Source organism: Bariatricus sp. TF06-38A (assembly GCF_027690675.1).
GTDB lineage: Bacteria > Bacillota > Clostridia > Lachnospirales > Lachnospiraceae > Allocoprococcus > Allocoprococcus comes.
Genome location: NZ_JAQFCE010000007.1, coordinates 57,270 through 112,703 on the forward strand (window position 1 = coordinate 57,270; position 55,434 = coordinate 112,703).

A 55,434-nucleotide genomic window follows, 5' to 3' on the forward strand; every position below is an offset into this window, starting at 1 on the left:
AAGCAGTATTTAGATATTTCTGTTGAAAATATCCGGATCGAGATCGTCTCTTTTACAGATTCCAACTATATGTTAATATAATCATATGAAGATGTTGGGGTTAAAAGGTATTTTGACCCCGTTGATACCAGATTGCTACGTGCTTTGCACTCTCGCAATCCTCAAAAACATTCTCCTTTCGGAACATTTTCATCCAATGAAAGGAAGAACTTCTAAAAAAACAGGTGAAAAAGAAACTGGAGAATAATTAAAGCATGGATAAATGATAAACGGTGAGTACCGCTTTTATTGATTACATTGCGGCAATAAATACATGTAACAGGGAAATTTTAACAAAGTAAGAGGGACGAAAGAATGAAAATATTAAGTGTCACAGCCCAGAAGCCGGACAGTACCGGAAGCGGTATCTATCTGACGGAACTGGTCAGAGGATTTAAAAAAAAGGGAATCACCCAGTCAGTGATCGCGGGAGTTACAAAAGCTGATCAGGTATGTCTTCCGGAGGGGGTAAGCTTTTATCCGGTATATTTTGAATCGGAGCAGTTACCGTATCCGATCACGGGAATGTCGGACGAGATGCCTTATCCGAGTACCAGGTATTCAGACCTGACAGAGGAGATGACAGAAACGTTCCGGAACGCATTTGGCGAGGTACTGAAAAAAGCAGTGGAGGAGTTGGATCCGGACGTGATCTTGTGTCACCATCTGTATCTCCTTACAGCGATTGTAAGAGAGTTGTTTCCTGATAAAAAGGTATATGGAGTATCCCATGGATCCGATCTGCGGCAGATCCGCAAGACAGAACAGAACCGGGAATACATTTTACAGAGAATTCCTGCGCTGGATGGGATTTTTGCATTGCATGAGGAGCAGAAAGAGATGATCTGCGGAATTTACGGGGAGCATATCAGAGAGAAGGTACGGGTGATCGGAACCGGCTATAACAGTGATGTTTTCCGGCAGGAGATGGGGACTTCACAGGGAGAAGAAAAAGAGCTGAGACTAATCTTTGCCGGAAAGATTTCAGAGAAAAAGGGTGTGAAAAGTCTGATCCGTTCGTTGGATTATCTGAAGGATTCCGGTCTTATTATTTCTCTGGAACTGGCAGGAGGTGCCGGGGATGAGGGCGAATATCAGGAAATACGGGAGCTTGCCGAAAAGTGTCCGTTTGCAGTTACCTTTGCCGGGAAGATCACACAGCAGGAGTTGGCGAAGAAGATGAATCAGAGTGATGTGTTTGTACTGCCATCTTTTTATGAAGGTCTTCCGCTTGTGATCATTGAGGCTCTGGCATGTGGTACCTATGTGATCTGTACAGATCTTCCGGGGATCAGGAATTGGATCGATCAGAATCTTCCGGATAATGGTGTGGTTTTTGTAGAGCCGCCAAAAAGAGTGAATGAAGATGAACCTGTGGAAGAAGAACTTCCGGTATTTGAAAAGAAACTTGCCGGAGCCATCGAAGGAATCGCAAAATATCCTGGATCAAAGCCGGAGAAGGAGCAGCTGGAGCAGATTTCGTGGGACGGACTTTGTGTGCATCTTATGCAGATATTTGAGCAATAGAGTGTTTATCGGAAAAACCTATAATTGAATTTCTGCATGTAAATTATCAATTATTTTTTTGTAAAACAACATGTTAAAATGAAGAAAAGAGAAATGAAAAGGCATTTTAACAGGAGGTTATTAACAGTTGATAATTGATATGCATATGCATGAGATGCGTTATTCGGGGGACAGCTTTTTAAGATTGGAGAACATGGTAGAGATCGCAAAGCGCAGAGGACTTGATGGAATCTGTATTACGGATCATGACAGTATGGGACTGAAGGAATTTGCGGCAGAGTATTCGGAGAAAACAGGATTTCCGATTTTTGTCGGGATTGAATTTTATTCCCTGCAGGGAGACATTGTAGCATTTGGAATTGAGGATTATCCAAAAGAGAGAATCCCGGCACAGGAGTTTGTAGATCTGGTACAGGCACAGGGCGGTATGTGTTTCAGTGCCCATCCATTCCGCAATAATAACAGGGGACTGGAAGAGAACCTGAAGATTGTAAAGGGACTTGATGGAATCGAAGTGCTGAACGGCAGCACACTTTATGAGGCAAATCGAAAGGCGGCAGAATATGCGGCTGAGCTTGGACTTGCAACAGTTGGATCAAGTGATTGCCATGTGCCGGAGAAGCTGGGAATTTATGCAACGTATTTTCCAAGAGAGATCCGTTCGGTACAGGAACTGATCCGGAGTGTAAAACGATGCGAGACTCTTCCGGTGTATTATAAAGAGGGTGGATATTATCTCTGGGATATGAAAAATCCGATTGATGCACCGTTTCACATTTACGAGCAGGAACAGATGGTGTGTGCCGGTTAACGTAAAAAATGAGAACAGATATGAAAAAATTAAACGCTTTTTTTATTGAAAGTGTGTTATTTCCATAGTATTATTAAGAGTGGAAATTAAGAGGGCTGGAATGTAATATTTCCAGCTTTCTTATTTAACAGGAAATTCCGTAGGAACTTCCTACCGAATAAAAGACACTACGTGCCGGAGTATCTTTTCAATCACCAATTACAAGGAGGAACTAACATGAAAGACATAGTAATTTCAGATGCAGTAAAATATATCGGAGCAGATGATAAGGATCTGGATCTCTTTGAGAGCCAGTACATCGTTCCAAACGGAGTATCCTACAACTCTTATGTGATCCTGGACGAGAAGATCGCAGTTATGGATACGATTGATACGAGAAAGACAGACGAATGGAAAGAGAATCTGGAGAGGGTGCTAGATGGAAGAACACCGGATTATCTGGTTGTATCTCATCTGGAACCGGATCATGCCGGAAGCATCAAAGAATTTGCAGACAAATATCCGGAAGCCAAGATCGTGGCAAGTACAAAAGCTATTGCAATGCTTCCACAGTTCTTTGAAATCGCAGATCTGGCAGACCGTGCAGTTGCGGTAAAAGAAGGTGAAGAACTTTCCCTTGGAAGTCATACCCTTCAGTTCTTTATGGCTCCGATGGTTCACTGGCCGGAAGTTATGGTCGAATACGAAAAGTCTGAGAAGATTCTGTTCTCAGCAGATGGATTTGGTAAATTCGGTGCGCTGGATGCAGATGAGGACTGGTCTTGTGAAGCAAGAAGATACTACTTCAATATCGTAGGCAAATACGGTGCACAGGTACAGGCGCTTCTGAAAAAAGCAGCGACTCTGGACATTCAGACGATTTGCCCGCTTCATGGACCGATCCTGAAAGAAAATCTGGGATACTATATCGGAAAATACATGACATGGAGCAGCTATGAACCGGAAGATGACGGGGTACTGGTTGCTTATGCATCGATCCATGGCAATACCAAGAAGGCAGCAGAGAAGATGAAAGAGATCCTGGAAGCCAAAGGTGCAAAGAAGGTAGCGATCACTGACCTTTCCAGAGATGATATGGCAGAGGCAATCGAGGATGCATTCCGCTATGACAAGCTGGTTCTTGCAGCAGCTTCCTATGATGCAAGTGTGTTCCCGTGCATGGAGACTTTCCTGAACAAACTGACCAATAAGAACTACCAGAACCGTAAGATCGCAATTATCGAGAATGGTTCCTGGGCTCCGACAGCAGCACGCGTGATGAAGAGTTATGTAGAGAAAATGAAGAAGATCACACTCTGCGAAAAGACTGTTACGATCAAATCTGCAATGAAAGATGCAGATGTAACTGCAATGGAAGAACTTGCAGATGAACTTCTTGCGTAAGAAACGGAAAGAATGAGATGATAAAGTTAAAAGAGACTACAATGAGGAAAACCTGGGTGGTATGTCTTCTTGCAATGGTCTGCTGTGCGTTATGGGGAAGTGCTTTTCCTTGTATCAAGGTTGGCTACCGGCTGTTTCAGATCGATTCAGCCGATACCGCCACGCAGATCCTGTTTGCAGGGTGCCGCTTTACGATTGCAGGCATTATGGTTATTTTGTTTGGATCGATCCTGCAGGGACGTTTTCTGAAACCGGGGAAGGGAGATCTTCCGAGAATCGGAAAAATCTGTCTTTTACAGACGGTGATCCAGTATTTTTTCTTTTATGTAGGACTTGCACATACGACCGGAGTCAAAGGATCGATCGTTGAGGCATCCAATGTATTCCTTGCAATCCTTGTTTCAAGCCTGATCTTTCATCAGGAGAAACTGGATCAAAAAAAAGTGCTCGGATGTATCGTCGGATTTGCAGGGGTGGTTCTGATCAATCTGAGCGGAAGCAATGTGGATATGAGCTTTAATCTGACCGGAGATGGATTTATTTTTATCTCTGCGATCGCTTATGCATTATCTTCTGTATTGATCAAGAAGTATTCAGCCAAATCTGATCCGGTGATGTTAAGCGGATATCAGTTTACTGCAGGCGGGCTCGTGATGATCCTGATCGGATTCGTGATGGGTGGAAGAATCCATACGGCAAGTATGCCGGCAATGATTCTTCTGATCTATATGGCGATGATTTCTGCAGTTGCATACACGCTGTGGGGAATCCTGTTGAAATACAATCCGGTATCCAAGGTATCGATCTTCGGATTTACGAATCCGGTATTTGGGGTGCTCCTTTCCGCGATCATTTTGCGTGAGGGAAATGTATTCGGAATGAAAGACCTGATCGCACTGGTGCTGGTTTCTATCGGAATCCTGATTGTCAACTGGGCGAAACCGGTGGGAGAAAAAGAAAAAGGAATGAACTAAGATGGAACCTGTTTTAAAGGAGGACACCTGCAGCTGATACCGATTTTTGAACAGGAAAAGAAATAACAGGAGGCAGGTTATGGCAAATACAGCGAGCTGTTGTGACACCTGTACATTTTATATTTACGATGATGAATATGAATGTTACACGTGTGACAGAGACCTGGATGAGGATGAGATGATGCGGTTTCTGACGGATCAGCATTATCAGTGTCCTTACTACAGATCTGGAGATGAATACAGAGTCGTCAGAAAACAGATGTAAATTGTAGATGATGGAGTAGAAGTATAAAAAACGCAGAATTTTGTAATGTGTCAGGTAATAGATGAATTTGTACTTGTTCCAAGAGGAGAAGCTGCGGAGCGGATAAATGGAACGATGACACTAAGTGAGACAGCGGCATTTATATATGAACATCTGGAGGAGGCTATAAAGGTGAGAGATAAAAAGGCAAATACAGTGAATGAACAGGACAATCCGCTTGGCTATGAAAAGGAATCAAAACTACTGGTTGGATTTGCGATTCCATGCATTATTTCCATGCTGGTAACAGCTCTTTACAATATTGTAGATCAGATTTTCATTGGTCAGGGTGTGGGAATGCTGGGAAATGCAGCAACGAATATTGCGTTTCCGCTTTCTACTTCCTGTACGGCAATCTCACTGCTGCTTGGAATCGGCAGTGCGACCAATTTTTCATTGAAGCTTGGTGCAGGAGAAGAAAAAGAATCTGCAGAGTATGCGGGAAATGGAATTTGCCTGATGGCAATTTTCGGGATTGCACTTTTTGCAGTAACGACGATTTTTCTGGCTCCGATGCTGAAATTCTTCGGTGCCACATCGGAGGTACTTCCGTATGCACAGGAATATACACGGATCACGGCAATTGGCTTTCCATTTCTGATCGCAAATACGGGGATGAGTAAGCTGATCCTTGCGGATGGAAGTCCGCGGTATTCGATGACATCTATGCTGGTGGGTGCTATTGTAAATACAATTCTGGATCCGATTTTTATTTTTGGGCTGCATATGGGAATGAGGGGCGCAGCACTTGCTACGATCATAGGACAGATCGTTTCGTTCTGCATCAGTCTGCGGTATATGTTCCATTTTAAAACGATCCGGCTTACAAAGGAAAGTTTCCATATGACGGGAAGACATATCGAGAATATTTTCAAATTCGGTGCCAGTGCCTGCTTTAACCAGATTGCAATGACGATCGTACAGATCGTACTGAATAATACATTGTCGCATTATGGAGCACAGTCTGTATATGGCGGTGACATTCCGCTTGCTTGTGCCGGGATCATTACAAAAGTAAATATGATCTTTATGTCATTTGTTATCGGAATTTCCCAGGGAATCCAGCCGATTATCGGCTTCAACTATGGCGCAGAGAAGTATGAACGGGTACGGAAAAGCTACCTGCTCGCACTTGGAACTGCAACCGTTCTTTCCGGAATTGCATTTTTCTGTTTCCAGGTATTCCCGAGACAGATCATCAGCGTATTTGGTTCGGGAAGTGAGCTATATTTTCAGTTTTCAGAGCGGTATTTCCGGATCTATATGTTCCTTACGCTTATCAATGGAATCCAGCCGGTTACATCGAACTTTTTCAACTCCATCGGAAAATCGCAGCTGGGTGTATTTATGTCCCTGACAAGACAGATTCTCTTTTTATTGCCGCTGATCGTGATCTTTCCATTGTTTATGGGAATTGACGGGGTTATGTATGCCGGACCAATTGCAGATGCGGCAGCAGCAATCGTCTGCGGATATTTCATGGTGAGGGAGCTTAAGGAACTTTCTGTGATGGATAAGAAGAAAAAAGAAGAAAGTGCAGCGCTGAGCTGATGAGAAAGACGGTTCTTTTATGGGAACTGTCTTTTTTATTAACAGGGAATAGGTTGGGATTGATTCAGAAAAGAATTTTGTATATACTGATTAGTGAAAAAAACGAAATGAGATGATGATGTGAACATAGTGATTGTAATTCCGGTCTTCCGTCCGGATGGAAGACTGAAAATGTGTATCGAAAGATTATTAAGACAGAGTGTGATGCCGGATCGTATATTACTGAATGTACTTTATGAGAACCCGGTAGACAGGGAAATTCCCGAAGTTTATATGGATGAAAGGATCGAGGTCAGATATACGCCAAGGGAGGAATATGACCGGGCAGGAAGCAGAGATACGATCCTGCGGGAGCTGGATTCGGATATTGTGATTTTTATGGTACAGACGGCGATACCGCAGAACCGATATCTGGTAGAGAAGCTGACGGAACCGTTTAAAGAGGAGCGGACGGCGGTCGTGTATGGACGGCATATGACAGATGATGAATGCAGTCCGATCGAGTGCTGCGTGAGACAGTTTAACTATCCGCCGAAAGGCATGACAAAGTCTCTGGAAGATGCCGGAAAGCTTGGGATCCGGACATTTTTTAATTCCAATGTCTGTGCGGCATACCGAAGAAGAGCATATCTGGAGACAGAAGGTTTTGGAAAACGGATGATTGCCGGAGAGGATATGCTTGCGGCGAGAAGACTTCTGGAAAAGGGCTGGCAGGCAGTTTATGCGCCAGAAGCTGAAGTGATTTATTACCGGAACGATGATTTGCACGGGCTCTGGAAGCGCAACTTTGACATTGGGGTTGCACACGCAGAGCATCCGGAGATGCTCGAAAATACAAAACCGGGTAAAGAAGGAGTGCGGCTGGTACGTGTAACCTCGGCGCTACTTAGACAGAATCATATGGAGGAATACCTGGGCGAAGTGCTGACACGCAGCATTGTTCGTTATCTGGCATATCAGCTTGGAAGAAACTACGAACGATTACCGGAGGGAGTTGTACGGAAATGTTCGGCTAATAAAGAATACTGGGAGAAAAAATAATGGGATATTTTTATTTTGCAAGACATGGACAGACTGTATGGAATGTGGAAAATAAAATCTGTGGCGCGACCGATATCGAACTGACAGAACTCGGACATCAGCAGGCAACGGAGCTTGGGAAAAAGATAAAAGAAGAGGGCGTGAAGATCGATGAGATTCTGTATTCGCCTCTGGTACGTGCGAAAGAGACGGCACGCCATATTTCGGAAATGACAGGGATTCCGATGCGTGAGGAGATGCGCCTGAAGGAGCAGAATTTTGGGAAATATGAATCTACACCGAGAAATGGGGAGGAGTTCAAAAAGGCAAAACAGAACTTTATCAGTCATTTTGAAGGTGGCGAGACTATGTTGCATTTGTGCCAGAGAATTTATAATCTTCTGGATGATATCCGGGAAGAGGCAGATGATAAGGTCTATCTTCTTGTAGCGCACAATGGGATATCCAGAGTGATCCAGTCCTATTTTTATGATATGACCAATGAAGAATTTGCTGCATTTGGGATTAAGAACTGTGAGCTGAGGAAATTTGAATTTCCGGAGTAGGAGTAGCGTATGAAATTACTTGTTAAGCAGAGAGTTTTTTCATGGACAGATTCATATGATGTTTATGATGAGAATGAAAATGCGAAGTATTTTGTAAAAGCAGAGTTTTTGTCGCTTGGACACCGGCTGCATGTATATGATATGGCAGGGAACGAACTCGGGTTGATTAAAGAAAAAGTGATGTCATTTCTTCCAGTGTTTGAAATTGAAGTGAATGGGCAGACACTTGGACGGATTGAAAAGCGTTTTACATTGTTTCGACCGAAGTATGATGTTGAGTTTAATGGATGGCATGTAGAAGGAGATTTCATGGGATGGAATTATGATATCTATGAAGCATGCAGTCCTGTGGTACATATTACAAAAGAATTACTCCACTGGGGAGATACTTATGTACTGGATTTTGCAAATCCGGCAGATGAATTGATGGGACTTCTTCTGGTAATTACAATTGATGCGGCAAACTGCATTCAAAATAATTGATGTAATTTAATGAAATGTAAAAAAAGTCAAAAAAAAATATAAAAAACACTTGCCAAACCGGTTGGTATGTGATAAGATTCTTTTTGTTGACGCGGAAGTGTCGGAATGGCAGACGAGCTAGATTCAGGTTCTAGTGCTCGCAAGGGCGTGTGGGTTCAAGTCCCATCTTCCGCATAATAAAAGAAACCTCAGGTGATTCACCTGAGGTTTTCTTTTATTGTACCGAAGCGATCCCTGAACCCAGGGTTCAGGTCTTCGCTCCGCTACGGTCGGCGCAAAGCACTCGTCCACCGGACGAGTTGCGCCCCATCTTCCGCATAATAAAAGAAACCTCGGGTGATTTGCTTAAGGTTTTCTTTTATTGTACCGAAGCGATCCCTGAACCCAGGGTTCAGGTCTTCGCTCCGCTGCGGTCGGCGCAGAGCACTCGTCCACCGGACGAGTTGCGCCCCATCTTCCGCACAGATGTCTTGAATTAAATACATGAGAACATCGGATTGACAATCTCTTGTCAAGGTGCAATAATATCCGCGGAGGTAGTATTTGGAAAACTACAAAACTATACTCTGACTGAATCACAACAATTTCATATCGAAATCGTTTCCGTCAACAGGTGACGGAGAAGGAGCTTATATTTATTAAGAGGTAAAATAAGACTCAGGGAATACGAAGAATAGCAGAAGCATTTGCAGGGAGAAGTATACCTTGATGATGCTTTTTTCATATAATAATTTGGAATTATGGGAAAAAGCATGGATACACTCTATGTTTATGCTTATTTTTGTGTTTCCGGACAGAAAAGGAGTAAGACATGACAGTTGAGATGCTAAAAGGAAAGATTCATCGTGCTACGGTAGTACAGGCAGAATTAGATTACGTGGGAAGTATTACCGTTGATGAGGAACTGCTGGAGGCAGCAGGAATTATGGAATATGAGAAGGTTCAGATCGTAGACGTGAATAACGGAAGCCGATTTGAAACTTATACGATCTGTGGTAAGCGTGGAAGCGGAATGATCTGCTTAAATGGCGCTGCGGCAAGATGTGTAAGTACAGGTGATAAGGTTATTATCATGTGTTATGCAAATTATGAGGCAGAAGAAGCCAAAGAACATAAACCAAAAGTTGTTTTCGTGGATGATGAAAATAAGATCAGCCGTGTGACAAATTATGAAAAACATGGGTTGTTGAAAGACCAGGAAAAATAAGGAATCTAAAAACAAAATGAAATTTGTTGAATTCAGAACAAGAGGCTATCTCCGAATTTATTGTAAAGAGGAGAATTATCATGCAGGTAACAACAACAGTCGAAGAGACAAGAAAATTAGTTAAGAACTGGAAAAAAGAAGGAAAAACCATAGGTCTTGTACCGACCATGGGATTCTTACATGAAGGGCATGCAAGCCTGATAAGGAGATGCCGTGAGGAAAACGATATCGTTGTGGTATCCGATTTTGTCAATCCGACACAGTTCGGACCGACAGAAGACCTGGAAGCATACCCGAGAGATTTTGAACGTGACAGTGAGCTTTGTGAGAGCCTTGGAGCAGATCTGATCTTCCATCCGGAACCGAAGGATATGTATCATGATCCACATGCTTACGTAAGTATTGATACGTTATCTGATACCCTTTGCGGAAAGACAAGACCGATCCATTTTAAAGGGGTATGTACGGTTGTTTCCAAATTATTCAATATTGTAGCACCGGACAGAGCTTATTTTGGACAGAAGGATGCACAGCAGCTTGCAATCATCCGCAAGATGGTGCAGGATTTGAATTTTGATATCCAGATCGTAGGCTGCCCAATCATCCGTGAGGAAGACGGACTTGCCAAATCATCCAGAAATACCTATTTAAGCGCAGAAGAGAGAAAGGCTGCACTGTGCCTTTCAAGAGCCGTTAAAACCGGTCAGGAGGCGATCTGCAAGGGAATTAAGGCAGAAGAAATTCTGTCAAAGATGCGCGCAGTGATCGAAGCAGAGCCGCTTGCAAAGATCGACTATGTATCCATGGTAGATGCACTGGATATGCAGCCGGTCGAGAGTGTGGAAAAAGATGTTCTGGTTGCCATGGCAGTTTATATTGGAAAAACAAGGCTAATCGACAATTTCAGCTATGAGGTATAGCCTATGGAAAACAGAATGAAAAAAGTGGGAAAGGTCAGCTCTTTTCTTACAAAATATATCGGGGTCATCATTATCTGTTTTTCCGTCATTGCATTCTTCTGGCGTGACGGCTTTGCGTGGACAACGAGCTACACTTCTGTATTTCTCGGAGTTGCCATGTTCGGCATGGGGCTTACGATCAAGATGGACGATTTCAAAAGAGTCTTTTCCAGACCAAAAGAAATCCTGATCGGATTCATCGCACAGTACACAATCATGCCGGTGATCGCGTGGATCCTGTGTCAGGTTATGCAGCTGCCGACAGATCTGGCACTTGGCGTGATCCTGGTTGGTTGCTGCCCGGGTGGAACGGCAAGCAATGTGATCACCTATATTGCCGGAGGTGATGTGGCGCTTTCTGTCGGAATGACGATCACATCAACTCTTGCGGCACCGATTGTAACACCACTTCTGGTGTATGTACTCGCCGGAGCCTGGGTAGAGGTATCCTTCTGGGCAATGGTAATTTCTGTAGTAAAGGTTGTTCTGGTTCCGGTACTTCTGGGAATTCTGATCAACTGGGTCTGGGGGAAACAGATCCAGAAAATATCAGAGGTTCTGCCACTGATCTCAGTTGTATCGATCGTAATGATCATCAGCGGAATCGTAGCCGTCAATGCAGAAAAAATCTTAAGTTGCGGACTTCTGGTCCTCGGAGTTGTGATGCTTCACAATCTCTGCGGAATGGGAATCGGACTCGGTGCAGCGAAAATTTTACATATTGAGTACGATAAGGCAACTGCCATTGCCATCGAAGTCGGAATGCAGAACAGTGGACTTGCAATCTCCCTTGCAACTGCCAATTTCGTGGCAAATCCACTGGCAACCCTTCCGGGGGCGATCTTCAGTGTATGGCATAATATATCCGGATCTTTGTTTGCAGGGATCCGCCGGAGCGGAGAACAGACGAAAGAGGCATATCAGGAAGTTACAGAATAAGAAAAATCCTGCGATTTTGAATTGGCAAAACCGCAGGATTTTTTGTACTCAGAACAGAAAATACAGAGACTAAAGCACGTCATTTTTTTACCGATTTGAATGGCAGATGAATGGAAAAGAAGAGAACAGGAACTCTTCTTTTCCATTCATTTGCCCCTCGCGTCAAACAAAAAAATTTCCCTCTTGTCAAATCATTCCGATTATGTTATATTATCAATTAGTTTGAATATAAAAATATTTTAAACGAAAAAGATTTTAAAACAAAAATAAATGGAGAGAACAACCATGAGAGGAAGGATATGCGGTACCGGTTCTTATATACCGGAGCATTATTACGACAACAATGATCTCGCGAAGTTTGTGGAGACGAATGATGAATGGATCCGTGAACGGACCGGAATTGTGCGCAGACATATTGCAGAAGAAGATACAACAGTCAGCATGGCGATAAAAGCGGCAAAAAATGCACTTACAGATGCAAAATTAAATGCAGACGATCTGGATCTGATCCTGGTATCTACAATCACGCCAAACACCGTGATCCCAAGCACTGCCTGCGAAGTCCAGAAAGAGCTGGGAGCAGTAAATGCAACCTGTTTCGACATCAGTGCCGCATGCAGCGGTTTTGTGTATGCCTACAATACTGCGCAGGCTTACATAGCAGCCGGAATGTATCAGAACATTCTGGTGATCGGAAGTGAAACCCTATCCGGAATTGTCAACTGGAAAGACAGAGGAAGCTGCATTCTTTTTGGTGACGGGGCAGGAGCAGCCGTGATCTGTGCAGAAGAAGGTGAAATCTTTCCGGCAGTTACCCATTCTGACGGAGCAAAAGGACAGGTACTTGCCTGCGAAAGCCGTCAGCAGAAAAACTGGCAGGACAAAGAAAATGAAAAACAGACTTATGTATCCATGGATGGACAGGCAGTTTTCAAATTTGCCGTAAAAAAAGTGCCGGAAGTCATCGGAGAACTTCTGCAAAAAGCAGATCTGACCGAGAAAGATATTGATCTTTTCGTTCTGCATCAGGCAAACTTACGGATCATCGAATCTGTGGCAAAACGGATGAAAACAGACCTTGCAAAATTCCCGGTCAACATTGAAGAATACGGTAATACATCATCCGCCAGCATCCCAATCCTCCTGGATGAACTGAACAAAACCGGTCGCTTCCACAAAGGACAGAAGATTGTTCTCTGCGGCTTCGGTGCCGGACTCACCTGGGGAGCCACACTCATAGAGTGGTAAATATAAAAATAATCAAACAATAAGGAGACTAAGAACATGTTAGAAAAAGTAAAAGAAATCGTAGCAGAAGGACTTGACGTAAACGCAGCAGACCTCACAGAGGAGACAACTTTTGAATCTCTTGGAGCAGATTCCCTTGATCTGATGGATATGGTTATGACATTTGAAGATGAATTTGGTGTGGAAATCGATACGGAAGCAATCGGTGATCTCAAGACAATCGGAAGTGTTGTAACATACATCGAAGGACTGAAAAAATAAGAATCGCAAAAACACAGACAGAAAGAGGTTGTAATATGAAAACAGAAGTAACCGAATTACTTGGAATCGAGTATCCGATCATCCAGGGCGGAATGGCCTGGGTTGCTGAGTATCATCTTGCGGCCGGCGTATCAAATGCCGGCGGGCTTGGGCTCATCGGGGCTGCAAGCGCCCCGGCTGAGTGGGTACGTGAACAGATCAGAGAAGCAAAAAAGCTGACTGATAAACCATTTGGAGTAAATATCATGCTGATAAGTCCTTATGCAGAGGAAGTGGCAAAAGTAGTAGCGGAAGAAGGCGTAAAGGTTGTAACGACAGGCGCCGGAAGCCCGGAAAAATATATGAAAATGTGGAAAGAAGCAGGAATTAAAGTCATTCCGGTGGTTGCATCCGTTGCACTTGCAAGAAGAATGGAACGGTGCGGGGCAGATGCAGTTGTTGCGGAAGGATGTGAATCCGGAGGACACATCGGAGAAAATACGACTATGGTACTGGTTCCACAGATTGTAGACGCAGTGAAGATTCCGGTAATCGCGGCCGGAGGAATCGCAGATGGAAGAGGAATTGCGGCAGCATTTATGCTGGGAGCAAAAGCCGTACAGATGGGAACCCATTTTGTTGCGACCGAAGAATCTATCGTACATGAAAATTATAAAAATGCGATCATCAAAGCGAAGGACATTGATTCCAGAGTAACCGGAAGAAGCACAGGACATCCGGTAAGAGCACTTCGCAACCAAATGACGAAAAAATATCTGGACCTTGAGAAAAACGGTGCATCCTTTGAAGAACTTGAGCACCTTACACTTGGAGGCTTAAGAAAGGCCGTTGTAGACGGAGATGTGACAAACGGAAGCGTAATGGCGGGACAGAGTGCAGCCATGGTAAAAGAGATCATGAGCTGTAAAGACCTGATCCAAAAGCTGGTAAGTGAGACGGATGCACTGATCGGAGGCAAAGGATTTTATGAATAAAACAGCATTCATTTTCCCGGGACAGGGCGCGCAGAAGTGCGGTATGGGAAAAGATTTTTATGAAAACAGTGAACTTGCAAAAGAGATTTTTGATACAGCAACAACAGAGCTGGGACTTGATATGACAAAGCTTTGCTTTGAAGAAAATGAGCAGCTGGATCAGACAGAATACACTCAGGCAGCCATGGTAACAGCCTGTCTTGCAATGACAGCCGAGATTGAAAAGAGAGGTCTTACACCGGATGTGACAGCCGGGCTCAGCCTTGGAGAGTACTGTGCGATCAGCGCAGCGGGAGGCATGCAGCCGAAAGACGCCATTTCTCTTGTGAGAAAAAGAGGGATTCTGATGCAGAATACCGTTCCGACAGGTGAAGGAGCCATGGCGGCAATCCTGGGACTGGATGGAGAAACGGTTGAAAAAGTGACGGAAGAAATTCCGGGTGCGTCTGTGGCAAATTATAACTGTCCGGGACAGATTGTAATTACAGGAAAGACCGCAGCGGTAGAAAAGGCAGCAGAGTCTTTAAAAGCAGCCGGAGCAAAAAGGGCGGTTCTGTTAAATGTAAGTGGTCCGTTCCACTCAAAGATGCTGGAAAGTGCAGGCGAAGAGCTTGCGAAGGAAATGGAGAAGAGAAATTTTGAACCACTTGCCATTCCTTATGTGACGAATGTTACGGCAAAATATGTGACGGATATCAAAGAGACAAAGGCACTTCTTGCAAAACAGATTTCTTCACCGGTACGATGGGAAGAAAGTGTGAGAACTATGATTGAAGATGGTGTAGACACTTTTGTGGAAATCGGACCGGGAAAAACACTCGCCGGATTTATGCGGCGTATCGACAAAGGTGTCAAAGTATATAATATCGAAACCTGGGAAGATATGGAAAAAGTAATTGCTGAACTGGTGTAAAAAACAGGCAATGGAAAGGAAAAGCATATGACAGACAGAGCAAATTTGGAAGGACAGATCGCGGTGGTTACCGGCGCGTCCCGTGGAATTGGAAAGGCAATTGCGAAGGAGCTGGCTGCACAGGGAGCAACAGTTGTGATCAATTACAATGGTTCTGAAGCAAAAGCAGATGAAGTAAAACATGAAATTGTAGAAAAGGGTGGATGTGCCCAGTGTATGCAGTGCAATGTGGCAGATTACGAGGGATGTGAAGCATTTATAAAAGCAGTGATCGAGCAGTTTGGAAGAATCGATATTCTGGTAAATAATGCAGGGATCACAAAGGATGGTCTGCTGATGCGTATGAGTGAAGAAGATTTCTCCGATGTCATTGATGTCAATCTGAAAGGAACTTTCCATTGCATCCGTTTTGCATCCAGACAGATGATGAAGCAGAGAAGCGGAAAGATCATCAATCTTGCATCTGTAGTTGGAATCAGCGGAAATGCCGGTCAGGTAAACTATGCTGCATCTAAAGCAGGAATTATTGGAATGACCAAATCTGCGGCAAAAGAACTGGCATCCCGCGGAATCACGGTTAATGCGGTTGCACCGGGCTTCATTGAAACGGAGATGACAGAAGTTCTTTCCGATAAGCTCAAAGAAGAAATGAGAGGTCAGATCCCTCTTGCCAGAATGGGACAGCCAGAAGATGTCGCGAAGGCAGTGGCGTTTCTGGCGTCTGAGCATGCGAGTTACATTACGGGGCAGGTTCTGCAGGTCGATGGGGGGATGGTGATGTAAAAATGGTTGCAGAGAAGGTTGAGGGACAAATTGTACAAAAGATGTCCTTCAAATTCAGACTCGCAAACCATTCCGATGAGCCTCTGAAACCAAGGATTGTGTCAGCAAAGGCTTCCACAATCCTTTGAGTCTCATCTCCATTGCTCGAAAAATGAATTTGAATGACATCTTTTGTACAGTTTGTCATTCAACTTTGTCGAGAAAACCATTTTACATCCGTGAAGTAGTTCAATATACCAAGTGCGGATTGCGGAGGGGAAGAAATTGGTTTTAGTTTTCATTTGTACTGCGGATAGGAAGAGTAAGAAATCTGATTAGAGGAAATGATCAAATGAGCATTCAATAGTAAAAATTAAAATCGTAACTTATCAAAAGTTAAAAATGATAAATTTTTTCAAAAAGTAAAAACAGTCAACAACACACCAAAAATGTTTCGTGGAAAACGTGTTTTAGACAGTAGACTTGAGTGCCACGAAGCACAAATATTATCGGAAGCATTCAATTTTTGTGCAATGGAGATGAGACTCAAATCATTGTGGAAGCCATTGCTGACACAATGATTGATTTCGGGGGCTCATCGGAATGGTTTGCACAACTGAATGTCTCCGATAATATTTGTGCGGAGTGGTGTCACAACCTACCAATCCACACATTTTCCACAAAAGGAGGCAATATGAAGCGCAGAGTTGTTATTACGGGGCTTGGAGCGATTACCCCGATTGGTAATACAGTAGAAGAATTCTGGAACGGTATCAAAAATGGAACCGTAGGAATCGGTCCGATCACAAAATTTGATACAACCGAATATAAAGTGAAGATCGCAGCGGAAGTCAAGGACTTTGTTGCAAAGGAACGGATGGATTTCAAGGCATCGAAGAGAATGGAAACATTTTCCCAGTATGCGGTTGCAGCGGCGAAGGAAGCGTGTGCGGATGCGGGATTTGAAATTGAAAAAGAGGATCCGTACCGTTGTGGCGTGATCATCGGTTCAGGAATTGGAAGTCTGCAGCAGATCGAGAAACAGTACACGACAATCCTGGAAAAGGGACCGGGAAGGGTAGCACCACTGATGGTTCCGATGATGATTTCCAATATGGCAGCCGGAAATGTATCGATCCAGCTTGGGCTTAAAGGAAAGTGCACAAATGTCGTTACAGCATGTGCAACGGGAACCAATTGTATCGGGGATGCGCTTCGTGCCATTCAGTACGGAGATGCGGACGTAATGTTTGCAGGTGGTACGGAAAGCTGTATCTGTCCGACAGGGATTGCCGGATTTACCGCACTTACCGCACTTACTACCAGAGAAGATCCACTGCGTGCATCAATTCCATTTGATAAAGACAGAAGTGGGTTTGTTCTTGGAGAAGGAGCCGGTGTGGTGGTTCTGGAAGAGCTGGAGCATGCGAGAGCAAGAGGCGCAAAGATTTACGCAGAGCTTGCAGGTTACGGGGCAACCGGAGATGCTTACCATATCACTTCCCCAGCAGAAGACGGAAGCGGTGCGGCAAAGGCGATGGAGCTTGCGATGGAAGAGGGCAGCGTGACACCGAAAGAAGTACAGTACATTAATGCACACGGAACCAGCACGCACCATAATGATCTGTTTGAAACCTATGCGATCAAGAAAGCATTCGGCGATGCGGCAAAGGATGTGGTTGTGAATTCAACGAAATCCATGATCGGTCATCTTCTTGGTGCAGCAGGTGCGGTAGAGTGTATCGTTACTGTAAAATCTATTCAGGATGGATTTATCCATCAGACCGTTGGAACCAGGGAATGTGATGAAGAATGTGATCTGAACTATGCAGTTGGCGCACCGGTCGAAAAAGAGATCAAATGTGCGCTCACCAATTCCCTTGGATTTGGCGGGCACAATGCAACCCTTCTTTTGAAGAAGTATGAAGGATAGAGGTAGAAGGATGGAATTAGAAAATCTGGTAAAACTGATTCAGACCGTTTCAGATTCGGACCTGACAGGATTTCAGTATGAAGAAAACGGTGTGAAATTGAAAATACAGAAAGAAAAAGAACAGATGGTTGTCAGTACAGGGGCAGCACAGCTGACGACAGTACAAAACGTGCCAGGAGCGCAGAGTAATGCAGTATCGGCACTGAAGTCAGAGGATGGACCGGAAAAAGGAAAAGAAGCAGAAGGGCAGCTGATCAAATCCCCTCTGGTTGGAACCTTTTATGCAGCACCGTCGGAAGAGGCAGCACCATTTGTGGCAGTTGGCGATCATGTGTCAAAAGGACAGACGGTTGCCATCGTAGAGGCGATGAAGCTGATGAATGATATTGAGTGTGATTTTGACGGTGTGGTATCGGAAGTACTCGTGAAAAATGGAGAAACTGTGGAATACGGACAGCCATTATTCCGAATCGCATAGCTGGATGGAGGGCGAAAAGCATGAAACATTTGGGAATCAAGGAAATTCAGAAAATCATTCCGCACAGACATCCGTTTTTGCTGGTAGATTATATCGAAGATTACGAGCCGGGGGAATATGCAGTTGGCTATAAATGTGTGACTTACAGAGAGGACTTTTTTGCCGGACATTTTCCACAGGAGCCGGTGATGCCGGGAGTGCTGATCGTAGAAGCACTGGCGCAGGTCGGTGCAGTAGCGGTTCTGATGCAGGAAGAAAATAAAGGAAAGCTCGGTTATTTTGGTGGGATTAAGAACTGCAAGTTCCGCAGAAAAGTTGTTCCGGGTGACAAGTTAAAACTGGAAGCAAGAATTATTCGTCAGAAGGGACCACTGGTAATCGGAGAAGCTGTTGCATCAGTGGATGGAGAAGTTGCAGTAAAGGCAGAGTTGTCTCTGATGATCGGGAAGGCGGAAACAGATGATTAAGAAAGTATTGATCGCAAACCGTGGAGAGATCGCAGTTCGGATCATCCGTGCCTGCCGGGAAATGGGGATCGAGACGGTTGCAGTTTATTCAGAAGCAGATAAAGAAGCATTGCATACACAGCTTGCAGATGAAGCAATCTGTATTGGACCTGCACCATCTTCGGAAAGCTATCTGAATATGGAGCAGATCATCAGCGCGACCATCGTGTCGGGAGCAGATGCGATCCATCCGGGATTTGGTTTTCTTTCTGAAAATACGAAATTTGCAGAGCTTTGTGAGAAGTGCAACATCATTTTTATTGGACCGGATTCGAAAGTGATCAGCAGGCTTGGAAATAAATCCGAGGCGAGAAATACCATGGCAAATGCCGGGGTTCCGATCATTCCGGGAAGCCGGGAAGCGATTTATGATGCAGCAAAAGGAAAAGAAGTTGCAAGAGAGATCGGCTATCCGGTGATCGTAAAGGCGGCTCTCGGCGGAGGCGGAAAAGGAATGCGTGTGGCGGAAAATGAAGCCGGATTTGACATGGCATTCCGTACTGCACAGAAAGAGACCAAGGCAGCTTTTGGAGATGACACTATGTACATCGAGCATTTTGTGCAGCATCCGAAGCACATTGAATTTCAGATCATGGCGGATAAGTATGGAAATGTGGTGCATTTAGGAGAACGGGACTGTTCGGTGCAGAGAAATCATCAGAAGATGATTGAAGAATCCCCATGTGCCGTGATTTCGGATGAGCTTCGCCGGAGAATGGGCGAAGCAGCGGTAAAAGCGGCAAAGGCAGCGCATTACGAAAATGCAGGAACCATTGAATTTCTGCTGGAAAAGAGTGGAAAATTTTATTTTATGGAAATGAATACCAGAATCCAGGTGGAGCATCCGGTCACAGAATGGGTGACAGGGATCGATCTGATCAAGGAACAGATCCGGATCGCAGACGGTCAACGGCTTTCCTTTACGCAGGAAGATGTAAAACTGACCGGTCATGCCATTGAGTGCAGGATCAATGCGGAAAATCCGGAAAAGAATTTCCGTCCGTGTCCGGGAACGATCACCGATATGTACCTTCCGGGAGGAAAGGGTGTGCGGATTGATTCAGCAATTTACAGTGGATACACTGTACCGCCATATTATGATAATATGCTGGCAAAGCTGATCGTATTTGCAAAGAACCGTACTGAAGCGATCCGGAAGATGCAGAGTGCACTTGGTGAAGTAATTATAGAAGGCATTGATACCAATGTGGATTATCAATATGATATTTTGCATGATTCAAAGTATCAGGCAGGAGATTTTGATATTGAATTTATTGCCGAAAAAGAAGCAAAGAATCGGCAAGGTTAGCTCTACAAAAGCGGAGGTAAAGCAATTTGAAACTGTCAAATATGTTTAAAAAAACAAGCAGAAGAGGGTATATATCTCTTGGCGAAGGAAAGCCTGCCCATATGGCACCGGAAGTTCCGGAGGGACTTCTGAAAAAATGTAACGTTTGCAAATCTGCCATTCTGACAGAAGATGTGAAGAATGGATATTATATTTGTCCAAAATGTCAGAATTATTTCCGTGTGCATGCGATGCACCGGATTGAAATGGTAGCAGATGCGGGCACCTTTGAAGAGTGGGACAAGGGACTGACTTCAGGAAATCCGCTGCATTATAAAGGCTATGAAGAAAAGGTAGAAGCACTGCAGGAAAAGACCGGGCTTGATGAGGCGGTTGTAACCGGAAAAGCAAGGATCGCGGGAAATGAAGTAGTTCTTGCAGTCTGTGACGGGCGGTTTATGATGGCGAGCATGGGAAAGGTGGTCGGCGAAAAGATTACCCGTGCAGTAGAAAAGGCAACCAGTGAGAGGATTCCGATTATTATATTTGCCTGTTCAGGAGGCGCCAGAATGCAGGAGGGGATCCACTCTCTGATGCAGATGGCAAAGACTTCAGCGGCACTGAAAAGACACCATGATGCAGGCTGTTTATATGTAAGTGTGCTGACCGATCCGACAACCGGCGGGGTAACGGCAAGTTTTGCCATGCTTGGAGATATCATTCTTGCCGAGCCGGGGGCGCTGATCGGTTTTGCGGGTCCGCGTGTGATTGAACAGACCATAGGGCAGAAGCTTCCGAAAGGATTCCAGAGGGCAGAATTTCTTCAGGAGCACGGATTTGTGGATCAGATTGTGGAGCGTCCGCGTCTTAGGGAGACACTGGCGGAAATTGTAGCAATGCATAAGCAGGGTACATACGATTTGCCAGAAGTAGAAGAAAAGGAAACACAGGCGGTACAGAGGAATCTGACACCATGGGAACGGGTGCAGTTATCCAGAGACAAGGCTCGTCCGGTCGGTGCGGAGTACATTGAAGAATTATTTACAGATTTTATGGAATTTCATGGAGACCGTTATTACCAGGATGATAAGGCGATCATTGGCGGGATTGCAAGATTTCACGGAATGCCGGTGACGGTGATCGCGCAGGCAAAGGGTCGCACGACAAAAGAAAATATCGAGCGTAACTTTGGAATGCCGTCACCGGATGGATACCGCAAAGCCCTTCGTCTGATGAAACAGGCAGAGAAATTTAACCGTCCGGTCATCTGTTTTGTAGATACGCCGGGAGCGTTCTGCGGGCTGGAAGCAGAAGAGAGAGGACAGGGTGAGGCAATCGCAAAAAATTTATTTGAGATGTCAAATCTTCAGGTTCCGATCCTGTCAGTTGTGATCGGAGAAGGTGGAAGCGGGGGAGCTCTTGCGATGGCAACTTCAGATGAAGTGTGGCTTCTTGAAAATTCGATTTACTCCATTCTTTCGCCGGAAGGATTTGCAAGTATCCTGTGGAAGGACAGCAGCCGCGCAAAAGAGGCGGCAGGTGTGATGAAGCTGACAGCAGATCGTCTCCTGAAAGCCGGTATCGTAGAACGGGTGATTCCGGAGCCGGAAAACTTCAATCTGGAAACATTTACAGAAGTGACAGATCCGATGGATGATTATATCAGTATTTTTTTGAAAAAATATGGTGCAATGACAAAGGAAGAACTTACCGAAAAGCGGTATGACAGATTCCGCAGGATGTAGTAGAAAGAGGAGAAGAAAAATGAAAGGATTACCGGAACTTGTGATTGGTGATTTGAAAGTAAAAAGACCGGTCATTCAAGGGGGAATGGGAGTCGGTGTGAGCCTTGGGCAGCTTGCCGGAGCGGTTGCAAAAGAAGGTGGAGTCGGGATCATCTCAACCGCACAGATCGGATTTCGTGAACCGGATTTTGAAACGAATACAAGGGCGGCAAATATCCGTGCAATTGGATCTGAATTTCAAAGAGCAAGAGAGACGGCTCCGGATGGCGTGATCGGATTTAATATCATGGTTGCACTGAAAGATTATGACGAGCATGTGAAAGCAGCAGTGGACGCCGGAGCAGATCTAATCGTATCCGGGGCAGGGCTTCCAATCGAGCTGCCGGGACTTGTGGAGGGCAGCAGTACCAAGATCGCTCCGATCGTATCGACTGAAAAATCGGCGAAAGTTATCTTAAAATACTGGGATAAAAAATTTTCCAGAACCGCAGACCTGATTGTGATCGAGGGCCCTAAAGCCGGAGGACATCTGGGGTTTGACCGGGAGCAGCTGGAAACTTACACACAGGAAAGCTATGATAATGAAATCGAGAGGATCATGGCAGTGGTCAGAAAGTACGCCCAAAAATATCAGGTGCATATCCCGGTGGCAGTAGCCGGAGGAATTTCGGATAAAGATGCGGCAGAGCATGCCTTTTCATTAGGAGCAGATGCAGTCCAGGCGGCAACAAGATTTGTCACGACATGGGAGTGCGATGCGGATCTCAGTTACAAGCAGAGTTATCTGAATGCGAAGAAAGAGGATGTCATTCTGGTGAAAAGTCCGGTTGGAATGCCGGGAAGGGCAATTAAGAATCCATTTATCAGTCATGTAATGGCAGGAGAGAGGGTGAAGCCTAAGAGATGTCTTGGGTGTCTGAAAAACTGTAACCCGGCGGAAGTGCCATACTGTATCACGGAAGCGCTGATCAAAGCGGCAAAAGGTGAGATTGGAGAGGCACTTCTGTTCTGCGGAGCGGATGTGTGGAAAGCAGAAAAAATAGAAACTGTGAAAGAAGTGATTGATTCTTTGTTAGGTGACTGTGTATAATTGAACTAGAAAAAGACACAGCAAGGAGAAGAAGGGGAATTGGACGCATACGAAAGCATCAATAAGATATTGGTACATCTTTTTAATGATATATGGGAATTAGAAGAAAAGGCAGTGATCACAGAAGAATTCAAGGATCTGACGAATAACGATATGCATATTATTGAAGCAATCGGACTTGGGACCGGGAATAATATGTCCACGATCGCGAAGAAGCTCGGAATCACGGTCGGATCACTGACAACTTCGATGAACAGTCTGGTCAATAAAAAGTATGCAGTCCGCCACCGGAGCGAAGAAGACCGGAGGATCGTCAATATCCAGCTGACGGAAAAAGGGGAGAAGGCATATCATCATCATGCGAATTTTCATAAGAAGATGGTAGAAGCTGTTGTTGAGACGCTGGATGAAGAAGAGATCCCGGTTCTGACAAAGGCACTGGACAATCTGTATCAGTTTTTTAAGACGTATAACGGTTAAAATGAAAAATCCTCTGTCACTCTTTCATTAGAAAGGGCAGGCAGAGGATTTTTGGATTTTCCGGCTATACATGGATCCGGTCTAATACTTCTCCGATCGGCTCATGGATCGTCAGAGTTGCGCCTACATCACGGGCAGTTGCATCCTTGTTGATGAGTACCAGATATTTGCCGTGGAAATAATCGATAAATCCGGCAGCAGGGTAGACCACAAGAGAAGTACCGCCGATGACCAGCATATCTGCTTCTGAGATGGCGCGGATACTTTTCTGGATAATCTGATTATCCAGTCCTTCTTCGTAGAGAACTACATTCGGGCGGATAGTTCCGCCGCAGTCGCAGGTTGGGATTCCTTTTGATTCTTTTACAAAACGTGCACTGTACTGCTTTTTGCAACGCATGCAGTAATTGTGGTGGATACTTCCATGAAGCTCCAGTACATTTTTGCTTCCGGCAGCCTGGTGGAGTCCGTCGATATTCTGTGTGATAACGGCGGTCAGCTTTCCGGCGGCTTCCAGCTCGGCAAGCTTCAGATGTGCTTTATTTGGCTTCGCATCAAGGAACATCATTTTCTCTTTATAAAAATCATAAAATTCTTCCGTATGCTGCATGAAAAAGCTGTGGCTTACAATCTGTTCCGGTGAGTAGCGGTACTTTTGTTTGTAGAGTCCGTCTGCACTCCTGAAGTCCGGAATATTACTCTCGGTAGAGACGCCGGCACCGCCGAAAAAGACGATTCGGTTGCTCTCGTTAATCATGTCCTGTAACTGTCTGATCTTGTCCATAATTTGATAACCTCTTTTCCTGGAAAATCAAAACCTGTCTTTTTAATCACAGTATACCAAATGAAACGAAAAAAGAGAATAAAATAAAAAAATTCCTTGTCCCAAAAACATGCACCGAGTATACTATAAAGTATTGGATTGTGGAAAATTGGGGAAATCTGCAGACAAAATACATATGTCAAGGAGAGCGTAATATGAAAATGTCAAATATGAGGAATCTGTGTCTGATTTTATTGGGGAATACAGTATATGCACTTGCAATTGTAATGTTTATCCTGCCGAATGATATCATTACCGGAGGGACCACGGGGCTTGGAATTGCCGTAAACCATTATTTTGGATTACAGATCCATACATTTGTACTGATCTTCAACACACTGATGTTTCTTCTGGGGGCTGCAGTGCTTGGTATGAAATTTGCACTTACTACACTGGTCAGTACGTTTTATTATCCGATCATTCTGGGAATACTGGAGAATGTTCCGGTATTACAGAACGTCACAGACGATAAGATGCTTTCAACGATCTGTGGAGGTCTGATGATTGGACTTGGAATCGGAGTTGTTATAAGATGCGGAGCATCAACAGGAGGTATGGATATCCCGCCGCTGGTACTGAATAAGAAATTCGGACTTCCGGTATCTGTTATGCTCTATGTATTTGATTTTGCGATTCTGATCTTCCAGATGGTATTTACCAATAAAGAAGAGATCATCTATGGTATCCTTCTGGTATTGATTTACACGGTGATGCTGGATAAAGTGCTTCTGATGGGATCGACCAGAACACAGGTCAAGATCATTTCCGGAGAGTATGAGAAGCTGAACCATCTGATCCAGGAGAAGCTTGACCGAGGAACTACACTGGTCTACACGCAGACCGGTTATTTGAGAAAGGATCAGCCGATGATCCTTACCGTTGTGTCTAACCGTGAACTGATGCGGCTGAACCAGATCGTGCAGGAGACAGATCCGCAGGCATTTATGATCATTGGCAATGTAAATGAGGTCAGAGGACGGGGATTTTCAACACAGAAAGTATATAAAAACGAAGTGGGCATGAATGAATAAACAAGAGCTTGAGAATGAGGAAGTAAGACAGGAAGAGAAAAAAACAAAGAAGAAAAAAGTTCGGAAAAAGAAGACCATGTTTGGACATATCCGCAGTATCATCAGTATTCTTCTGGTTGTGGGAATCATCGGAGGAAGCTACTGGTATTATGCATTCCAGTACAGAGCCGAGGTGGAGCCGGAGACAAACCGGAAGGTGACGAATACGGATTCCGTTTACACGATGGAGCAGTATCTGAAAACGCTGAAGCGCAACCAGACTGTTTATAAGTACGCGTGCGATGAAGCCGAAGTGGACAATGACTACGGGACTTATGTTGTGCCTGGACTGAAGTCAACAAGGACGCTGAAAGTAAAAGGGGACGGAGAAGCAGAAGTCTGCACATCCATGACACCACAGGGACTTGCATTTACAGAGAATTATATTCTGGTCAGTGCTTATTGTAAGACAAAGGCACATGATTCGGTGATCTATGTGATCGACAAAGAAAGCAGACGGTTTGTGAAAGAGATTGTGCTGAACACCAAAGCCCATGTGGGCGGAATGGCATACGATACGATGAACCAGATCCTGTGGGTGACAGGACAGGGTTCCACCTGGGCGCAGGCAAATGCGATCACACTGTCTCATCTGGAAAATTATTCCTTTGATGACGGATATCATCCGATTGAATTCGATATGTCTTACAACCTTTATAAGATCAAGCGGGCGTCATTTATGACGTATCATGACGGCGCATTGTTTGTCGGATTCTTTACACAGGATAATGCTAGTGTCATTGAAAAATATCTGATCAATGCAGACGGCACCTTGTATGAAAAAGAAGACATGAACCTGAAACGGACGGTCGGCGTGACGGAGCCGGTTGCCTATGCGGTCAGTATGCAGGTAATTTCCGGTAAGGTGCAGGGAATGGCATTTTACAACAATAAGATCCTGCTTACCAGATCCTGGGGGATCTTGCCATCGGAGGTACAGATCTTCAACTATTCCAGATATGGAATCTTGTCAACCTCCGAAGCTTATAAGACGATCAAGTTTCCGGAGAGGCTGGAACAGATCTATCAGGACGGTGGCAGCATTTATGCACTTTTCGAGTCGGGGGCTTATGCCTACCGGATGTCATCCATTAACCGAATTGACCGTGTTGTGAAGCTGAAAGGAAGCAAACTGGTAAAATAAAGACTGAAATCCATGAAATCTGCTTGAATCGGAAGTAGATTTATGGTAAAATACATGAGTGGTTTAGCCATCAGGAGGTGTGATTAGTAATGGAAATTTTAAAAACAGTACTTTTAATTTTATTTGCAATAGATTGTATCGCATTGACAGTAATCGTATTGATGCAGGAAGGTAAGTCAGCAGGTCTTGGAACAATCGCAGGTATGGCAGATTCTTATTGGGGACAGAACAAAGGACGTTCTATGGAAGGCGCACTTGTTAAGTCTACCAAGTTTTTAGCAATTCTGTTTATTGTACTTGCAGCAGTCCTGAACTTGAAAGTTTTTGCATAACGAATGATTGAAAGAAGATGAGGAACACTCTATAGTATCTATAGGGTGTTCCTTTTTTGACAGGAGAAGAGATGGACGAATTATTTGAAAAAAGAAAGAAAATTATTTATGAATTTATCTGTGACGAATTTTATGTGCCGATGAAGCTGAAAGAGTTGTCGATGCTGCTTCAGGTCCCGAAAGATCAGAAAGGGGAACTCAAAGCTGTCATGGACAGCCTGGAAAAAGAAGGCAGGGTACATGTCACACAGAAAGGAAAATACATCAAAGGTGAGGCAAAGCAGTTGCGTGGAATGTTCCAGGCAAACGCGAGAGGCTTCGGCTTTGTCACTGTGGAAGGTGAGAGCGAAGATATCTTTATCTCAGAAAATGATATGAACGGTGCCATGCAGGGAGATGAGGTAGAGGTTGTCATCACCAAAGCACCGGAAGGAATGCGAAGAGAAGGAAAGATCACGAAAATCGTACAGAGGGGAACCCAGCGGATCGTCGGCTATTATCAGAGCCGGAAGAATTTCGGATTCGTTGTGCCGGATAATGAGCGTTTCCTGCAGGATATCTTCGTACCGGCAGAGCGCTCTAAAGGAGCTGTGACCGGGCATAAGGTTGTGGTAGAGCTGACCTCTTATGGGGAGAATGGAAAGAAGCCGGAAGGAAAGATCGTAGAGATCCTGGGGCATGTGACCGATCCGGGAGTTGATATTTTGTCGATTGTCAAAGGATATGATCTGCCAACCGAATTTCCGGAGAAGGTACTGAATCAGGCAGAGCGTGTGGCAAAGGCAGTGACGACCGCTGATATGGCAGGACGTAAGGACGTGCGGAGCTGGCAGACCGTGACGATCGATGGCGAGGATGCGAAGGATCTGGATGATGCGATCACTCTGACAAAAGAGGGAGACCGTTATATTCTGGGCGTGCATATCGCTGATGTGACCAATTATGTGCAGGAGAACAGCGCTCTTGACCGGGAAGCACTGAAAAGAGGTACCAGTGTCTATCTGGCAGACCGTGTGATCCCGATGCTGCCAAGAGTTCTGTCTAATGGAATGTGTTCATTAAACGCAGGTGAGGACCGGCTGGCACTGAGCTGTATCATGACTATTGATGCGAAGGGAAATGTAGTCGATCACCAGATTGCAGAAACTGTGGTAAATGTGGATGAACGCATGAGCTATACCAGTGTGAAAAAGATTCTTGAGGATCGGGATGAGGCAGAATGCGAACGATATCATGATCTGATCCCGATGTTTGAACTGATGAAAGAACTGTCACACATTTTGAGAGAAAGACGCCACAGAAGAGGGGCAATCGACTTTGATTTTCCGGAGGCAAAGATTATTTTAAATGAAAGCGGTGAGCCGGTGGATATTAAGGCTTACGACCGCAACGTGGCAACGAAGATCATCGAGGATTTTATGCTTGTTGCAAATGAGACGGTTGCAGAGGATTATTTCTGGCAGGAGATTCCATTCTTATACCGTGTGCATGAAACACCGGATGAGGATAAGATGAAGAAACTTGTGACATTTTTGCAGAATTTCGGATATACCATGCATATGCAGGGAGGACAGGAGATCCGTCCAAAGGAAGTCCAGAAGCTTCTGGATAAGATCGAGGGGACTCCGGAAGAAGCCATGATCTCAAGGCTTGCACTCCGTTCGATGAAGCAGGCGAGATATTCGCTGGATAATGACGGACATTTCGGACTTGCGACCCAGTATTATACGCATTTTACTTCACCGATCCGGCGCTATCCGGATCTGCAGATCCACCGGATCATCAAAGATAATCTTCGAGGCAGGATGAACGATGCAAAGAGGCATCATTATGAAAAAATCCTGCCGGAGGTGGCGATGGAGACAAGCTCCTTAGAGCGCCGTGCGGATGAGGCAGAGAGAGAGACGCTGAAGCTGAAGAAGGTACAGTATATGCGGAATTTCTTCGGACAGGAATTTGAAGGAGTTATTTCGGGTATCACGAAGTGGGGAATCTATGTAGAGCTTCCGAATACCGTAGAAGGTCTGGTGCATGTTACCAATATGACAGACGATCATTATGATTACGATGAAGAACATTATCAGATGATTGGTTCCCATCACAGAAAGACCTACAAGCTGGGGCAGAAGGTGCGTGTGAAGATGATCGATTGTGATGAGATATCAAGAACCATTGATTTTAGACTTGTAAAGGAAAGAAAAGAGGAGAGAGAAGATGGCTAAGGCAAAAGCGCAGGGCAAGATGATTGCGAACAATAAAAAGGCGTATCATGACTATTTTATCCTGGATACTTATGAGGCGGGAATTGCACTTGCAGGTACGGAAGTAAAATCCCTCCGCATGGGAAAATGCAGCATCAAAGAATCCTTTATCCGTATTGAGGATGGGGAAGTGTTCATCTATGGAATGCATATCAGTCCATACGAAAAGGGAAATATTTTCAATAAAGATCCTCTGCGTGTGAGAAAGCTCCTTCTTCACAAATCGGAGATCAACAAACTGATCGGTAAGACCAAGGAAAAAGGAATGGCGATCGTGCCACTGAAGGTGTATTTCAGCAAGAGTCTTGTCAAAGTAGAGATCGGACTGGCAAAAGGTAAAAAACTATACGATAAGCGTGATGATATCGCGAAAAAAGACCAGAAGCGTGAGGCAGAAAGAGAATTCAAGATCCGCAATTTCGGATAAAACAAAACTGTCCCCTTGAAAAAAGTGAAAATTGTATATTTTTACAGAGACAGTGACGCGGTACAATGTTCAATAACCTGATGAATCAATGTACTATAGTGTTTCACAAGGAATAAGAAAGGATGGGACAGACTATGAAAACAAATTCAACCGTTATGAAAATTGCACAGACAGCGCTGTTTGCTGCACTTTGCTACGTAATCTTTACGTATCTGCAGATTAAAATACCGATGCCGGGAGGAGATGCAACATCAATCCACCTTGGAAATGCGTTCTGTGTGCTTGCCGCACTTCTTTTGGGCGGCTGGTACGGCGGACTTGCAGGAGCGATCGGAATGGGAATCGCGGATGTGATGGATCCGATCTATATTACCGGAGCACCGAAGACATTTATCCTGAAGCTCTGCATCGGACTGATCACAGGACTTGTAGCGCATAAGATCGCAAAGATCAATGAAAGTACCGATAAGAAATACATTTTCAAATGGAGCCTGCTGGCATCTATTGCCGGACTTGCATTTAATGTCATTGCAGATCCGATCGTCGGATACTTTTACAAACAGTACATTCTGGGACAGCCGCAGCAGATGGCAGAGGTTCTTGCAAAATGGAGCGCAGCTGCTACTTTTGTAAATGCAATCCTTTCTACAATCGTTGTAGTGATCATCTACAATGCACTGCGACCGGCACTTGCAAAGAGCGGAATGCTGGAAGTGGGGAAGACAAAAGAAGCGTAAAATGACAGATTGAGTAAATTATATGCGGAGATGCCTTGACATGAGCCTGGATGTCCGCATATAATATATAGAGCAAATGGGAGGGCAGAAGGTTGACTTCTGAACGGATCTTGTTTGCAGAAGCGTATTTTTGATGATACGGCTTCCAAGAACCAGGGCTTGTACTGGTTTCGACGGGGGCACGGAAGTCAAGGAAGCCATCCGTAGCGGGACACTACGTTAAAAGTTCCAACTAAATATAAACGCAGACGAAAATTTAGCGTACGCTGCCTAGTTGCAGCAGTCGGCCTTGAGTCTCTCATCGCTTAAGTAACCGGCTTCGACCAGATGGGGCACTTCGTTTCCAAAGCTTTGAGGGAATGGAAGAATTTATGAAGCTACTAAAGTAAGCAGCCTGTTGTTCGGCGGCTTATGGAGGGAATGTCAAAAGAATGACTGTGATGGGAGATGCCTTTATGGAAGAGCTTTCGGACAGGGGTTCGATTCCCCTCAGGTCCATACCTGTAAAACCGCTGAAAATGAGATGATTCAGCGGTTTTTGAATATGATGAGTCAAAATGAGGAGAGAGCTTTTTGCTCTCTCCTCATTTATCATATACTTTGCATTTAACAATATCGGTCTCTCTTTTTCTGCAACTGATTTTCCAATGGAACGATGTTTACATATTCGGCATGATTCTCTTCGATGCATGTCCTGACGGCATCAATGTCATCCGGATGGATCAGAAGCGCCATTCCGCAGGCAGCTTTGCCATCAGTGTCACGCGGGGCAGGTGCAATACGGTTAGGAAGGCCTTGCTTATCCAGAAGCTCATGGAGCATCATGCCCTGTGTGTGATTGTCAAAGAGAATATAATAGCGGATATGTTTATTTTTTTCTTCCATTTTACTGATTCAGCATCTCCACAAATGCTCCGATTCTTGTACGAAGCTGTTCAGCATCTTTATCGGTGTAATCTGTTTCCAGAGAGAGTACCGGAATATTTTTCGCCTTCAATGCTTCAGAAACTGCAAGCTTTTCTGTGTCGTACAGGCAGCAGAACATCAGACTGCAGTCGATGACGCCGTCCACCTGATATTCGTCGACCATACGGAGAATATCGTCGATACGTCCCGTATTTGGTGTGAAGCATGCACAGTTTGTCTTCATGTAACGTTTGGACAGATTCATGAACTGTTCATCCAGTGTTTCACCGGATTCGTCTACAAGATTTTCAAAATATCTTGTTCCTGTACACATCTCTTCACAGACAACAGTAGCGCCGCTTGTCTCGATGATGTTATGTAATTTCCAGTTCGGAACTGCAAGAGGCGTTCCTGTGATCAGGATACGTTTTGTGCCTTCTGGTACAACAGATACACCATCCTTGATTCGTTGTTCCAGTTCGTCAGCCAGACGGTTACACATCTGGGCGCAGCGTACCGGATCATCGAAGAAGGAAATTTGGGTCATGAGCAGAGCATCTCGTCCGGAAATCGGCAGACATTTTGATTTTCTGCAGTCATAAACTCTCTGAAGAGCTTTACGTTTCTCATTGCAGATATTGATCGCTTCCGCAAGGTTTTCCGGTGTGATTTTGTTTCCGGTAAATTCTTCTACAATCTTTGCAAAATCTGTAATTTCTTCTTTCCATTTGATAATATCTTTTTCACGCTTCATCTGTGGAACGTCCATAATATGCATTGGAACGTCTTTTCCAAGGATTTCGTAAGCTTTCTTCTTGCCGTCGCAGGTAGTTTCCCCGACATACATATCTGCAATACGGAAGAATGGGCAGGTGCGTCCAAGTCTTGCTCCTACAGAAGCTTTTACAAGCGGACAGACATTTTTCGGAAGGACTTTTTCGCCGTCCGGAACCCAGAACTGGGAACCGCCGCAAAGTCCGGTTACGATACCATTTGCAGCGATGATTACTTCATCCGGTACATAAACGCAGAATGTTCCGAATACTTTACGTCCTTTTTTCTGCTCTTCAATTAATTCAGCCGGGCGGATACCGTGAACCTCAGCAATGACCATATCCCAGAAATCCATTGCTTTCGGACGGTTTTCCTGTGTCATAAATACATCCCCAACTGCTGTCGGAAGAACCTGACAGAGATTGTCATGATTTTTGACATCCATCCCAAGGTCTTCCCACATTTTTTCATAATCAGCCATTTTCATTTCCTCCTTTTATACAATGACGATTTGTTAGTATCCATATATTTTGTCGCTATCCATATAAAATATTGTACAAAATGACGAATGAGTTAGTCAATGAATATGGTGAAATGTGTAAAATAACTATAAATAGGACGATATATAGAAAAAATGAATTATTGAAATACGTTTTACGTATAACCATGCAAATGTGGAATGTTGAAACTATAAAATCCTTATGATATACTGGGACAACAGATTAACGTATAGAATAGAAATTGAAGAAAACAAATTTATTAAAAATTTAAATATAAAGACTGAGGTGGAAGAGTATGCTGGAGACCGAAAGATTAATACTGAGAAAATGGACAGAGGAAGATGCGGAAAGTCTGTTTGAATATGCAAAAGATTCGGAGATCGGACCTGCTGCAGGATGGCCGCCGCATAAGAGCGTGGAGGAAAGCAGAGCTGTCATCAAAAATGTATTTGATGGAGCAGAGTGCTACGCAATCTGTGAAAGGGAAAAGAATATTGCGATAGGTGCTGTGGAACTGAAACTGAATGGATACACGAATAAAACAAAGCGTGACGATGAGTGCGAGCTTGGATATTGGCTTGGACAGCCATTCTGGGGAAGAGGCTATATGCCGGAAGCTTCCAGAGAGTTATTGAGACGTGGATTTGAAGATCTTGGCATGACAACAATCTGGTGCGCTTATTATGATGGCAATCTGAAATCAAAAAGAGTGCAGGAAAAGCTGGGATTTGTTTATCATCATTCCTGTAATGAAGTTCCTGTGCCGCTTTTACATGAGGTGCGGGTCGAGCATACGAATGTTATGACAAAAGAGCATTGGGAAGAAATCTACAGGTAATGGTCTGGAAAGCAGGAAGTAAGGGGGAGATATGCTGACGGAAAAAGAGAAAATCTGTAAAAAAACTAAAAAAAGTATTGACATTTGTAGAAAATAATAGTAGACTAAACAAGTCGCATAAATGTGATGAGGGATCATAGCTCAGCTGGGAGAGCATCTGCCTTACAAGCAGAGGGTCATAGGTTCGAGCCCTATTGGTCCCACTACAACATAAGTTGTAACTTTCATATGGCGGGATAGCTCAGTTGGCTAGAGCACGCGGTTCATACCCGCGGTGTCGCTGGTTCAAATCCAGTTCCCGCTACTTACGAAGGAGTCCTTGTGTGAGGGCTTCTTTTTTTGCATAGCAGAAAGTTTTACATTATCTAACGTCTTAAAGCTTCTACATATACAATAACGAACATCCCCACACATCGCCCCACAACCAATAACCTTGAACGTCAGTTGCATGAAGACTGGTGTCACAGCCTTATTCGTCAATAATTTGAAATGCATATGTGGAGAGAAATCGGTGAAAAGCCGGAACGAAAATAGAATTAAAACTTCTGGAAAACTGGAAAGTAAATAAGTAAGATCCGGAAGAGATTATTTTCGGGCAGGTGAAACAATATGCGAAAGATCAGTGAAAAAGAACTAAAAAAGATAGAGTACGTTTATAAGAAAGAAGATTCTTTAAGACGTATTCTATCTTTTTGCTTATGCCTTTAATAAAGTGTCAATCAGCCGAGATGCTTCACTGCGCGTGATCGTATCCGGATTCCATTCCGGTACTTTTTTCTTCTGGCTGCACAGTCTCTGCAAAAGTGCAACCTGTTTTGCTGTGGCAGGCTGCACTTTTTTTATTTTGTATGTAAGCTGCTGTGGCTTGAAAAGAGAAGGATCCTCATTTTCGAAATAGTGTGCCAGTGTCTGATACAGTTTTGCTGTGGCAAGCGCATCATAGTAGGCGCGGTGCGCAGCTTTATTTTCAATCTGGTAGTATTCACACAGACTAGAGAGACTTTTGGATGGAAGTGATTTTAAGGTGCGCTGGGCGATCTTAAATGTGTCGATTCCAAATTTTTCAAAAGTAAGTCCTAAATTGGAAGCACCTGATTTCATGAAGCTGTAATCAAAGCCTACATTGTGGCCGATCAGGACATCATCTTCACAGAATTCAAGAAAATCACTGATCACAGCATCGGCAGGTCTGGCATTTGCAACCATTTCATTCGTAATGCCGGTGAGATTCGTGATCATCGGGGAAATCTCTTCCTGTGGATGAATGAATTCCATAAAACGTTCGGCAACCTTTCCGTCACGGACTTTCAGTGCTCCGATTTCAATAATTTCATTATATAGTGGGTCAAGCCCGGTTGTTTCCAGGTCAAAACAGACATAGGATTTTAGCATTTCAAAACCTCCGTTTCTGAAATCCTATTTTAACAGATGCGAGGAGAAAGTGCCATAGTTTTCTTGATACAAATCTCTCCGGATGGTAAGATATAGGTATATTTGCCGGTGTAAAAGAATTTTGACAGGCAAAAATGCCATTTGTAAAAGATGTTTGATAGACTTTTGGTGTTCTATATGGAATGATGTCCGTGAAAGGAAGAAACAGGAATTATGGAAATAGGGAAGAAACTAAAAAATGCACGGATAGAAGCCGGGCTTACCCAGGAGAAGGCTGCAGAGAAAATCGATGTTTCCCGCCAGACTATTTCCAATTGGGAAAATGAAAAATCGTATCCAGATATTATCAGTGTCATTGCACTTAGTGATCTTTATTCCGTAAGTCTTGATGAACTGTTGAAAGGAGATCAGAAGATGGCAGAACATCTGGAAGAGAGTACAAATGTTGTAAAAAGCAACAAAAAACTGACTGGAGCAATTCTTTTAAATATTATACTGATGATACTGTTGATTGCGCTGAACATGCTGTTGCCGGAAGGAACCTATTATCTGGTAATTGTATTTTGTGTGGTAATCATGAGTTCATCGGCATTGCTTTATCAGATTATCAAACGGATTTAGGAGGCAGATTATTATGGGATGGAATCAAATAGCAGCAGTAGCAAGCGGAGCAATTGCGTTGGTAGGAGCAATCTGCACCGCATGGCAGATTTATCAGATGACGGTATCAGATGCAAAAGCAAGAGGCTTAAAGCACCCGAAATTCTGGGGATTTTGGGCGATGAATGGAAATAATTCAAGTGGACTGATTCTTTATCTGATCGGTAGAAGAAAATATCCGGTCCAGAATATGAGCATCGAAGATCAGGAAAAGATTGAAACAAGAAAAAAGGCAGCAGGAGCTGCGCTTGTGTTTATGACACTTGGGGCGATTGGATTTGTGATCAATATCATGCGGATTTATATTTAATGAAGAATACGAATACGAAGAGCGGTATAGACGTTAAAAATCTATACCGCTTTTTCCAGTTCTTTTTGCATATCGATAACTTTTTCATAGATTGCATTAGCAAGTGCAGCGTGACCGGCTGCATCCAGATGCTCGCGGTCGGTTGTACTCGGAGATGCGAAAGCAGAGGCATCCAGAAATGCTGCATGATGCAGAAGCGCCACTTTGTGATATTCTTCAGCAAGCTTTTTTGAAACTTCTACGGATTTTTCATCAAATTCCGGATCAAAGCCAGGATCGCCAACACCTTCACCCAGATGAATCGGTGAAATGACGAGGAGATCAAAAGGCTGGGAAGCGTTTTTTCGGGCTTTTTGGATGACTTGAGCCAATCCTTTGGCAATGGTTCCTGCGGACGCATTGTATCTTGTTTTGCAGTCGTTGGTTCCGAGCATAACGATAAGGAGATCGATAGGAGTATGCATTTCCATCGTGACACCGATCAGATCGAGTCCACGGCGTCCCTCACGAAGATCATCCTGAAATACAGTGGTTCTTCCACAAAGACCTTCTTCGATCACACGGTGGTCAGCACCCAGCTTCTTCTGAAGCAGACTGGTCCATCGGGTGTCGGTGTCAAATCTGCCGGTTCCGTCCGGTTTGTAGCCATATGTGTTTGAATCGCCAAAGCATAAGATGTTCATTCTGTGTCACTCCTTTATAAACCTACTAAATTGATATGTTATATATGATAAATGAGATTGTTGGAAAAGTCAAGAGGTAAAATTGTATTGGAAAGGTTTTGAAATTTACCTGGATTTTAATTTACATCTGTATAAAGCAAAGATATACTAATGGGTGGAGGATAAAAATTATGAAGAATAAAAGAGAAGTGTTGGTTAAACTTTTTCTATCTACATTATATCTAAGTGCATTTACATTTGGCGGCGGTTATGTGATCATCACACTGATGAAGAAAAAGTTTGTGGATGATTATCATTGGATTGAAGAAAATGAAATGCTGGATCTGGTGGCAATCGCGCAGTCAGCACCGGGACCGATTGCGGTAAATGGGGCAATCGTGGTTGGGTATAAGCTTGCCGGCCTTACAGGAACACTGGTTGCAATTATTGGAACGATTATTCCACCGTTTGTGATCATTTCTTTGATCTCTGCTTTTTATCATGCATTTCGGGATAATTATCTGGTGAGTCAGATGCTGGAAGGGATGCAGGCAGGTGTCGGAGCTGTGATTGCCTCGGTCACTTATGAAATGGGATGTGGAATTATAAAAAAGAAAGATAATGTGGCAACGATTGTTATGATTGCAGCCTTTATAGCAGCCTGTGTATTGGGAATCAATGTGATTTATATTGTGATTGCAAGTGGAGTTTTTGGTGTAATCCGGACAATCTGGAACAGACGGAGGAAAAGAGTATGATGTATATACAATTATTTTTAAGCTTTTTTCAGATCAGCTTGTTCAGCTTTGGAGGTGGATATGCGGCACTTCCACTGATCCAGGGGCAGGTCGTAAATGTGCATCACTGGCTCAGCATGACGGAATTTACGGATCTGATCACCATTTCCCAGATGACTCCGGGACCGATTGCGATCAATGCAGCAACCTTTGTTGGGATGAAACTGACCGGAATGCCGGGAGCGGTTGTGGCTACACTTGGATATATCACACCATCTTGCATTATCGTGACGATCATTGCAAAATTGTACTTAAAATACCGGGAAATGGACATGCTGCAGGGAATACTTGGAGGGATCAGACCAGCGGTGGTCGCACTGATCGGATCGGCGGGAATTTCCATTTTGCAGACAGCATTCTGGGAAGCTTCCGGGAAAATGGTGATATCTGATACCAGTTGGCTGATGGTTGGAATATTTGTGGTATGTGTGATCTTGCTCAGGAAGGTGAAGATGAATCCAATCTGGGTGATGTTGCTTGCCGGGGTGATGAAAGTGTTTGTTGCGATGGCAGGAAAGATATAAATCTGGTATGATTGTAGTGAAAGGTTGGGTGAAGATTGATGGAGATTATTTGTTTTCATAATCCAGATGAAGAAAATGGATATTTAGGAAATTGATATTTATCAGAATGTGCGGTAAAAGATCAGATATGGGGAATCGGGTTATCCATGAAAGACGAGAACAGATTTGATCTGGATAAGTGGAAAGGTCAGAACTTACTTGGATATGCTTTGATGATGGTGAGAGAATAATTTAGTTATGGAGGAAGATGAAAATGAAGAATGTTTTAACGGACTTTTCTTACCCAAATCATTGCGGGTTAGTCAAAGATATGGTATATTTAAAGTATATTTTTGTCAAAATGTACAAAAATAAGAACAAATTATAGTAGGGAGTGGTCAAGATGTATCAGGAAGAGTACAAACGTTGGCTGGAAGCAGATCTGGAAGATGCCGATCTGAGTCCGGAATTAGCGAGAATTGAAGGAAATGACGAAGAGATAAAAGATCGTTTCGCTGTAGCTCTGAAGTTTGGAACAGCCGGACTTCGTGGAGTTCTCGGAGCAGGAACGAATCGTATGAATATTTATGTAGTACGTCAGGCAACACAGGGACTGGCGAACTGGGTTAAGACACAGGGGGGCACACAGACTGTGGCAATCAGCTACGACAGCCGTCTGAAGAGTGATGTATTTGCAAAGACAGCAGCAGGTGTTCTGGCAGCAAACGGAATCAATGTCAGAATCTATGACGCGCTGATGCCAGTGCCGGCACTTTCATTTGCGACACGTTATTATAACTGCAATGCAGGTGTTATGGTAACTGCATCCCACAACCCGGCAAAATACAATGGTTATAAAGCATATGGACCGGACGGATGCCAGATGACAGATGATGCAGCAGCAATCGTATATGCTGAGATCCAGAAGACAGATGTCCTCACAGGTGCAAAATACATATCCTTCGCAGAAGGTGTAGAAAAAGGGCTGATTCGTTTTGTAGGAGATGACTGCAAGAAGGCACTTTATGAAGCAATCGAATCACGTCAGGTAAGACCGGGACTTTGCAAGACAGCAGGACTGAAGCTGGTATACAGCCCGCTCAATGGTTCAGGACTTGTTCCGGTAACACAGGTATTAAAAGACATCGGAATCACAGATATCACAATCGTTCCGGAACAGGAATATCCAAACGGATACTTCACGACCTGCAGTTATCCGAACCCGGAAATTTTTGCAGCTCTGGAGCTTGGACTTAACCTTGCAAAAGAGACAGATGCAGATCTGATGCTTGCAACAGACCCGGATGCAGACCGTGTAGGTATTGCAATGAAGTGCCCGGATGGTTCTTACGAACTGGTAAGTGGTAACGAAGTCGGTGTTCTGCTTCTCGATTACATCTGCGCAGGACGTATTGAAAAAGGAACCATGCCTGAGAAAGCAGTTGCTGTAAAATCAATCGTATCTACTCCGCTTGCAGATGCAGTTGCAGAGCATTACGGTGTAGAACTCAGAAGCGTACTTACCGGATTCAAGTGGATCGGTGACCAGATCGCACAGCTTGAAGAAGCCGGAGAAGTAGACCGTTTCATCTTTGGATTTGAAGAGAGCTACGGATACCTTGCAGGACCGTATGTACGTGACAAAGATGCTGTAATCGGATCTATGCTGATCTGTGAAATGGCAGCTTACTACAGAAGCATAGGAAGCTCACTGAAGCAGAGACTGGAAGAAATCTACGCGCAGTACGGACGTTATCTGAACAAAGTAGACAGCTTTGAATTCCCGGGACTTAGCGGAATGGACAAGATGGCAGGTATCATGGAAAATCTTCGTAAGAATCCACTCACAGAAGTAGCCGGAATCAAAGTTGCATCTGTTACAGATTACACCAAACCGGAAGAAACCGGACTTCCTTCTGCGAATGTACTGATCTACAAACTGGAAGATGGCGAGACTGTTATTGTTCGTCCTTCAGGAACAGAGCCGAAGATTAAGATCTATTACACAACACTTGGAAAAGATCTGGAAGAAGCACAGGCAAAGAAAGACAAATTCGCAGAAGCATTAAAGCCGATCATGGTGTAGCAGTCAAAAGCTGATTTTGGAGAATGAGTCTGATCTGAATTTGCAGAGAATCAGGCTTGACAGAAAAGAACCTGCCCGATATAATAATTTTTATCGATAAGGGAGTAGTTGGCGCGATGACGTAGCTTTGTCAACATACTGACAGCAATGGCTGTCTGGCATAGCTTTAAATAATGAGACTTATTCGTAGTATTTTATGCTACGAATAAGTCTTTTTTTGTGTATACGATGAGTCAAGTGCAGATTTGTGCTTGCACAAGTATCTGCATTTGGCGAATGTACATCATCGAGCTGTTAAGCGAGATGGTGTACAAAGTATACAAATCGAGTAGGAGTCAGCCTGCTCGATTATATACGATGAGCCAAGTGCAGGCAAAGCATTGCCGCAGACAATTATTTTCACATTGGATAAGATGATTAGCTTTAAAAAGGAGAAAAATTATGGGTTTAATTGAATTGTTTTTGATTGCAGTAGGGCTGTCCATGGATGCATTTGCAGTTTCTGTCTGTAAAGGACTTGCTATGCCGAAGTGCACTTTCAAAAAGGCGGCTATTGTTGGCTTATGGTTTGGCGGATTTCAGGCATTGATGCCGGCAATTGGTTATATTTTAGGAGCGCAGTTCCAGGAAGCCATTGCTTCTATAGATCACTGGATCGCATTTGTATTACTTGCGCTGATTGGTGGAAATATGATTCACGAAGCATTGGACAATGACGAAGAGGAAGCCGATGCAAGCCTGGATGTGAAGACCATGTTCCTTCTCGCAGTAGCAACCAGCATTGATGCACTCGCTATAGGAATTACCTTTGCATTTCTTAAGGTAAATATTATTCCGGCGGTCTGTTTTATCGGAATCGTGACCTTCATCATTTCCTTTGCCGGAGTAAAGATTGGTAATGTCTTTGGAGCCCGCTATAAGAACAAAGCCGAAATTGTCGGTGGGATCATCCTTATTCTGCTTGGTCTGAAGATTTTGTTAGAGCATCTTGGCTTTTTAGAATAAAAATAAATACGAAACTACGATCCTGTTGTTCTTCTTTCACATAAAGAACACAATTATCTGCTATTCTGGTGTATAATTAGAAATAAAGTGATAAAAAGGAGCCCGTGAGAGTTATGGATAAACTGAAAATTCTTGTAGTAGATGATGAAAGCCGTATGCGCAAATTGGTGCGCGATTTCCTGGAAAGAGAAGGATATGCTGTACTCGAAGCCGGAGACGGTATGGAAGCAATGGACATTTTTTATGAAGAAAAAGATATTGCACTGATCATTCTGGATGTCATGATGCCGCATATGGATGGCTGGCAGACCTGCCGTGAGATCCGTAAAGAATCAAAGGTTCCGATCATTATGCTGACCGCAAGAAGTGAAGAGAGGGACGAGCTTCAGGGGTTTGAACTCGGTGTGGATGAGTACATTTCCAAACCGTTCAGCCCGAAGATCCTGGTTGCAAGAGTTACTGCGATTCTGCGCAGAACCAATGCGCTTGCTTCGGATGATCTGCTTCATGCGGACGGGATCGAGATTGATAAAGCAGCACATATGGTGAAGATCGATGGAAAACCGATCGAACTCAGTTACAAAGAGTTTGAACTTCTGACTTATTTTGTGGAGAATCAGGGGATTGCTTTATCGAGAGAGAAGATTCTTAACAATGTATGGAATTACGATTATTTCGGGGATGCCAGAACCATTGATACCCATGTAAAGAAGCTGAGAAGTAAACTTGGTGATAAAGGAGATTATATTAAGACTATCTGGGGTATGGGGTATAAATTCGAGGTACAGTCATGAAATATTCAATAAAAAGACAGATGATGACTGTTTTTGTAGGTCTGATTCTGTTTATGATCGTTGTATTTATGATCGTCAACGGAAGCTTTCTGGAGAAATATTATATTTCTAATAAGAAATCAGAATTTATAAAGGCTTATACAATGGTGCAGGAAGGTGTGGAGAACGGGACAATCAATTCTGAGACACCGGAAAAAGACCTGGGAAGATTTACAGAGAAAAATAATATTTCCATTGCAGTCATCGATTCAGAATACAATGTGGTTTATACTAATGTAAGAGAAAAACAGATGATGGTCGTACAGCTTTTCGGATATCTGTACGATAAGAATCATCAGGAGGTTCTGGAAAAAACGGACAGTTATGATATCTGCAAGTCGGTTGATCCGCAAAATAATACAGAGTACCTGACTATGTGGGGAAACTTTGACAATGGTGATATCTTTATCATGCGAAGCCCGTTGGAGAGTATTCGTTCGGCAGTCACGATTTTTAACAGATTTATCGGAGTCGTCGGCGGATGTGTGATTCTTGTGAGTGTATTGCTTGCGTGGTATTTCTCAAAAAGGATCACGGAGCCGATCATGGAGCTCGCAACACTTTCACAGAAGATGGCCGATCTGGATTTTGATGCAAAATATACCAGCGGCGGAAGCAACGAAATCGGTGTACTGGGAGAGAACTTTAACCGGATGTCAGAAAGACTTGAGAAGACGATTTCCAATCTGAAAGAAGCCAACTATAAATTGCAGAAAGACATTGAGCAGAAAGAAAAACGAGAAAATATGCGAAGTGAATTCCTGGGGAATGTTTCCCATGAACTGAAGACGCCGATTGCCCTGATCCAGGGATATGCAGAAGGCCTGAAAGAAGGAGTCAATGATGATCCGGAGAGCCGGGAGTTCTACTGTGAAGTCATTATGGACGAGGCAGGAAAGATGAACCGGATGGTGAAGAATCTACTTGCCCTGAACCAGCTGGAATTTGGTGAGGATGATGTACAGTTTGAACGGTTTGATATTACTTCATTGATTTCGGGTGTCCTGCAGAGTCTGGATATTCTGATCGAGCAGAAAGAAGCACAGGTGATTTTCCGCCACAAGAACCCTGTTTATGTCTGGGCAGATGAGTTTAAGGTTGAGCAGGTTGTCCGGAATTATGTCAACAATGCACTGAACCATATCGATGGTGAGAAGGTGATCGAGATCAAGATCACCCAGGAAAATGATATGGCAAAAATTACCGTATTCAATACCGGAACGCCGATTCCGGAGGAAGATCTGCCACATATCTGGGAGAAATTCTATAAGGTTGATAAGGCAAGGACCAGAGAATACGGTGGAAATGGTATCGGGCTTTCTATTGTGAAGGCGATCATGGACTCCTTTGGAAAAGGATACGGTGCGATCAATCATACCAATGGTGTTGAGTTCTGGTTTGAACTGGACATGAAATAAATGCGAATCTTGCAATTCACACTGTAACGTGGTACATTATAAAAGAGCTTATTGCTGATTGACACAGGGAAGAAGATTGTGACATGAGCGGAAAAAGCTCTTTTGAATAACTACAAGAATATAAAAATCATGAGGATATGCGGATGATAGCGATTATTGATTATGATGCAGGAAACATTAAAAGTGTAGAAAAAGCGTTAAAATATCTTGGTGAGGATGCGGTTATCACAAGAGACAGAGAAGAGATACTTTCTGCCGATAAAGTGATCCTTCCGGGAGTCGGTGCATTTGGCGATGCCATGTACAATCTGAAAAAATATGGATTGGATGAAGTGCTTAGTGAAGTAGTAAAGAGACAAATCCCGCTTCTTGGAATCTGTCTTGGGCTTCAGCTTTTGTTTGAAAGAAGTGACGAGACGCCAGGGGTGGAGGGGCTTGGTATTCTAAAAGGAGAGATCCTTAGAATTCCGGACTGTCCGGGACTTAAGATCCCGCATATGGGATGGAACTCTCTGAAGCTTCAGAATGACGGCAGATTGTTTAAAGATTTACCTGAAGAGCCGTATGTATATTTTGTTCATTCCTACTATTTGAAAGCAACAGATGAAAGTATTGTAAAAGCGACAACCGAGTACAGCACACATATTCATGCTTCGGTTGAACAGGGAAATGTATTTGCCTGCCAGTTCCATCCGGAAAAGAGCAGTGATACAGGACTTCAGATACTGAAAAATTTTGTAGAATTGTAGGAGGGCAGACAGTGTTTACAAAGAGAATTATCCCATGTCTTGATGTGAAGAACGGACGGGTTGTAAAAGGTGTGAATTTTGTGGATCTCAAAGATGCAGGAGATCCGGTTGAGATTGCGAAGGCTTATGATAAGGCAGGTGCGGATGAACTGGTATTTCTGGATATCACGGCTTCTTCGGACGACAGAAGCACGGTGGTTGACATGGTGCGTAAAGTTGCTGAGTGTGTGTTTATTCCATTTACGGTAGGTGGTGGAATCCGGACCGTTGACGATTTTAAGGCATTGCTTCGGGAAGGTGCGGACAAGATTTCCATCAATTCTTCTGCAATCAATCGACCGGAACTGATCCGGGAAGCAGCGGAGAAGTTTGGAAGCCAGTGCGTGGTTGTCGCGATTGATGCGAAAAGAAGAGAAGACGGCAGTGGGTGGAATATCTATAAAAATGGCGGACGCATTGATATGGGAATTGATGCGGTCGAGTGGGCGAAGAAAGTAGAAGCACTTGGCGCAGGAGAGATTCTTTTGACCAGTATGGACTGTGACGGCACGAAGGCCGGATACGATCTGGAGCTGACAAGGACGATCGCGGAAAATGTATCAATTCCAGTAATCGCATCTGGAGGAGCAGGTAATCTGGAGCATTTCTACGAAGCACTCGGTGAAGAGGGGAAGGCAGACGCGGCACTTGCGGCATCCCTGTTCCACTATAAAGAGCTGGAAATCAGAGAAGTAAAAGAATATTTGAGAGAAAAAGGCGTATCGGTACGTCTGTAGAGAAAAGGTGGGGAATATGGCAGCAATTAACAATGACTGGCTGGATGCACTGAAAGGTGAATTTTCCAAGCCATACTATAAGAAACTGTTTGAAACAGTGAATCAGGAATACCGGACACACCGGGTATATCCTCCGGCAGATGACATCTTTAATGCATTTCATCTGACACCGCTTAAGGATGTCAAGGTTGTGATCCTTGGTCAGGATCCATATCATGGAGATGGACAGGCAGAGGGTTTAAGCTTTTCTGTGAAACCAGGGGTTGATATTCCACCGTCACTGGTGAATATTTATCAGGAACTGCATGATGATTTGGGATGTACGATCCCAAGCCACGGCAATCTGGTGAAATGGGCGGAGCAGGGAGTACTTCTTCTCAACACGGTTCTTACGGTAAGAGCACATCAGGCTAATTCACATCGTGGAATTGGCTGGGAAGAATTTACAGATGCAGCAATCCGTGTACTCAATACCCAGGACAGGCCGATTGTATTTATTCTGTGGGGAAGACCGGCACAGATGAAAAAGAGAATGCTGACCAATCCGAACCATTTGATCCTGGAAGCACCGCATCCGAGTCCGCTTTCTGCGTATCGTGGATTTTTCGGAAGCAAACCGTTCAGCCAGACAAATAAATTCCTTGAGGCGCATGGTGTAGAGCCAATCGACTGGCAGATTGATGAATTGTAAAGAATAAAAAATAGAGATTTCGGGCAGACTGTGAAGATTTATTTGCAGTCTGTTTTTCCTTTTTTATTTCATAGGAACTTCCTATGAAACAAAAGGCACTACGTGTCGGAGATGCACATTCTTTTTGTTACTGTTCACAGTACAATGTCATTTAGTTAACGTTTAATCAGGAAGTGAATTCTTACAGAACAAATTACAGATGAGCCTTAGTGGAACCGTTTTACAGATATGTTTACGATTTACTCATGAAGGAAAGCATGACAAGAAGACAGATTGCAAATCTGCCTCAAAACGGATTATAATGATATAGGTGTCTATGCTGCCCGATATATAAAATATCGCGGTCTTCGGAAATGAGCCGTTTGGAGTCTTGGGTATTGGCGTTCATTCCTGATAGGGATCAATTCCTTTTTCAGCAGGGACATCACATCATATTGGTCTTTCTCCGTGGTCAGACGGAGAAAGGCTCTGCAGATATGGGCAGCCATAGTGAAATTGACTTTGTATTCATGTTTTGTCCTATGTTTTTCCAGTAGTGTGTAGTTTATCATTGTTTCGGTTATGTTATACGCAAGTAGCCTTGCCCATATTTCCTGTTTCACGTATTCGGGTTTATACGCATGGAAATTACTCAACCCAATGGTATATTTCAGTTTCCTAAATGAGGATTCAATAGACCATCTGGCATTGTACAAGGTTTTGATACGTTCCACAGGGAATTCATCACGTGGCAGATTGGTCGCGATGCACTCGTATGTAGAAGTGCTGATAGGGAAGCGTAGAATACGGAAGGACAGCTCATATGTATCATAACTTCCATATTCAATGTAATCGAAAGCAGCTGCCTGATCAACAAAGCGTATGTAACCTTCTGTGTGGATGTCTGCCAAAACTTTTTTCGAATGGCTCCGGACCAGTATGACGCTGACATCAATATCGAAGGATTCCGCATCTGGAAAATTAAAATTGCCGACCAGTCCTTTGGAATGGATATCCTTGGTACGGAACAGGAAATACTGTCCCTGTTCCACAACATGTGCCATGTTGTTATAAGAGCAATAGACGCGGTCACCGATATAGATATTTTTTATTCCATCCAAAACATCGTGCCGGGCAACAGTAGTAGTCTGGTGATGAGAAAGCCGGAGTGCTGAAAAAAGTGCAGGTAGAGCCATCGGCAGCCAGGAAACGGTAATGCGAATCCATAAAGGAAGCGGGCGGCAATTCCATGGAAGCGGAATTAAAGTGCCGGAATACAGCTTCCAGCGCATCAGGTTTAAGCTTTGCGCGCTGCTGGCTGAGAGCAGAAGCGGTTGGTATGGAAGAATCCAGTCCCCAGAAATCAAGCAGTTCATGGCTAATTAAAGGGAACAAAAAGAAAGGGAAAGCACAATCCAGACGGTATCAGCGGCAGGCTACAAGAATAAATTGTGATTTCACAAGATTGGTGTTATAATAAGAGTAAAGTTCCTGCCGGGGCAGTGGTCCCGGCCGTATGGATAGAAAGGCAGGAAAACAATATGCACATCAGCTATAAGCCACTCTGGCACACACTGTTAGAGCGTGATATGAGGAAAGAGGATTTAAGGCTTGCCGCTGGTATGACAACGAATATGATTGCCAACATGAGCAAAGAGGGAAAGCACATCAGCATGGACACATTAGCCCGTATCTGTGAAACGCTGAATTGTGAGATTACCGATGTGATTGAGTTAGTACCAGACGAGCCAGCTTCCACAGGAGGTAAGAAACATGAGCGAATTGAAACCAAGAATAACGGAAAACGGAATTGATTATATCCTTGTCGGAGATTACTACATCCCGGACTTGAAACTGTCGGAAGAACGCCGCTCCATCGGAAAGTATGGATGGATGCACCGGGAATACTTAAGAGAAGTCCACCCAGCCAGACTTAACACATTGATACTGACCGGAGAATTGTGGACATATCTTGCAGACCTGAACGAACAGGCACAGAAACGGTTAGACACCATCATGGAGCAGATGAAAGCTGCCGAGGGCGTGACCGAGGAATTGAAGCGTACCCGTCAAATGGAATGGGTGCAGCGTTGCAATAACATTCACAACCGGGCAGAAGAAATTGTTTTACATGAGATGATTTATTCATAACGGTATGGTAGAATGATTATTACAAATTAGAAGTTGTAAAGGAGACTTTGTATGGGTAGAAAAGAAATAACAACAAAAGAAGATTTAATGAAAGTAATAGAATTATTCGAAAATACTGGAATTACATACTGGTTGGATGGCGGATGGGGTGTAGATATTTTAGCTGGTAAACAAACAAGAATTCATAGAGATATAGATATAAATTTTGATGCTCAACATACGGAAAAATTGTTAAATGTGCTTTTGAATCTGGGCTATAAAATTGATACAGACTGGAAACCGGTTAGAATAGAGTTATATAGTGATGAACTTGGTTACTTAGACATTCACCCGTTCGTTTTAAATGAGGACGGAACTTCAAAACAAGCTGATTTAGAGGGTGGCTGGTATGAGTTTGAAAAAGATTACTTTGGTAGTGCTTTTTTTGAAGGAAAAACAATTCCTTGTATATCCTTAAAAGGCCAAAGAGTTTTCCACTCAGGTTATGAATTAAGAGATAAAGATAAGCATGATATTTCAATTCTTGAAAGTTTATCAAAATAACATTGCTGTAATTTCTAAGATAAATTCCACTTTATCGCTTTGAAATTTTAACTGAATAAGTATAGCACCAACCGCTGCTACATGGAAGCAAACACAACCATGCAACAGCGGTTTTTCTTTACCGTTTTTTCCTTTGACTGATAGGAGTTCCTGTTTTCTTTGATTTTTGTAGAATCCGAATGAGCCAGCGAAATTCTTCGTCTGACAGATTTTTATAGTTGATGCCGAGCTGCTTGCAGTAAAGGACAACCAGCTTTTCATCCCGACTGCCCTTGAAATTTTCAACCGCTTCCAAATTTTCTTTCAATTCATCGGCAACGGTGGTCTGGGGCGCACTCTCGCTGTCCTTTTTGTGGGCTTCCCGAATATCCCGGATAATGAGATTGAGGTCATCAAGAACCATGTGGCTGAAATATTCATCATCGCTGATATGGGCGGCTTGCAGCACTTTCAAATGCGGGTCGTCTTCGCCGGGGCGATACCGTTCAATGATTTCATGCCGGACAGTATCGACAAGGGCGTTGAGGTTTTGAATCTGCATGGTGGCAATCCCATCTACATAAATCTCAATGTCCGCAAGAAACTTGATAAAGTCCTTATGAGTGGCAAGCTCACAGAGCAGACGGTTGTTAATCCGACCGCCTTTCAGAAGTGCCACCATCTCATCATTCAAATGCAGCTCTGTTAGTGGCGTGTTGATCTGCTCCCGGTTCTCTGTCCGGCACAGCAGATAATCAACGGAAACCCCATAGAAGTCTGCCAGCGTGATAAGGTTGCCATGATTGATTTCCTTATAATCCTCTTTTTCATAACTGCCAAGAGCTGATTTGGAAATGCCCGTCAGCTCTGATAATTCTTCCAGATTTAAGCCTTTGTCCTTGCGGAGTTCCCAAAGGCGTTCCTGTATGCTTGTCGCTCCTTTCATGGGCGCACGCTCCTTTCCGGCGGTTTCATTACTGCCGCTTAACTGGATTATATCATACTTTCCGCAATCGTGGAAATTTCTGATTTTTACCCTTAATTCCTACTTTGTGGACATACGGCACAGGGTACAAAAATGTTCTATGATACAGGTAGTTCATCGATGGATTATTCCAATCGAATGACCAGCCTGTGTGGGATATGCTTCCCCGGCGATGTAGTGCCATGACTTTTGGCAGGGATGTGGAGGAATCCTGACCAAAATGAGCGTACCAAAGGGAGCGATACGCCGCTGTGAGATTCAGGGGAGGAACGACACCAGGGAGAACTGGCGAACTGACACCGAAATGATACCGAAACACGACAATCTGATAGGGGGACAGTCTACCCTATCGCTGATACTTCGGGAGATTTTAAGCGGCTCTATGGCTGTATTTTTGCCGAAAATCGCCCCGAAACAATACACGAAAACGGGAGGAAACACAATATGCCGAGAATGAGCAAAAAGAGGAAACATGTGCTTTCCTTTTACCTCAATGACCGGGGGCGTGTCACTTACAACGAATTATGCCGGAAATGCCAGCATGGGTGCAAGCAGAGCTTCCGGGCGGTTGTGGTTGACTGCCCCCGTTATTTATCCAAACGAGCCAAGAAAAAGGAGGAACACACCGAATGAATTTTGAATTTATGACGATAGACACACCATTGCCGCCCTGTATGCCATTTCCCAGAGCATTGACAGGATTTCCAGTCAGCAGCACCGCAAAGGTTATGTACTGCCGGATGCTGGACGCTATGCTATCCAAAGGGCAGGAGGACGAGAACGGAATCCTGTTTGTCTGCTTCCCTGTCACAGCCATTGCCGCAGTCTTGTCCCGCAGCCCCATGACGGTCAAGCGTTCTTTGAATGAACTGGAAACCGCCGGACTTATCATGCGGGTGCGTCAGGGCGTTGGAGAACCAAACCGGATTTATGTACTGATACCGGGAAAGGGGGACGCTGCCCTTGCCTGATACCTCAAAGCTGGAAAAGCTAAACCGGGAGCTGGAGAAAAGCGAAAAGAAACTGCGGAAAGCAATCAATGATGAAAAGGCATTGCAGCACCAGTTAAAGCAGCTTACCCGAAAGGAACGGACGCACCGGATCTGTACTCGTGGCGGTATGCTGGAAAGTTTTCTGCAAGAGCCGGAACGCCTGACAGATGATGATGTCATGCTGTTGTTGAAACTCATTTTTCACAGGCAGGACACGCAGGAACTATTGAAAAAACTGCTGGAACGGGAGAAGCCGGAAACCCCTTAGTTTACTAAGGGCGCAATTATACACCACCCAGAGGTTGGTGCATTGCGTTCTCCGAAGGCTCCTCGCCGGAGGGCTGTGATTTTCCGCAGTCATGGTCTGCTCCAAATCAAACAGGGGACGCTACGCTTCCCCTGCGCTGGCTGCCGCCAGCTACCCTTTTGTGGACTTGCCATCTGGGGACACCTTGCGTTGCAAGCTGTTCCCAGCCGACAAGTTTCATAAAATATGCTATCTTTTCGATAAGCAATAAAGTATAATGAAGTCAGTAATAAATTTAGAAATTGAGGTAAAGTTATGGCATCCAGCAAAGAATATTTAGAATTTATTTTAGGTCAGTTATCTGACTTGAATGAAATTACCTATCGAGCTATGATGGGCGAATTTGTCATTTATTATTGTGGTAAGATTGTAGGCGGTATCTATGATGATAGATTACTTGTCAAACCAGTAAAATCAGCAATAAGTTATATGCCAACGGTTTCGTATGAGTTACCTTACGAGGGAGCAAAAGAAATGTTGTTGGTAGATGAAGTTGATAATAAAGAGTTTTTGACAGGATTGTTTAATGCTATGTATGAAGAATTGCCTACCCCTAAATCGAAAAAGAAGAAATAATAAAATAATAATTTGAGAGGAAGTATTACTGATGGAAAAGTTTAAGCCGTTTATTATACCTGTGGCATTATTGGTTCTAATTGACCAGATGGTTAAAATAGTAATTTCAAAAGTATTTATGAAATACGAATTTGATATAATAGCCAAAGTTTTAAGATTTAATCCAGAACTAAATACTCGTTTATCTTATGCTGGCAATTTCTTCGAATTATTATCAAGTCCGTTTGTTACCATTTTATTGAATGTGTTTGTTTTGTTCCTCTTTTTATCAGGATATATGCTATATCAGGCAAAAAGAGCACATACAAGTTTTTGGGTAAAAATGATAATGATTTGTGGCATATCGGGATGTTTATGTAGCTTGATTGATAAGGTGTTTTGGGGTGGAAGTTTAGATTTTTTGCAGATACCTACCCTTTTTATTTTTGATTTGAAAGACTGCTATCTTACAGTTGCAGAAGTTATATTTGTTGTTATTGGAATTTTGAATAGCAAAGAAATATCGGTTAAAGAGTATTTACATTTTTGTTGTAACAAATTTAGCTTGTAAACTTCTGGTTTATTATTTCTTATACATCGGGTCAACTTGTCCCGAACTTTCACAACTAAATACCCGCCACCTACAAAGCGGCACACCGAGCAGGAAATCTAAAAAAGATCTCCTGCTTTTTTTCTGCCAAAAATGAGGTGGTAAAACTCCACCCCATCCACCAAGCATAGAAAGGAGGGACACAAAATGCCATGTCCACACAACGAAATTTCTATTGTACAGCGAAGCCAACAGCAGTCTGCGGTTGCCGCCGCTGCCTACCAGAGCGGCGAAAAGCTGTTCTGTGAATACGACCAGGAAGTGAAGCACTACCCGGAAAAGCGTGGTATCGTCCACAATGAAATCCTTCTTCCGGCAAATGCCCCACAGAAATATGCAGACCGCAATACCCTATGGAACGCCGCCGAAGCGGTGGAGAAACAATGGAACTCCCAGCTTGCAAGGCGGTGGGTGCTTACCATCCCCAGAGAGATACCGCCTGACCAGTACGCTGTCCTTGTACGGGAGTTTTGTGAGCAGCAGTTTGTTTCCAAAGGCATGATTGCTGATTTTGCAATCCATGACCCCCATCCGCCGGGACACAATCCCCACGCCCATGTCCTGCTCACTATGAGGGCAATGGACGAACATGGGAAATGGCTTCCCAAGAGCCGCAAGGTTTATGACCTTGACGAGAATGGGGAACGGATCAAACTTCCGTCCGGCAGATGGAAAAGCCACAAGGAGGATACGGTTGACTGGAACGACCAGAAGTATTGTGAAATCTGGCGGCATGAATGGGAGGTCATCCAGAACCGCTATCTGGAAGCCAATGACCGCCCGGAGCGTGTGGACTTGCGTTCCTATGCCAGACAGGGGCTTGATATAGTCCCTACTGTCCATGAGGGAGCTGCTGTCCGGCAGATGGAAAAGCGGGGTATCCAGACGAATATCGGAAACCTGAACCGGGAAATCAGAGCTGCCAACAATCTGATGAAGTCCATCCGGCAGCTTATCCAAAACCTCAAAGGCTGGATTACCGAGCTGGGCGAAAAACGGAAAGAGCTGCTTGCACAAAAGGCGGCGGAGGAAGCAACACTTCTTCCCAATCTGCTGATGAAGTATATGGCGATACGAAAAGAAGAACGGAAGGACTGGACAAGGGCTGGACAGAACCGGGGGACTTCACAGGACTTAAAGGCAGTCAGCGAAGCCCTGTCCTATCTCCGGCAAAAGGGGCTTTCCACTGTGGAGGACTTAGAAGCATTTCTGGAATCTTCCGGGAAATCAGCCGCAGATTACCGCAATCAGATGAAGCCAAAGGAAGCCCGCAGCAAAGTGATTGACGGGATTCTTGCCAGCCGGACAGACTGCAAAGAATGTAAGCCCGTCTATGAGAAATACCAGAAGATATTTTTCAAGAAAACAAAGGAGAAATTCAAACAGGAACACCCGGAGGTTGCCCGGTATGAGAAAGCCACCGCCTACCTTGCCAAACACCCGGACGATAAGGATAGTACCCAAAAGGAGCTGCAAGAGGAGCAGGAAACACTTCTCAGCGAAATCGCAGAACTGAAAGTACCGCTGATCGAGGTACAGGAGGATTTGAAGAAGCTGCGGGACATCCGCTACTGGGTACGGAAAGCCACACCCGGCACAGAAGAAAGCAAAGAGCCGCCCAAGAAGCAGTCCCTCAAAGAAGTCTTGCAGGATAAGGCTGACGAGAAAAAACCACAAAGAACCGCCTCGGCACAGACGAAACACAGACAACAGGATATGGAACTTTAACAGGCACTTGCCATTTTCAATCAGAGAATGTCAGGTGCTTTTCTTATTTTCAAGGAGGGATAGATTTGAATGTATTTGAAGCTGTGAAGCAGTCCGTCACAACAAGACAGGCTGCGGAGCATTATGGAATCCATGTAGGTCGGAACGGGATGGCTTGTTGCCCGTTCCATAACGATAAAACCCCAAGCATGAAGCTGGATCGGCGTTACCACTGCTTCGGCTGCGGTACGGACGGGGATGTGATTGATTTTACCGCCGCCCTGTATGGGCTGGGAAAGAAAGAAGCCGCCGTACAACTGGCACAGGACTTTGGAATTTCCTATGAGGACTGGAAACCGTCGGGAAAGGTAAAAAAGCCCAAGCCCCGGCAGAAATCCCCGGAGGAACAGTTTCAGGAAGCAAAGAACCGCTGCTCCCGTATCCTTGCCGATTATCTCCACCTGCTTCGGGCATGGAGAAAGGATTATGTCCCGCACTCCCCGGAGGAAGCCTTTCATCCCCGGTTTGTGGAAGCCTTACAGAAGCAAGCCCAAGTGGAATATCTGCTGGATGTGCTGCTGTTCGGGGAGACAGAGGAAAAAGCGGCTTTGATTACGGACTACGGAAAGGATGTGATACAGCTTGAACAACGAATGGCAGAGTTTGCAGCCGCAGACGCAGCAAGAACTAAAAAACACCATGAACGCCATGCAGCTGCCACAGAGCGTTGAGGAAATCAAGGCGGGGCTGGAAACTACCGAGAAAGGCGGTGTCCGTCAGAGCATACGGAACTGCCTGACCGTATTCCAGCGTGACCCTCTGCTTTCCGGGGCTATCGCATACAACATCCTGACCGACCGCAAGGACATCATAAAGCCCATCGGCTTCCACAGAGAAAGCACCGCCCTGAACGATACGGACATGAAGTATCTGCTTCTTTATCTGGAAGAAACCTATGGGCTTACCAATGAGAAAAAGATTGATAATGCCATCGGGATTGTGGCGAATGAAAACAAGTACCATCCCATCCGGGACTATCTCAATACTCTTGTGTGGGATGGGACAGAGCGAATCCGTTTCTGCCTGCGGCACTTTCTGGGGGCGGACGCAGACGATTACACCTATGAAGCATTGAAGCTGTTCCTGCTGGGTGCAATCTCACGAGCCTTTCAGCCAGGGTGCAAATTTGAAATCATGCTCTGTCTGGTAGGCGGTCAGGGGGCTGGAAAGTCCACCTTCTTCCGTCTGCTGGCAGTCCGGGACGAGTGGTTCTCCGATGATTTGCGGAAGCTGGACGATGACAATGTGTACCGCAAGCTGCAAGGTCACTGGATTATCGAAATGTCGGAAATGATGGCAACCGCAAACGCCAAGAGCATTGAGGAAATCAAGTCGTTTTTAAGCCGGCAGAAAGAGGTTTACAAGATACCTTATGAAACCCACCCGGCAGACCGCCCCCGTCAGTGCGTGTTTGGCGGCACTTCCAATGCCCTTGACTTCCTGCCCCTTGACCGTTCCGGCAACCGCCGCTTTATCCCCGTCATGGTGTACCCGGAGCAAGCCGAGGTTCACATTTTGGAGGACGAAGCTGCTTCCAGAGCCTATATCGAGCAGATGTGGGCAGAAGCGATGGAGATTTACCGAAGCGGCAGGTTCAAGTTGGCTTTCAGCCCCGCCATGCAGCGGTATCTCAAAGAACACCAGCGGGATTTTATGCCGGAGGACACCAAAGCCGGGATGATACAGGCGTATCTTGATAAGTACACCGGGAGCATGGTCTGTTCCAAGCAGCTCTACAAGGAAGCCTTGAACCATGCCTTTGACGAGCCGAAGCAATGGGAAATCCGGGAAATCAACGAGATTATGAACCAGTGCATTTCCGGCTGGCGGTACTTCCCGAACCCAAGAATGTTTTCCGAATATGGCAGACAAAAGGGCTGGGAGCGTGAAAACCCGGCAACGGACTCCGGCAACCCGTCTGAAAAAACGATGGACGGTTTTGTGGAGGTCACAGAACAGATGGAGCTTCCGTTCTGAAAATGGCAGCCCGTTGCACCCCCTGTTGCTATCCCGTTGCCGAGCCGGTTGCCGGGGAAAATCCCGAAACTATCGGCTTTTCTCCCCTATGACAACCAAAACAACAGAAAAATAAAAGAAAAGTATAAATAGTAACCATCGCCAGATTGAGATTGTTTGCAAGGTCTTTTGAAGCCCGTTGCCGGACTTCGTTGCCGACACCCTCTGTCTGGCTATTTTCATGTATGGAGGATAACTGCCTATGGCAAAAAACAAAACAGAGATTCATGTTACAACGGTATTTGACGGGGAACTGGACGCAACCGATGTGTTCGTCAGCCTGATTTCCCAGAAATACGGTAAGACAAATACGAAAGAATATCTTGCTAAAAGGAAAGATATGAGCTATAATGAAGATGAGGTTCAAAAGAGCCAGATACCGTCTGGATTGTGTGGGTAAATGGCTATGATGAAC

At 44.3% G+C, this 55,434-nt stretch carries 62 protein-coding genes, 3 tRNA genes, 1 other RNA gene and 1 pseudogene; 60 read left to right on the forward strand and 7 right to left on the reverse strand.

The features are described 5' to 3' along the window. The first annotated feature begins 354 nt into the window (after positions 1-354). The 25 genes from PG418_RS07810 to PG418_RS07930 all read left to right on the forward strand — a co-directional run bounded on the left by PG418_RS07810 (position 355) and on the right by PG418_RS07930 (position 23,441). Entirely contained in the window at positions 355-1,566 is a 1,212-nt protein-coding gene (locus PG418_RS07810; RefSeq protein WP_498837267.1) for a glycosyltransferase family 4 protein, read from the forward strand. Positions 1,567-1,693: 127 nt separating this feature from the next. Then, the gene (locus PG418_RS07815; RefSeq protein ID WP_055249150.1) at positions 1,694-2,377 is read left to right on the forward strand and encodes a PHP domain-containing protein; all 684 of its coding nucleotides are present in this window, start codon (positions 1,694-1,696) and stop codon (positions 2,375-2,377) included. 216 nt (positions 2,378-2,593) lie between these two features. Then, positions 2,594-3,760 carry an FprA family A-type flavoprotein gene (locus PG418_RS07820; protein WP_270475649.1) on the forward strand — a complete coding sequence of 389 codons (1,167 nt, stop codon included), beginning with the start codon at positions 2,594-2,596 and terminating at the stop codon, positions 3,758-3,760. Positions 3,761-3,777: 17 nt separating this feature from the next. Then, a complete protein-coding gene (locus tag PG418_RS07825) occupies positions 3,778-4,734 on the forward strand; it encodes a DMT family transporter (RefSeq protein ID WP_498837268.1) in 957 nt (318 codons plus the stop codon). A gap of 79 nt (positions 4,735-4,813) precedes the next feature. Beyond that, complete coding sequence (locus PG418_RS07830; RefSeq protein WP_008372704.1) at positions 4,814-4,999, forward strand: DUF6472 family protein; 186 nt, start codon at positions 4,814-4,816, stop codon at positions 4,997-4,999. Positions 5,000-5,044: 45 nt separating this feature from the next. Beyond that, complete coding sequence (locus PG418_RS07835) at positions 5,045-6,589, forward strand: MATE family efflux transporter (RefSeq protein ID WP_243863509.1); 1,545 nt, start codon at positions 5,045-5,047, stop codon at positions 6,587-6,589. Positions 6,590-6,709: 120 nt separating this feature from the next. Then, positions 6,710-7,630 (forward strand): glycosyltransferase, encoded by a 921-nt coding sequence (locus tag PG418_RS07840; protein ID WP_446820864.1) that lies wholly within the window; start codon positions 6,710-6,712, stop codon positions 7,628-7,630. After that, positions 7,630-8,175: a histidine phosphatase family protein gene (locus PG418_RS07845; protein ID WP_446820863.1), complete on the forward strand. Its 546-nt coding sequence runs from the start codon at positions 7,630-7,632 to the stop codon at positions 8,173-8,175. Before PG418_RS07840 ends, PG418_RS07845 begins: the two co-directional genes overlap by 1 nt. A 9-nt stretch (positions 8,176-8,184) precedes the next feature. Continuing rightward, positions 8,185-8,658, forward strand: a complete 474-nt coding sequence (locus PG418_RS07850; protein ID WP_195367900.1) for an LURP-one-related/scramblase family protein — start codon at positions 8,185-8,187, stop codon at positions 8,656-8,658. A gap of 91 nt (positions 8,659-8,749) precedes the next feature. Beyond that, positions 8,750-8,832 (forward strand) — tRNA-Leu (locus tag PG418_RS07855). Positions 8,833-9,469: 637 nt separating this feature from the next. Next, positions 9,470-9,865: an aspartate 1-decarboxylase gene (panD, locus tag PG418_RS07860; protein WP_055156306.1), complete on the forward strand. Its 396-nt coding sequence runs from the start codon at positions 9,470-9,472 to the stop codon at positions 9,863-9,865. Between the two features lie 80 nt (positions 9,866-9,945). Next, entirely contained in the window at positions 9,946-10,785 is an 840-nt protein-coding gene (gene panC, locus PG418_RS07865; protein WP_055156308.1) for a pantoate--beta-alanine ligase, read from the forward strand. A 3-nt stretch (positions 10,786-10,788) separates the two neighbouring features. Beyond that, on the forward strand, positions 10,789-11,763 hold the full coding sequence (locus tag PG418_RS07870; protein ID WP_055156310.1) for a bile acid:sodium symporter family protein: 975 nt from the start codon (positions 10,789-10,791) through the stop codon (positions 11,761-11,763). 285 nt (positions 11,764-12,048) lie between these two features. Beyond that, on the forward strand, positions 12,049-13,011 hold the full coding sequence (locus tag PG418_RS07875) for a beta-ketoacyl-ACP synthase III (protein WP_022220152.1): 963 nt from the start codon (positions 12,049-12,051) through the stop codon (positions 13,009-13,011). A 36-nt stretch (positions 13,012-13,047) separates the two neighbouring features. Beyond that, positions 13,048-13,272: an acyl carrier protein gene (locus PG418_RS07880; RefSeq protein ID WP_008372743.1), complete on the forward strand. Its 225-nt coding sequence runs from the start codon at positions 13,048-13,050 to the stop codon at positions 13,270-13,272. A gap of 35 nt (positions 13,273-13,307) precedes the next feature. Further along, positions 13,308-14,246, forward strand: a complete 939-nt coding sequence (gene fabK / locus PG418_RS07885) for an enoyl-[acyl-carrier-protein] reductase FabK (RefSeq protein WP_498837269.1) — start codon at positions 13,308-13,310, stop codon at positions 14,244-14,246. Continuing rightward, on the forward strand, positions 14,239-15,159 hold the full coding sequence (gene fabD, locus PG418_RS07890) for an ACP S-malonyltransferase (RefSeq protein ID WP_446820860.1): 921 nt from the start codon (positions 14,239-14,241) through the stop codon (positions 15,157-15,159). Before fabK ends, fabD begins: the two co-directional genes overlap by 8 nt. A gap of 27 nt (positions 15,160-15,186) precedes the next feature. Further along, on the forward strand, positions 15,187-15,942 hold the full coding sequence (fabG, locus tag PG418_RS07895; RefSeq protein WP_055156314.1) for a 3-oxoacyl-[acyl-carrier-protein] reductase: 756 nt from the start codon (positions 15,187-15,189) through the stop codon (positions 15,940-15,942). Positions 15,943-16,615: 673 nt separating this feature from the next. Next, positions 16,616-17,854: a beta-ketoacyl-ACP synthase II gene (gene fabF / locus PG418_RS07900; RefSeq protein ID WP_195255707.1), complete on the forward strand. Its 1,239-nt coding sequence runs from the start codon at positions 16,616-16,618 to the stop codon at positions 17,852-17,854. A gap of 10 nt (positions 17,855-17,864) precedes the next feature. Continuing rightward, entirely contained in the window at positions 17,865-18,332 is a 468-nt protein-coding gene (gene accB / locus PG418_RS07905; RefSeq protein ID WP_022220149.1) for an acetyl-CoA carboxylase biotin carboxyl carrier protein, read from the forward strand. 20 nt (positions 18,333-18,352) lie between these two features. After that, complete coding sequence (fabZ, locus tag PG418_RS07910) at positions 18,353-18,799, forward strand: 3-hydroxyacyl-ACP dehydratase FabZ (RefSeq protein ID WP_008372752.1); 447 nt, start codon at positions 18,353-18,355, stop codon at positions 18,797-18,799. Next, positions 18,792-20,147, forward strand: coding sequence for an acetyl-CoA carboxylase biotin carboxylase subunit (locus PG418_RS07915; protein WP_008372754.1), 1,356 nt, complete (start codon positions 18,792-18,794; stop codon positions 20,145-20,147). The genes fabZ and PG418_RS07915 overlap by 8 nt, the downstream gene beginning before the upstream one ends. A 26-nt stretch (positions 20,148-20,173) precedes the next feature. Then, entirely contained in the window at positions 20,174-21,871 is a 1,698-nt protein-coding gene (locus tag PG418_RS07920; protein ID WP_446820858.1) for an acetyl-CoA carboxylase carboxyltransferase subunit alpha, read from the forward strand. Between the two features lie 19 nt (positions 21,872-21,890). Then, positions 21,891-22,961, forward strand: coding sequence for an NAD(P)H-dependent flavin oxidoreductase (locus PG418_RS07925; protein ID WP_022220146.1), 1,071 nt, complete (start codon positions 21,891-21,893; stop codon positions 22,959-22,961). 39 nt (positions 22,962-23,000) lie between these two features. Next, on the forward strand, positions 23,001-23,441 hold the full coding sequence (locus tag PG418_RS07930; protein ID WP_008372762.1) for a MarR family winged helix-turn-helix transcriptional regulator: 441 nt from the start codon (positions 23,001-23,003) through the stop codon (positions 23,439-23,441). A 64-nt stretch (positions 23,442-23,505) separates the two neighbouring features. Here PG418_RS07930 and PG418_RS07935 read toward each other — a convergent pair whose 3' ends face one another. Beyond that, complete coding sequence (locus PG418_RS07935; protein ID WP_446820856.1) at positions 23,506-24,225, reverse strand: NAD-dependent protein deacylase; 720 nt, start codon at positions 24,223-24,225, stop codon at positions 23,506-23,508. Between the two features lie 194 nt (positions 24,226-24,419). Here PG418_RS07935 and PG418_RS07940 point away from each other — a divergent pair, with 194 nt between their 5' ends. The 7 genes from PG418_RS07940 (at position 24,420) to ssrA (ending at position 30,736) form a co-directional block, all read left to right on the forward strand. After that, positions 24,420-25,295, forward strand: a complete 876-nt coding sequence (locus tag PG418_RS07940) for a YitT family protein (protein WP_022220144.1) — start codon at positions 24,420-24,422, stop codon at positions 25,293-25,295. Next, complete coding sequence (locus PG418_RS07945) at positions 25,288-26,478, forward strand: hypothetical protein (protein ID WP_498837270.1); 1,191 nt, start codon at positions 25,288-25,290, stop codon at positions 26,476-26,478. The genes PG418_RS07940 and PG418_RS07945 overlap by 8 nt, the downstream gene beginning before the upstream one ends. Positions 26,479-26,567: 89 nt before the next feature. Further along, positions 26,568-26,810, forward strand: a complete 243-nt coding sequence (secG, locus tag PG418_RS07950; protein WP_008372776.1) for a preprotein translocase subunit SecG — start codon at positions 26,568-26,570, stop codon at positions 26,808-26,810. A 71-nt stretch (positions 26,811-26,881) separates the two neighbouring features. Continuing rightward, a complete protein-coding gene (gene rnr / locus PG418_RS07955) occupies positions 26,882-29,032 on the forward strand; it encodes a ribonuclease R (RefSeq protein WP_446820855.1) in 2,151 nt (716 codons plus the stop codon). Beyond that, positions 29,025-29,498, forward strand: coding sequence for an SsrA-binding protein SmpB (gene smpB, locus PG418_RS07960; protein WP_055156322.1), 474 nt, complete (start codon positions 29,025-29,027; stop codon positions 29,496-29,498). Before rnr ends, smpB begins: the two co-directional genes overlap by 8 nt. A 134-nt stretch (positions 29,499-29,632) precedes the next feature. Continuing rightward, positions 29,633-30,235 (forward strand): ECF transporter S component, encoded by a 603-nt coding sequence (locus PG418_RS07965; RefSeq protein ID WP_055156422.1) that lies wholly within the window; start codon positions 29,633-29,635, stop codon positions 30,233-30,235. Between the two features lie 155 nt (positions 30,236-30,390). Then, positions 30,391-30,736, forward strand: a transfer-messenger RNA (tmRNA) gene (gene ssrA / locus PG418_RS07970). A 105-nt stretch (positions 30,737-30,841) separates the two neighbouring features. Here ssrA and PG418_RS07975 read toward each other — a convergent pair. Both PG418_RS07975 and PG418_RS07980 read right to left on the reverse strand, forming a co-directional pair. Next, the gene (locus PG418_RS07975; protein ID WP_055156326.1) at positions 30,842-31,120 is read right to left on the reverse strand and encodes a putative Se/S carrier protein; all 279 of its coding nucleotides are present in this window, start codon (positions 31,118-31,120) and stop codon (positions 30,842-30,844) included. 1 nt (position 31,121) lies between these two features. Further along, positions 31,122-32,396, reverse strand: a complete 1,275-nt coding sequence (locus PG418_RS07980) for a double-cubane-cluster-containing anaerobic reductase (protein ID WP_446820854.1) — start codon at positions 32,394-32,396, stop codon at positions 31,122-31,124. A gap of 314 nt (positions 32,397-32,710) precedes the next feature. Here PG418_RS07980 and PG418_RS07985 point away from each other — a divergent pair, with 314 nt between their 5' ends. The 3 genes from PG418_RS07985 to PG418_RS07995 all read left to right on the forward strand — a co-directional run bounded on the left by PG418_RS07985 (position 32,711) and on the right by PG418_RS07995 (position 33,557). After that, a complete protein-coding gene (locus PG418_RS07985; RefSeq protein WP_446820853.1) occupies positions 32,711-33,253 on the forward strand; it encodes a GNAT family N-acetyltransferase in 543 nt (180 codons plus the stop codon). A 130-nt stretch (positions 33,254-33,383) separates the two neighbouring features. Further along, positions 33,384-33,456, forward strand: a tRNA-Val gene (locus PG418_RS07990). A gap of 27 nt (positions 33,457-33,483) precedes the next feature. Next, positions 33,484-33,557 (forward strand) — tRNA-Met (locus tag PG418_RS07995). Positions 33,558-33,949: 392 nt separating this feature from the next. Here the strand turns inward: PG418_RS07995 and PG418_RS08000 are convergent. Next, the gene (locus tag PG418_RS08000) at positions 33,950-34,645 is read right to left on the reverse strand and encodes a 3'-5' exonuclease (protein WP_055261782.1); all 696 of its coding nucleotides are present in this window, start codon (positions 34,643-34,645) and stop codon (positions 33,950-33,952) included. Positions 34,646-34,858: 213 nt separating this feature from the next. Between PG418_RS08000 and PG418_RS08005 the strand changes: the two genes are divergently transcribed. Next, positions 34,859-35,266 carry a helix-turn-helix domain-containing protein gene (locus PG418_RS08005; RefSeq protein ID WP_008372798.1) on the forward strand — a complete coding sequence of 136 codons (408 nt, stop codon included), beginning with the start codon at positions 34,859-34,861 and terminating at the stop codon, positions 35,264-35,266. Between the two features lie 13 nt (positions 35,267-35,279). After that, on the forward strand, positions 35,280-35,615 hold the full coding sequence (locus tag PG418_RS08010) for a hypothetical protein (RefSeq protein WP_055261784.1): 336 nt from the start codon (positions 35,280-35,282) through the stop codon (positions 35,613-35,615). 41 nt (positions 35,616-35,656) lie between these two features. Here PG418_RS08010 and PG418_RS08015 read toward each other — a convergent pair whose 3' ends face one another. After that, on the reverse strand, positions 35,657-36,298 hold the full coding sequence (locus tag PG418_RS08015; protein ID WP_173690116.1) for a GDSL-type esterase/lipase family protein: 642 nt from the start codon (positions 36,296-36,298) through the stop codon (positions 35,657-35,659). A 170-nt stretch (positions 36,299-36,468) separates the two neighbouring features. On the opposite strand from PG418_RS08015, the gene PG418_RS08020 reads away from it, so the two are divergent. The 10 genes and pseudogenes from PG418_RS08020 to PG418_RS08065 all read left to right on the forward strand — a co-directional run bounded on the left by PG418_RS08020 (position 36,469) and on the right by PG418_RS08065 (position 45,135). Further along, positions 36,469-37,035 (forward strand): chromate transporter, encoded by a 567-nt coding sequence (locus tag PG418_RS08020; RefSeq protein WP_055156336.1) that lies wholly within the window; start codon positions 36,469-36,471, stop codon positions 37,033-37,035. After that, on the forward strand, positions 37,032-37,598 hold the full coding sequence (locus PG418_RS08025) for a chromate transporter (protein ID WP_118217676.1): 567 nt from the start codon (positions 37,032-37,034) through the stop codon (positions 37,596-37,598). Before PG418_RS08020 ends, PG418_RS08025 begins: the two co-directional genes overlap by 4 nt. 98 nt (positions 37,599-37,696) lie before the next feature. Further along, positions 37,697-37,828, forward strand: a pseudogene (locus PG418_RS08030) (NADAR domain-containing protein); the annotation flags it as partial. Between the two features lie 152 nt (positions 37,829-37,980). Beyond that, positions 37,981-39,663 (forward strand): phospho-sugar mutase, encoded by a 1,683-nt coding sequence (locus PG418_RS08035; protein WP_008372807.1) that lies wholly within the window; start codon positions 37,981-37,983, stop codon positions 39,661-39,663. A gap of 441 nt (positions 39,664-40,104) precedes the next feature. Then, positions 40,105-40,668, forward strand: coding sequence for a manganese efflux pump MntP (locus PG418_RS08040; RefSeq protein WP_204575807.1), 564 nt, complete (start codon positions 40,105-40,107; stop codon positions 40,666-40,668). A 113-nt stretch (positions 40,669-40,781) separates the two neighbouring features. Further along, a complete protein-coding gene (locus PG418_RS08045; RefSeq protein ID WP_022220129.1) occupies positions 40,782-41,462 on the forward strand; it encodes a response regulator transcription factor in 681 nt (226 codons plus the stop codon). Further along, positions 41,459-42,919 (forward strand): sensor histidine kinase, encoded by a 1,461-nt coding sequence (locus PG418_RS08050; protein ID WP_008372813.1) that lies wholly within the window; start codon positions 41,459-41,461, stop codon positions 42,917-42,919. Before PG418_RS08045 ends, PG418_RS08050 begins: the two co-directional genes overlap by 4 nt. Positions 42,920-43,062: 143 nt before the next feature. Next, the gene (hisH, locus tag PG418_RS08055; RefSeq protein ID WP_270475667.1) at positions 43,063-43,668 is read left to right on the forward strand and encodes an imidazole glycerol phosphate synthase subunit HisH; all 606 of its coding nucleotides are present in this window, start codon (positions 43,063-43,065) and stop codon (positions 43,666-43,668) included. 11 nt (positions 43,669-43,679) lie between these two features. Continuing rightward, positions 43,680-44,444, forward strand: a complete 765-nt coding sequence (gene hisF, locus PG418_RS08060; RefSeq protein WP_008372815.1) for an imidazole glycerol phosphate synthase subunit HisF — start codon at positions 43,680-43,682, stop codon at positions 44,442-44,444. A 16-nt stretch (positions 44,445-44,460) separates the two neighbouring features. Next, on the forward strand, positions 44,461-45,135 hold the full coding sequence (locus PG418_RS08065) for a uracil-DNA glycosylase (RefSeq protein ID WP_022220126.1): 675 nt from the start codon (positions 44,461-44,463) through the stop codon (positions 45,133-45,135). A gap of 314 nt (positions 45,136-45,449) precedes the next feature. Here PG418_RS08065 and PG418_RS08070 read toward each other — a convergent pair whose 3' ends face one another. Then, positions 45,450-46,235, reverse strand: coding sequence for a transposase (locus PG418_RS08070; RefSeq protein WP_270475669.1), 786 nt, complete (start codon positions 46,233-46,235; stop codon positions 45,450-45,452). 128 nt (positions 46,236-46,363) lie between these two features. Between PG418_RS08070 and PG418_RS08075 the strand changes: the two genes are divergently transcribed. The 4 genes from PG418_RS08075 to PG418_RS08090 all read left to right on the forward strand — a co-directional run bounded on the left by PG418_RS08075 (position 46,364) and on the right by PG418_RS08090 (position 47,808). Next, positions 46,364-46,591: a hypothetical protein gene (locus PG418_RS08075; protein ID WP_498837271.1), complete on the forward strand. Its 228-nt coding sequence runs from the start codon at positions 46,364-46,366 to the stop codon at positions 46,589-46,591. A 64-nt stretch (positions 46,592-46,655) separates the two neighbouring features. Then, the gene (locus tag PG418_RS08080) at positions 46,656-46,928 is read left to right on the forward strand and encodes a helix-turn-helix domain-containing protein (RefSeq protein ID WP_040341765.1); all 273 of its coding nucleotides are present in this window, start codon (positions 46,656-46,658) and stop codon (positions 46,926-46,928) included. Next, complete coding sequence (locus PG418_RS08085) at positions 46,888-47,265, forward strand: TnpV protein (protein WP_458002035.1); 378 nt, start codon at positions 46,888-46,890, stop codon at positions 47,263-47,265. Before PG418_RS08080 ends, PG418_RS08085 begins: the two co-directional genes overlap by 41 nt. Positions 47,266-47,316: 51 nt before the next feature. Further along, the gene (locus PG418_RS08090; RefSeq protein ID WP_009266803.1) at positions 47,317-47,808 is read left to right on the forward strand and encodes a nucleotidyltransferase domain-containing protein; all 492 of its coding nucleotides are present in this window, start codon (positions 47,317-47,319) and stop codon (positions 47,806-47,808) included. Between the two features lie 118 nt (positions 47,809-47,926). Here the strand turns inward: PG418_RS08090 and PG418_RS08095 are convergent, their stop codons facing one another. After that, positions 47,927-48,733, reverse strand: a complete 807-nt coding sequence (locus tag PG418_RS08095) for a helix-turn-helix domain-containing protein (RefSeq protein WP_002584331.1) — start codon at positions 48,731-48,733, stop codon at positions 47,927-47,929. 483 nt (positions 48,734-49,216) lie between these two features. Between PG418_RS08095 and PG418_RS08100 the strand changes: the two genes are divergently transcribed. The 9 genes from PG418_RS08100 to PG418_RS08140 all read left to right on the forward strand — a co-directional run bounded on the left by PG418_RS08100 (position 49,217) and on the right by PG418_RS08140 (position 55,419). Continuing rightward, positions 49,217-49,405 carry a hypothetical protein gene (locus tag PG418_RS08100; protein WP_458002036.1) on the forward strand — a complete coding sequence of 63 codons (189 nt, stop codon included), beginning with the start codon at positions 49,217-49,219 and terminating at the stop codon, positions 49,403-49,405. After that, positions 49,402-49,743, forward strand: coding sequence for a replication initiator protein A (locus tag PG418_RS08105; protein WP_498837272.1), 342 nt, complete (start codon positions 49,402-49,404; stop codon positions 49,741-49,743). Before PG418_RS08100 ends, PG418_RS08105 begins: the two co-directional genes overlap by 4 nt. Continuing rightward, positions 49,736-50,032, forward strand: coding sequence for a DUF3847 domain-containing protein (locus PG418_RS08110; protein WP_118651404.1), 297 nt, complete (start codon positions 49,736-49,738; stop codon positions 50,030-50,032). The genes PG418_RS08105 and PG418_RS08110 overlap by 8 nt, the downstream gene beginning before the upstream one ends. Before the next feature lie 294 nt (positions 50,033-50,326). Next, a complete protein-coding gene (locus tag PG418_RS08115) occupies positions 50,327-50,647 on the forward strand; it encodes a TfoX/Sxy family protein (protein ID WP_109258346.1) in 321 nt (106 codons plus the stop codon). 31 nt (positions 50,648-50,678) lie between these two features. Further along, on the forward strand, positions 50,679-51,197 hold the full coding sequence (locus tag PG418_RS08120) for a signal peptidase II (RefSeq protein ID WP_109258347.1): 519 nt from the start codon (positions 50,679-50,681) through the stop codon (positions 51,195-51,197). 186 nt (positions 51,198-51,383) lie between these two features. Further along, entirely contained in the window at positions 51,384-52,964 is a 1,581-nt protein-coding gene (mobQ, locus tag PG418_RS08125) for a MobQ family relaxase (RefSeq protein ID WP_270279641.1), read from the forward strand. A 65-nt stretch (positions 52,965-53,029) separates the two neighbouring features. Then, complete coding sequence (locus tag PG418_RS08130) at positions 53,030-53,674, forward strand: CHC2 zinc finger domain-containing protein (protein WP_118049617.1); 645 nt, start codon at positions 53,030-53,032, stop codon at positions 53,672-53,674. Continuing rightward, positions 53,643-54,980, forward strand: a complete 1,338-nt coding sequence (locus tag PG418_RS08135; RefSeq protein ID WP_118049616.1) for a virulence-associated E family protein — start codon at positions 53,643-53,645, stop codon at positions 54,978-54,980. Before PG418_RS08130 ends, PG418_RS08135 begins: the two co-directional genes overlap by 32 nt. A 241-nt stretch (positions 54,981-55,221) precedes the next feature. After that, positions 55,222-55,419: a hypothetical protein gene (locus PG418_RS08140; RefSeq protein WP_003020324.1), complete on the forward strand. Its 198-nt coding sequence runs from the start codon at positions 55,222-55,224 to the stop codon at positions 55,417-55,419. Positions 55,420-55,434 lie beyond the last annotated feature (15 nt).

Excerpts from the sequence above, each read along its gene's own strand:
- PG418_RS07810 (WP_498837267.1), top strand. The coding sequence starts at position 355 with ATGAAAATATTAAGTGTCACAGCCCAGAAGCCGGACAGTACCGGAAGC.
- PG418_RS07820 (WP_270475649.1), top strand. The coding sequence starts at position 2,594 with ATGAAAGACATAGTAATTTCAGATGCAGTAAAATATATCGGAGCAGAT.
- PG418_RS07825 (WP_498837268.1), top strand. The coding sequence starts at position 3,778 with ATGATAAAGTTAAAAGAGACTACAATGAGGAAAACCTGGGTGGTATGT.
- PG418_RS07830 (WP_008372704.1), top strand. The coding sequence starts at position 4,814 with ATGGCAAATACAGCGAGCTGTTGTGACACCTGTACATTTTATATTTAC.
- PG418_RS07835 (WP_243863509.1), top strand. The coding sequence starts at position 5,045 with ATGTGTCAGGTAATAGATGAATTTGTACTTGTTCCAAGAGGAGAAGCT.
- PG418_RS07845 (WP_446820863.1), top strand. The coding sequence starts at position 7,630 with ATGGGATATTTTTATTTTGCAAGACATGGACAGACTGTATGGAATGTG.
- PG418_RS07850 (WP_195367900.1), top strand. The coding sequence starts at position 8,185 with ATGAAATTACTTGTTAAGCAGAGAGTTTTTTCATGGACAGATTCATAT.
- panD (WP_055156306.1), top strand. The coding sequence starts at position 9,470 with ATGACAGTTGAGATGCTAAAAGGAAAGATTCATCGTGCTACGGTAGTA.
- panC (WP_055156308.1), top strand. The coding sequence starts at position 9,946 with ATGCAGGTAACAACAACAGTCGAAGAGACAAGAAAATTAGTTAAGAAC.
- PG418_RS07870 (WP_055156310.1), top strand. The coding sequence starts at position 10,789 with ATGGAAAACAGAATGAAAAAAGTGGGAAAGGTCAGCTCTTTTCTTACA.
- PG418_RS07875 (WP_022220152.1), top strand. The coding sequence starts at position 12,049 with ATGAGAGGAAGGATATGCGGTACCGGTTCTTATATACCGGAGCATTAT.
- PG418_RS07880 (WP_008372743.1), top strand. The coding sequence starts at position 13,048 with ATGTTAGAAAAAGTAAAAGAAATCGTAGCAGAAGGACTTGACGTAAAC.
- fabK (WP_498837269.1), top strand. The coding sequence starts at position 13,308 with ATGAAAACAGAAGTAACCGAATTACTTGGAATCGAGTATCCGATCATC.
- fabD (WP_446820860.1), top strand. The coding sequence starts at position 14,239 with ATGAATAAAACAGCATTCATTTTCCCGGGACAGGGCGCGCAGAAGTGC.
- fabG (WP_055156314.1), top strand. The coding sequence starts at position 15,187 with ATGACAGACAGAGCAAATTTGGAAGGACAGATCGCGGTGGTTACCGGC.
- fabF (WP_195255707.1), top strand. The coding sequence starts at position 16,616 with ATGAAGCGCAGAGTTGTTATTACGGGGCTTGGAGCGATTACCCCGATT.
- accB (WP_022220149.1), top strand. The coding sequence starts at position 17,865 with ATGGAATTAGAAAATCTGGTAAAACTGATTCAGACCGTTTCAGATTCG.
- fabZ (WP_008372752.1), top strand. The coding sequence starts at position 18,353 with ATGAAACATTTGGGAATCAAGGAAATTCAGAAAATCATTCCGCACAGA.
- PG418_RS07915 (WP_008372754.1), top strand. The coding sequence starts at position 18,792 with ATGATTAAGAAAGTATTGATCGCAAACCGTGGAGAGATCGCAGTTCGG.
- PG418_RS07925 (WP_022220146.1), top strand. The coding sequence starts at position 21,891 with ATGAAAGGATTACCGGAACTTGTGATTGGTGATTTGAAAGTAAAAAGA.
- PG418_RS07935 (WP_446820856.1), bottom strand. The coding sequence starts at position 24,225 with ATGGACAAGATCAGACAGTTACAGGACATGATTAACGAGAGCAACCGA.
- PG418_RS07940 (WP_022220144.1), top strand. The coding sequence starts at position 24,420 with ATGAAAATGTCAAATATGAGGAATCTGTGTCTGATTTTATTGGGGAAT.
- PG418_RS07945 (WP_498837270.1), top strand. The coding sequence starts at position 25,288 with ATGAATAAACAAGAGCTTGAGAATGAGGAAGTAAGACAGGAAGAGAAA.
- secG (WP_008372776.1), top strand. The coding sequence starts at position 26,568 with ATGGAAATTTTAAAAACAGTACTTTTAATTTTATTTGCAATAGATTGT.
- rnr (WP_446820855.1), top strand. The coding sequence starts at position 26,882 with ATGGACGAATTATTTGAAAAAAGAAAGAAAATTATTTATGAATTTATC.
- smpB (WP_055156322.1), top strand. The coding sequence starts at position 29,025 with ATGGCTAAGGCAAAAGCGCAGGGCAAGATGATTGCGAACAATAAAAAG.
- PG418_RS07965 (WP_055156422.1), top strand. The coding sequence starts at position 29,633 with ATGAAAACAAATTCAACCGTTATGAAAATTGCACAGACAGCGCTGTTT.
- PG418_RS07975 (WP_055156326.1), bottom strand. The coding sequence starts at position 31,120 with ATGGAAGAAAAAAATAAACATATCCGCTATTATATTCTCTTTGACAAT.
- PG418_RS07980 (WP_446820854.1), bottom strand. The coding sequence starts at position 32,396 with ATGGCTGATTATGAAAAAATGTGGGAAGACCTTGGGATGGATGTCAAA.
- PG418_RS07985 (WP_446820853.1), top strand. The coding sequence starts at position 32,711 with ATGCTGGAGACCGAAAGATTAATACTGAGAAAATGGACAGAGGAAGAT.
- PG418_RS08000 (WP_055261782.1), bottom strand. The coding sequence starts at position 34,645 with ATGCTAAAATCCTATGTCTGTTTTGACCTGGAAACAACCGGGCTTGAC.
- PG418_RS08005 (WP_008372798.1), top strand. The coding sequence starts at position 34,859 with ATGGAAATAGGGAAGAAACTAAAAAATGCACGGATAGAAGCCGGGCTT.
- PG418_RS08010 (WP_055261784.1), top strand. The coding sequence starts at position 35,280 with ATGGGATGGAATCAAATAGCAGCAGTAGCAAGCGGAGCAATTGCGTTG.
- PG418_RS08015 (WP_173690116.1), bottom strand. The coding sequence starts at position 36,298 with ATGAACATCTTATGCTTTGGCGATTCAAACACATATGGCTACAAACCG.
- PG418_RS08020 (WP_055156336.1), top strand. The coding sequence starts at position 36,469 with ATGAAGAATAAAAGAGAAGTGTTGGTTAAACTTTTTCTATCTACATTA.
- PG418_RS08025 (WP_118217676.1), top strand. The coding sequence starts at position 37,032 with ATGATGTATATACAATTATTTTTAAGCTTTTTTCAGATCAGCTTGTTC.
- PG418_RS08035 (WP_008372807.1), top strand. The coding sequence starts at position 37,981 with ATGTATCAGGAAGAGTACAAACGTTGGCTGGAAGCAGATCTGGAAGAT.
- PG418_RS08040 (WP_204575807.1), top strand. The coding sequence starts at position 40,105 with ATGGGTTTAATTGAATTGTTTTTGATTGCAGTAGGGCTGTCCATGGAT.
- PG418_RS08045 (WP_022220129.1), top strand. The coding sequence starts at position 40,782 with ATGGATAAACTGAAAATTCTTGTAGTAGATGATGAAAGCCGTATGCGC.
- PG418_RS08050 (WP_008372813.1), top strand. The coding sequence starts at position 41,459 with ATGAAATATTCAATAAAAAGACAGATGATGACTGTTTTTGTAGGTCTG.
- hisH (WP_270475667.1), top strand. The coding sequence starts at position 43,063 with ATGATAGCGATTATTGATTATGATGCAGGAAACATTAAAAGTGTAGAA.
- PG418_RS08065 (WP_022220126.1), top strand. The coding sequence starts at position 44,461 with ATGGCAGCAATTAACAATGACTGGCTGGATGCACTGAAAGGTGAATTT.
- PG418_RS08075 (WP_498837271.1), top strand. The coding sequence starts at position 46,364 with ATGGAAGCGGAATTAAAGTGCCGGAATACAGCTTCCAGCGCATCAGGT.
- PG418_RS08080 (WP_040341765.1), top strand. The coding sequence starts at position 46,656 with ATGCACATCAGCTATAAGCCACTCTGGCACACACTGTTAGAGCGTGAT.
- PG418_RS08085 (WP_458002035.1), top strand. The coding sequence starts at position 46,888 with ATGAGCGAATTGAAACCAAGAATAACGGAAAACGGAATTGATTATATC.
- PG418_RS08090 (WP_009266803.1), top strand. The coding sequence starts at position 47,317 with ATGGGTAGAAAAGAAATAACAACAAAAGAAGATTTAATGAAAGTAATA.
- PG418_RS08095 (WP_002584331.1), bottom strand. The coding sequence starts at position 48,733 with ATGAAAGGAGCGACAAGCATACAGGAACGCCTTTGGGAACTCCGCAAG.
- PG418_RS08100 (WP_458002036.1), top strand. The coding sequence starts at position 49,217 with ATGCCGAGAATGAGCAAAAAGAGGAAACATGTGCTTTCCTTTTACCTC.
- PG418_RS08105 (WP_498837272.1), top strand. The coding sequence starts at position 49,402 with ATGAATTTTGAATTTATGACGATAGACACACCATTGCCGCCCTGTATG.
- PG418_RS08115 (WP_109258346.1), top strand. The coding sequence starts at position 50,327 with ATGGCATCCAGCAAAGAATATTTAGAATTTATTTTAGGTCAGTTATCT.
- PG418_RS08120 (WP_109258347.1), top strand. The coding sequence starts at position 50,679 with ATGGAAAAGTTTAAGCCGTTTATTATACCTGTGGCATTATTGGTTCTA.
- mobQ (WP_270279641.1), top strand. The coding sequence starts at position 51,384 with ATGCCATGTCCACACAACGAAATTTCTATTGTACAGCGAAGCCAACAG.
- PG418_RS08135 (WP_118049616.1), top strand. The coding sequence starts at position 53,643 with ATGAACGCCATGCAGCTGCCACAGAGCGTTGAGGAAATCAAGGCGGGG.
- PG418_RS08140 (WP_003020324.1), top strand. The coding sequence starts at position 55,222 with ATGGCAAAAAACAAAACAGAGATTCATGTTACAACGGTATTTGACGGG.